Here is a 57,671-nt window from a genome sequence, read left to right as displayed (position 1 = left end):
GTCCTCGAACCCGCCGTGGTCCAGGTTCAGGTTGTGGCCCAGCTCGTGCATGATCGTGATGCCGTCGTTGTTGAAGTCGACGAAGTCGTTGCCACCCACTTCGCCCTTGCCTCCCTCGGGCGTGGGGCAGTCGTCGGAGTTGTCGCTGATCGCGTAGTGGAAGATCAGCCGCCGGACCGGGTCGAAGTTGGCGCGTTTGGCGGCGTAGAACGCGTCGTCCAGCTCGCACGCGCCGGTGGGCGCGATCTGGGCGCCCCGGGCGTTGGCCCCGAGGTCGTCGCCGATCATGCAGTCGGGGTCGTTGGCGTCGACGCGCCCGTCGCCGTCGTCGTCGGCGTTGTTGCCGCAGTTGGCCGGGCCGGGATCCTCGACGCCACCGTCCAGGGACCGGCAGCTGGCGTCCCTGCCGTCGATCCGCCGGTCGGTGCCGTTGTCGATGCCGTCGTGGCAGGTGCCCTCGGCCTGCCCTTCGCGGAGCGTGGTGCTCCACAGCGAGCCCATGTCGATGTGGAGGTTGATGCCGCGCTGCCCGTCCGGGTTGGGCAGCGCGCTCACCCCGCCGCCCCGGGTCCCGGCCGAGGTGCCCGCGTTCGCGGGGGCCGCCGCGAACGCGGCCTTCAACGCCCGCACGTCCGTCTTGCTGATGTTGCGGCCGTTGACGTAGTCGAGCTCCAGGAAGATGTCCTTGTGGTCGGCCCTGGCCCCCATCGCGGGCAGGTCCACGTCGATCACCGAGTCGGCGTTGTCGTTGTAGCCGTTGCGCTCCCAGCCGTCGAGCAGGCCATCGCCGTCGGCGTCCGCGCCGGGCGTGGTGCTGACGTCGAAGCAGACCTCCACGCGCGGCTCATCGTCGTCGTCGCCGTCCCCGATCGCGCACGCCTGCGGCCACTGGATGTCCACCGGACCGGCCGCGTCCCGCCACTTGCCGTCGAAGTAGGTGACGGTGAAGTTCAGGGTGTTGTCGTCGTTGCGCGGGCTGGAGTCGCCTAGGTCGTCGCCTGAGGTGCTGTCGTGGTCCCAGATCTGGATGCCGATCGGCACGTTCTGGATGCTCTCGTCGATCTGCTGGGTGATCGCCCAGTACGGCTCGATCAGCTCTTGGTCCTCCGCGCCGCGCGGCGTGATGCGCTCCACGCCGTTGAAGAAGATCTTGGCGTAGAAGTCGGCGGCGGACTCGCCCGCGGCTTCCAGGCCCTCGTTGCGGCAGCCGTCCACGCAGCGGACCTTGGTGATGGTGATGGTGAGCGGCCGGGTGGCGGCGGCCCGCGCCACCGTGGGCGGCAGGTACGCCGCCACGAGCAGGATCGCCGCCAGCGCCGCGATCCACGACCTTCGTAAGGCCATGTGCCTTCCCCTCCGTGAGAAGTGTCAGTCCTCTCACGTTGGGTTATAGAGAAGTCGCGGTGCGTGAGTACCCTCCTACTCAATTGACGGGGGATTCGAGTGATCATAGTGTCGGTGGGAACGCTCCCACTGAGTACCGTACGACCGTAGTTCGCCGTACTCCCAGGGAGCACCCCCCATGATCGAGCTGCCGCTCACGGCCGCCCAGGAACGTGTCTGGTTCCTCCAGCAGGTGGACCCGCAGGACGCCTCCTACCATCTCTCCCAGACCACCCGGCTGACCGGCCCGGTCGACCCGGCGCGGCTGGTCCGCGCGTTCGGGGAGATCGTCGCCAGGCACGAGGCGCTGCGGGCCAGGTTCCCGGCCAGGGACGGCGGTCCTGTGCAGGTCATCGACCCGCCGTGGGAGTTCGAGCTGACGCGGTTGCCGCTGGCGGGTCCGGCCGAGGCCATGGTGAACGCGCTGATCGAGCGGCCGTTCGATCTGGCCGCCGGGCGGCTGCTGCGGGCCTGGCTGATCGAGTGCGGGCCGGACGAGCACATCCTGTGCGTGGTGGCGCATCACATCGTCTGCGACGGGCGGTCGATCGGCATCATCGCCGACGAATTGACCGCGCGCTACGCCGGGGCTCCGCTCGATCCCCTTCCCGTGCGGTATTCCGAGGTCGTGGAGGTGGCGGAGGAGAGCGCGGGGTCGCTGGCGTACTGGACTGAGGAGCTGGCGGGGGCGGCGGCGCTGGAGCCGGTCACCGACCGGCCGCGTCCGGCGGTGGCGGAGACGGCGAGCGCGCACCTGCTGCACCCGCTGCCGGCGGAGGTGACCGGACCGTTCGCGGCGCTCGCGACCAAGGAGCGGTGCACGCTCTTCATGGCGCTGATGGCGGTGTACCAGGTGCTGCTGTCGGGGCGCAGCGGCCAGAGCGACTTCTGCGTGGGCTTCCCGACGGCGGGCCGGGACCGGGAGGAGCTGGAACGCCTGGTCGGGTATTTCTCCAACACCGTCGTCGCTCGTGCCGACTTATCCGGCGATCCGTCGTTTCGTGAGGTGCTGCGGCGCACCCGTACCCGGCTGCTGGCCGGATACCGCCACCAGAAGGTGCCGTTCGAGCGGCTGCTGCCCGCGCTGGACATCGAACGCGACCTGAGCCGCGCCCCCCTCTTCCAGACCATGTTCGGCATGCACCACCAGACCGGCGGCCCCGGCCTCCAGCTGGAGGGCGTGACGTCGGAGCGCGCCGACGCCGGGTTCGGCCACATGCCCTACGACCTGAAAGCCGACATCTTCGGCCTGAGCGGCGTCTGGCAGCTGCTGCTCGTCTACAACACCGGCCTGTTCGACGAGGCAACCATCCTCGGGTACGCCCATGACTTCGAAACCCTGATGGCCCGCGTCGCCGCCGACCCCGGCCTGCGGCTGTCCGAGCTGACCGCCCCCACCGGCGCCGAGCATGACCGCCTCATCCGCGAATGGAACCAGACCGCGCCCCCCGCCACCGATCTGTTCCCCGAGCTGTTCGACCGCCAGATCCGGCTCCGCCCGGACGCGATCGCCGTCAGCGCGGGCGACACCCGCCTGAGCTACGCCGAACTCGACCGCCGCGCCGACGACCTGGCCGCCCGCCTCCCCGTACGCCCCGGCGAGCTGGTGGCCGTCTGCCTGCCCAGAACGCCCGAATCCCTGGTGGCGCTGCTCGCCGTCCAGCGGACCGGCGCCGCGTACGTGCCGATCGACCCCGCCTTCCCACCCGCCCGCCTGGCCTTCGTCCTGGACGACTGCGCCGCCTCCCTCGTCCTGGCGAGCCAGGAAACCCTCAAGGCTTTGCCGGGACATCCGGTCCCGACCGTGCTCATCGACAACCCGCCGCCCGCGCGCGACGACTTCACCCGCGCCACGACCCAAGGCGTGGACACCGCCTACGTCCTCTACACCTCCGGCTCGACCGGCAAACCCAAGGGCGTGCCAGTCCCGCACGCCGCCCTCGCCAACCTGCTGGCCTCGATGGCGGCCCTGCTGGACGCCACGCCGGACCACGTCTGGCTCGGCCTCACCTCGCTCTCCTTCGACATCTCCGCGCTCGAGCTCTACCTGCCGCTGATCACCGGCGGCCGGGTCGAGATCGCCGACACGGCCACCGCGGCGGACGGCTTCGCCCAGGCGCGGCTGATCAAGGAGGCGGGCGTCACGCACGTGCAGGCGACCCCGTCGGGCTGGCGCATGCTGCTGGACTCCGGCTTCCTCGACTCCGCGCTGACCGCTCTGGCCGGCGGCGAGGCCCTCAGCCTGGAGCTGGCCCGCCGCCTGCGGGCTTCGGTGGGACGGCTGGTCAATGTCTACGGCCCCACCGAGACGACCATCTGGTCCACCTTCTGGGAGGTCCCCGCCGAACCCGCGGCGGTCAGGATCGGCGCCCCCATCGGCGGCACCCAGGTCTACGTGCTCGGCGAGCACCTCGGCCCGGTCCGCACCGGCGTCCCCGGCGAGCTGCTCATCGGCGGCGCCGGGGTCGCGCACGGCTACCTCGGCCGCCCGGCCCTGACCGCCGAGCGTTTCGTCCCCGACCCGTACGGGAACCCCGGCGCCCGCCTCTACCGCACCGGCGACATGGTCCGCTGGCGGCGCGAAGGCGAACTGGAGTTCCTGGGCCGAACGGACAACCAGGTCAAGGTGCGCGGCCACCGGATCGAGCTGGGCGAGGTGGAGGCGGCCTGCGAGGCGTTCTCCGGCGTGCTCCAGGCGGTCGCCGCCGTACACGAGGAGAACCTGATCGCCTACATCGTCGGCGAGGTCAGCCTGGGCGCGCTCTCCCGGGCGCTGGCGACGACGCTCCCCGCGTACCTGGTGCCCGCCCGTTTCATCCGGATCGCCGCCCTGCCGATGACCCCGAACGGCAAGGTCGACCGGGCCGCGCTGCCCAGCCCGACGGCGCAGCGCGCCGAATTCACCCCGCCAAGGACCGACGCCGAATCCCTGATCGCCGACATCTGGACCGAGGTGCTCCGGGTGCCGCGCGTGGGCGCGCACGACGACTTCTTCCGCCTCGGCGGCCAGTCCCTGCTGGCGGTCCGGGTGGCGGCGCGCGTCCTCGCCATCACCGGCGTGGAACTGCCGATCCTCACCATGTTCACCCGGCGGACGGTGGCCGACCTGGCCATCGCGCTGGAAGAGGAACTGACCGCCGAACTGTCGGACATGTCGGATGAGGAGGCCGAACGCCTGCTCGCCGGCGAAGCCTGATCAGGCGGCGTCCAGGACGAGGTTCTCCAGCTCCGGCAGGAAACGCGCGATCTGTTCGTTCGTCAGGCAGCGCGTGTCCGCCGTCAGCTGGAGAACCAGCCCGCCGTCCCGCGCGTCCAGGACCAGCAGGCAGAACCGGCACCGGATGCCGTCCGGGTCGGGCAGCCAGTCCAGCCGCGACTTGGCGTCCGCGCTGGCCGGAGCCCGGTCGGCGGCCTGCCGCACGTCGTTGAAGCAGCAGTACGGGTTCAGCTCGGCCCCGCGCTCCTCCCCCAGCCGGGCCAGCGCCGCGTCCAGGGCGGGCTGGTCGTAGTAGGCGTGCCGGTAGGCGGCCAGCGCGGCCCGCCACGCCCGGGGCACCAGCTCGTCGAAGTCCGCGCCGACGTCGAGCACGAACAGGCCGAGCTGGTCGAGCGTGGTGACCATGCCGCGCAGGTCGCCGGAGAAACGGTTGCCCACGATCGTGGACAGCGCGACCGACTCGTGCCCGGTGCGCGCGCCGACGAGCACGGCGGTGGCGGCCAGCAGGACGGTGGAGGAGCTCACCTCATGCCGGTCCGCGACCTTCCTGGCGGCCGCCGCGAGCGCCTCGGAGGTCAGCCTGACCCGCCGGTGCCGAGGCCGTGAGCCGGGGTTCGCGGGCGTGAACATGACCGGGGGGACGCGCTCGTACCGGCCGGTCCAGAAGGCGACGGCGGCGCGGGTGCGGCGCTCGCCACCCTCACACTGGTCGCGGGCCAGGTCCATGGGCTGCGCGGGCGGCGGCCCGCCGATCGAGCCCTGGCGCAGCAGCACGCGCAGATCCCTGAGCACGATCTCGACGGCGTGCCCGTCGGCCGCCAGGTGGGACAGCACGAGCACCACCCAGCGCACCAGGCCGCCCGAGGTGACCAGGCCCACCCGCAGCGGCCAGTCCCTGGCGTGATCGAAGTCCGCCGCCGAGAACTCCGCCATGAGCGAGGCGGCGATGCCCGCGGCGGCGCCCGGCTCGGCCGCCACGACCCGCAGCGGGATCCGCCCCGACGCGTGGACCACCTGCCGCGGCTCGCCCGCACTGACGATCACCTGGGTGCGCAGCGCCTCGTGCCGCTCGGCCAGCGCGCCGACCGCCCTGGCCACCTCCGCGGCCGCCGCGCCACCGCGCCTGGGCACCATCAGCACCCGCCCGATGTTGAAATGACCCGGCGGATTACGCGCCATCGCGTCCCAGATCCCCCGCTGCCCCCAGGTCAGCGGAGCCTGCCCGGACCGGCCACCACCGAAGTCGGCGTACACCCGTCGCCCCCTCCTCAGCTTCTCGGGACCGAAAGTTTTCATTCACCAGCGAAAATTTCGAGGGAGCGCAACCGGATGCTAGCCACGGCCGCCTGGACGGTCAACATGGGGCTACCCCGGTGGCGCCACAGCACGAGGGGGCGCATATTCGGGAAGTCCGCGTGTCGTGGATCGAGAGGTCGCGATGAGGTTCTCCCGTGTCTGGCTGGCGGTTGTCGTCGCCCCGCGGTGGCGCGCGCACGCCTCCCTGGTGGTGCTCGTCGCGTTCGCCCTGGCCACGGTCCTGGCCGCGGTCGCGGGCGCGCGGCGCGGCGGGTCCGCGCAGGACCGGCTGCGGGCCGGCGCGCTGCCCGCCGACGTCCTGGTGCAGAACCAGATACCGGACTTCGACTGGGACCGGGTCCGGGCCATGCCCGGGGTGGCCGCGGTCGCACCGCTGGCGGTGTCCGCGCTGAACGTCCAGGACGTCCAGCTGTGGTGGGACTCCGCACCGCCGGCCGACGCCGAGATCTGGCGATCCATCGAACGCCCGGCGGTGCTGGCCGGACGGCTGCCCGACCCGGCCCGAGCCGATGAGGTGGTGGTGCTCCCCCGCTTCGTGGAGACGTACGGCAAGGGCGTCGGCGACACGGTGGTGATCCAGCTGAGCACCCCGGAGGAGGTCAACCTGCTCTGGGATTCCGCCGGGTCCCCCGGCGGGCACGGCCCGAAGATCGTGGCACGGATCGTGGGCGTGATCCGATCGCCGTACTTCGTCGACCCCAGCGGGGGCAAGGGAACGCTCCTTCCGTCGCCCGGGCTTTTCCTGACCTACGAAGAAAATTTCATGGGCGTGGACCGGCGTGGCGGCTTCACGATCGCGCTCGTCCGGCTGACCGACGGCGAGGCGGGGCTGCCGGCCTTCCGGGAGGCCTTCACGGCGCTGACGAACCGTCCGGACATCAAGATGGAGAACCTCGCGGGAATCCGCCGCGAGGTCAACCGGCTGCTCGACTACGAGGCGACCGTGCTGATCGCCCTCGGCCTGGCCGCGCTGGCCGCCGCGGCGCTCATCGTCGCCCAGTTCACGGCCCGGTTGACCAGTGCCGCGATCCCCGAGTTACAGCGCCTGCGCGCGTCCGGTCTCACCCCCAGGCAGGCGGTGACCGCCGCGGCTCTCGGCCCCGCGCTGAGCGGGGTGCTCGGCGCGGTGCTCGGCGTGGCGGGGGCCGCCGCGGCGTCCCCGTGGATGCCGATCGGCGCCGCCGCCGCGTACGAGCCGCGCCCGGGATTCGACCTGGACTGGGCCGTTCTGCTGCCCGGCCTGCTCGGCGTGCCGGCCGCGATCACGCTGGGCGCGACCGGATACGGCTGGATCCTGCTCGGCGCGGCGCGATCACCCCGCCGCCGCACCCCTTCCCTGATCGCCGCGCTCGCCGGCCGCCAGGGCTGGCCGGTGCCGATCCAGACGGGTCTCCGCTTCGCCCTGGAACGCGGAAAGGGTCTCGACACCCTTCCGGTCGGCTCGGCCCTGACAGGGACCGTCGCGGGCGTGCTGGGCGTGCTGGCCGCGCTCACCTTCGCCACCGGCGTGCACGACGCGGCCACCAACCCGGCCAGGTACGGCCAGACCCACCAGCTCATCAGCTATCTCGGCTTCAACGGCCAGGGCGCGCCGGCCGACCAGGTGATCTCGGCGCTGGCCGGCGACCCGGACGTGGCCGGCGTCGAGCACCGCGCGATGTCCACGGCCGTCTCCGGCCACCTCACCTTCGCCTTGTTCGGCTACACGCCCGGCGGCCATCCCATCCCGGCCGGGGAGCTCAGGGCCGGACGGCTGCCCTCGACCGACCGCGAGGTCCTGCTCGCGGCGCGCACAGCGGACATCCTCAACGTGGGCGTCGGCGACCGCGTCCCGCTCACCGGGCCGCTGGGGACCCACGACTTCACCGTCACCGGCATCGGCTTCGTCCCGGAAGGACCGTCCAACAATTACGCGGAGGGCGCGCTCACCACCGGCGACGGCTACCGTGCCCTGTTCGCCTCCTACGAGATCGACACGCTCTACCTCAGCCTTCGCCCCGGCTCCGACGTGGCGGCGGCCACCACCAGGATCGCCCGTGCGGCGAGCGCGGCCACCGGCGGCACGCAGCTCGGTATCGTGCCCTTCTTCGAACCCCGCCAGCTCATCGAGATCAGGGGTATCCCCGCGCTGCCCGTCGCGCTCGGCGGCTTGCTGGCGCTGCTGGCGCTGGCCGCGACCGGGCACACGCTGCGGGCGGCCGTCCGGCGGCGACGGCAGGAGGTGGCGGTGCTGAGAGCGCTGGGGATGACCCCCGCCCAGTCCCGGTGGATCGTGCTGACCCAGGCGGGGGTGCTGGCCTCGGCCGGCCTGATCGCCGGGGTGCCGCTGGGCCTGGCTCTCGGCCGGGTGCTGTGGCGCACCGTCGCCGAGGGCGCCCCCATGCTCTACGTGCCGCCGACGCCGGTGGGCACGCTGCTGCTGATCGCCCCGGCGGCGCTGCTGGCCGCGGCGGCGCTGGCGGTGTGGCCCGCCAGAACCGCCGCGCGCATCCGCGTCGCGAGCGTGCTCCGCGCCGAGTGAGCTAGACCGTCACGGTTCCCCTGGCCGCGCGGGGCAGCAGCGCGAACGCGCCCAGGTAGAGGATCCCCGCCACGATCAGCAGCGCGTTGTAGCCGACCACCAGGGCCAGGTATTCCAGGCAGCCGCCGACCATCGCGCCGAGCAGGTTGGCGCCGAAGGCCAGGGTGCCGTTCTCGGTCTCCGCGAAACGTTTGGCGAACACCACGTTGGCCGCGAAGATCGGCAGGAACGCGATCACCACGGCCGTGACCAGGCGCAGCGGCACCGGCAACGACAGCAGCCAGGAGTTGGGCACCAGCCAGCCGATGGCCAGGCCGGCCAGGATCACGCCGTACATGACCGGCAGGGACGGGGTGCGGAAGCGGCGGGTCACCTCCACCGCGGCGAGCACCGCGACCAGGACGCCGCCGAACACGATCGCGTTGACCAGCCAGGTGGTGCCGAACAGCAGCGCGAACCCGGTGACGTTCTTGGTCTCCAGCAGCAGGAAGCCGACCCCCAGCAGGAACAGGTCCGCGTACGGCCGCATGGTCCGGAACGGCCCCGCCACCGCGCGCACCGCGAGCAGGCTGACCAGCAGGATCAGGCCGAGCGCCACCAGGTACAACATCGGGATGGAGGTGTCGTGCAGGTAGAGGAACGGGCGGTCGTCGCTGGTCGGCGGCGGGGTGTCGGCCGACGCGCCGCCCCACTCGCCGGCGCAGGTCTGGTCGGCGGCGGTGAGCCCGGCGGTGATGACGGCCTGCTGGCCCCAGCCGACCACGTCCACGCACGGCTTGTGGCCGAAGGCGGCCTGGGCGGTGGCGGCGAGCCGGTCCATCAGCCAGATCTCGCGGTAGTAGTTGTACATCGCGAACGCGCCGCCGGGCTTGAGGTGCTCCTGGGCCGAGCGCATGGCCTGCTCGGTGAACAGGTAGCTCTCCAGCCGCAGCGAGCTCGCCCCGGAGACGAGGGTGAGCGAGTCGGGCAGCGCGAACAGGATCAGGTCGTATTTCTTGTCGGTGCGCTCCAGGAACGCGCGGCCGTCGTTGATGTGGGTGGTGACGCGCGGGTCCTGGTAGGGCCGGTCGGGGTGGAACGAGCCGCCGAGCTCGCGCAGCTTGGGGTCGATCTCGACGGCGTCGACGCGCTTGGCGCCCTTGGCCAGCGCGATGGCCACGTCGGTGCCGCTGCCCGCGCCGACGATCAGCACGTCGTCCAGGGTCTTGGTGGCGGCCCGGTCGTACGGCGTGCCGTACTGCGGCTCCCACTCCAGCCGCCGCGCGGCCGGGATGGCCTCCTGATGCGGGATGCCGTTCACGTCGATGCGCATGATGGGCACGCCGTCGCGCTCGAATTTGGTCTCGGTCACCTTGTAATACGGCGACCACAGCGCCCCCGCCGTGAACGTTTCAAGCGCGAGCGCGGTCACCACGAGCACGGAGGGCGCGATCACCAGGCCGAAGTGGGCGACGGCCGTCTTGGGGCGCAGCAGCACGCCGTACGCGACGGCGGCGACCAGGCCCCACACCAGGGGCGGCGCGCTGAGGAAGGACAGCAGGGTGAACAGGCCGATGCCGATCAGGCTGCCGATCAGGTCGTAGCGGTAGGCCTCCAGCCGCGGCAGCTCGGGGAAGCAGCGGCCGACCAGCTCGGCGGGGCCCATCAGGACCAGCGCCGCCGTCACGAAGATCACCGGCAGGATCAGCCAGGCCGGGGGGCCGCTGGTGGACAGGCTGGTGAAGTAGAGGATGCCGTCGGTCTCGCGGTTGACCACGACCGGGAAGAAGCTGACGACCAGCACCAGCACGGCCAGCAGGATCGGCGAGTAGTACGGCTGCCGCTTGCTCCGCCCGACCCGCAGGAAGCCGAGCCCGATGCCCAGGAACGACCCGAGCAGCACGAAGTTGGTGAAGTAACTCAGGTGGACGATGTTGGATCCGGTCCACCGGATCAGCGCGAGCTCCAGGAACAACATGAACGCGCTGGCCACCACCAGCCTGGGTCGCACTGGGATCCAGTGGGGTGGGGGTGCGCCGTCATCCTCGTGCAGAGCCGCGTCTGCTTGCATCGTCACGGGTGGAGGCTAGCGAAGAACGCCACTCCGAGCCAGATGCCCGATTCGCACTTACCTGGCGGGCTGGCCGGTGCCCAGCGACCAGGTCACCGTGCCGACCCGGGAAGGTGACACGTTCGTCGTGGTGTCCGGGCCGGTGGACGCGCCGCCGGTGCTGCTGCTGCACGGTTCCGCGGCGAACACCGCGATGTGGCGGTATGACGTGGAAAGCTGGTCGCGCGACTTCCGGCTGCACGCGATCGACATGATCGGCGAGCCCGGTCTGAGCGCGCGGTCCCGGCCGGAGCTGGGCTCGGAGGCGTACGCGCTCTGGCTGGACGACGTGCTGGCCGGGCTCGGCCTGACGCACGCGTCGATCGTGGGCGTGTCCCTCGGCGGCTGGCTCGGGCTCGACTACGCCATCCGCCGTCCCGGCAAGGTGGACCTGCTGGCTCTGCTGTGCCCGGCCGGGATCGGCCGCCAGAAGGCTGGGGTGCTGGTGCTGGTGCTGGCGCTGCTGCTCCTGCTGTTCGGCCGCCGGGGCCGGCGGGCCGCGATGCGTCTGGTCCTCGGCGTCTCCGGCGACGTCGGTTCGCGGGACTTCGCGGAGTACGTCCTGCTGATCAACCGGCATTTCCGCCCCCGCCGCGAGAAGATCCCGCTGTTCACCGACGCGGACCTGCGCCGCCTGACAATGCCGGTGCTGGCCGTCGTCGGCGGGCGCGACCGCATGCTCGACTCCGCCGCCACCCGGACCCGGCTGGAAGCCGCGGCTCCGCACGCCACCGTGCGGCTGCTGCCCGAGGCCGGGCATCTGCTGCCCGGCCAGAACGGGCCGATCCTGGACTTCCTGCGAACCGGGATGCAGAAACACGCCCAGTAATGGCAGGGTTGTCCGCTATGGACTTGATCGCCGATCACACCGTGCTCTCGGTCGTGGTCGGATCCCGGGCGTACGGCCTGGACACCGCCGAATCCGACACCGACCGCCGGGGCGTCTACGCGGCGCCGGCGGCGCTGTTCTGGCGGCTGGACAAACCGCCCACCCATCTGGACGGGCCGCTGCCCGAGCAGTTCTCCTGGGAGCTCGAACGGTTCCTCACCCTGGCTCTGGCCTGCAACCCGACCGTGCTCGAATGCCTGTGGTCCCCGATCGTGGAGCGGATCACCCCGATCGGGACCGAGCTGCTGGCACTACGGCACGCGTTCCTGTCCCGGCGGGCCAGGGAGACCTTCCTGGAGTACGCCGACGCCCAGTTCAAGCGGCTCACCCCCGAATCGCCCAAATGGAAGCAGGCGATGCACATGATCCGGCTGCTGATCTCGGGACGCCATCTGGTCCGGCACGGCGAACCCCTCGTCCACATGGGCGAGCACCGGGATCGGCTGCTGGCGGTCCGGCGTGGGGAAGTCGCCTGGTCCGAGCTCCGCGCCTGGCGGGACGAGCTGACCGCCGATCTCGGCGCGAGCGCCGGGGTCCTGCCCGAGCACCCTGACCGTGCCGCCGTGGAGGAGTTCCTGGTGGCCGCACGAAAGTCGACGCTGTGACCACGACCCTGCCGCGCTGGCTGGCCGACATCCCGGCCGAGCAGCCGTACCCGCTCGCCTTCGCCACGGTCAGCGGCGCCCATCTGTACGGGTTCCCCTCGGTGGATTCGGATGTGGACCTGCGCGGGGTGCATCTGCTGCCGTTGCCGGACATCGTCGGATTGCGGCCGCCGGAGGAGACGATCACGCGGTCGTGGCGGCGGGACGGGGTCGAGGTCGATCTGGTCACGCACGACCTGGCCAAGTTCTGCGGGCTGCTGCTGAACCGGAACGGATACGTGCTGGAGCAGCTGCTGTCGCCGCTGGTGGTGGCGAGTTCGCCGGTGCACCAGGAGCTGGTGGCGATCGCGCCGGGGTGCGTGACGCGGTTCCACGCCTACCACTACCTGGGGTTCGCCCGGACGCAGTGGAAGCTGTTCGAGAAGGCGCGCGAGCTGAAGCCGCTGCTGTACACCTTCCGGGTGCTGCTGACCGGCATCCATCTGGTGCGGACGGGGGAGCTTGTCGCCGATCTCACCCGGCTTTACGGGGGCGGGCCGCCGTACCTCAAGGAGCTGGTGGCCGCCAAGAAGGCGGGCGAGCACGGCGGGCTGCCCGGCGGGGCGCCGGCCCTCGACGTGCTGGCCGGGGATGTCGAGGGGCTGACCGCCGCCCTGGAGCTGGCCAGGGACGAGTCGCCGCTGCCGGGCGCGGCCACGGCGGCGGACGCGCTGCACGATCTGGTGGTGCGGGTCCGGCTTGATCAGGGACCTCGGTAGGGGATGGTCCGGGCGTAACGCCGGAAGCCCATGCCGCGGTAGAGCACCTGCGGGATCGGGTAACCGGAGTCGCCGCGGGGGCAGACGATCGCGGTTTTCGCGCCCGTGGCCCGGAGTGCGTGGAGGGCGGCCAGGCAGACTGCCCGGGACAGGCCCATGCGCCGGAACTCCGGGACCGTCCCGACGGGCTCGATCAGGCCGACGCCGTGCTGGTCGTCCAGCCAGATGAGGCAGCTCGCGGCGAAGTCTCCGCCGGGGCCTTCCGCCACCCAGTCCAGATCCGCCCGGTACGGCCATGCCGCCATCAGGGCTCGATAGGACTCGTCGGTCACCTTGGTCGAATTCCAGGATCGGCGGTGTACGGCCACCCGGCGTACGAGATCGGCTTCGCCGGAGACGGCCCGGACGATGAACCCGTCGGGCACTACGGGATCCGGCAGCTGTTTCAGCGAACGCCGGTGGTAGGCGAAGAACGCCTTCGCCTCGGGGTCCCGGAAATATCCGTATCTGTCCAGCTCTGACTGGAGGTTCTTCTCCACGTCGAGGGCCGTCACCATCACCGGCTGCCCGTCGGCGAGATCCGTGAACCAGCGGAGAACCTCGCCGATCAGCTCCGGGTATCCCGGATCCACCTGTAAGCGGAAATCCCACGGTAAGTTGGCCCACCCCCAGGCGACCACCCGGCCGCCGTCCTCCCACAGGCCGATCGGCCACCGCGTCAGCTCCGGCGGATACATCAGCCTTCCCCAGGCCAGATCCCCCACATGATGGGCACTCCGGGCCGACCACAGGCGCTGGGTCAGGCCCTGCATCGCGCGCAGGTCCTCCGGCTTCGCGAACTCCCGCATGCTGATCAGGGTAGGCGGCCGACGTGGGCCAGAGCCTGCTTCAGCAGCACGCCCTGGCCGCCCGTCATCTCCTGCTGCACCAGCGGGGAGGCGGCCTCGGCCGGGGTGAACCACTCCAGGTCGAGCGCGTCCTGCCGGGGGCGGCAGTCGCCCGCGACCGGCACGATGTAGGCCAGCGACACCGCGTGCTGGCGGGGGTCATGGTAGGGCGTGACGTCCTGGGCCGGGAAGTACTCGGCCACCGTGAACGGCTGCGGTGAGGCCGGGATGCGGGGCAGGGCCACCGGGCCGAGGTCCTTCTCCAGGTGGCGCAGGAGCGCGTCGCGGACCCGTTCCCGGTAGAGCACCCGGCCGGAGACCAGGGCGCGGCTGACCTTGCCGTCCGTGCCGATGCGCAGCAGCAGGCCGACGTGGGTCACCACGCCCGACTCGTCCACCCGGACGGGGACGGCGTCGACGTACAGGATCGGCATCCGCCCCCGGATGGCCTCCAACTCCTCCGGAGCCAGCCAACCAGGAGCGGTTTCGGTCATTTCGGTCATTGATCGATCGTACTCGGCATGGGTGGGCCCACCTCGCACAACGGCGAGATGGGCTCGCACCGGTTCAGCGGAGTTCGGCGCGCTTGTCCAGGGCGACGACGGTGAGCCAGGAGACGGCCACCAGCGCCCCGACGCCGAGGGTGAGCGCGCCCGCGTGCCCGCCCGAGATCGCCCAGACCTCCCCGGCGAGGAAGATCACCGCGCTGGCCACCGAGCCCGCCGCGTATCCGGTTCGGCCGGCCTGGCTGTAGTGGCGGCCGAAGATGAAGCAGGCCACGATGAGCGCGGTGAAGCCGATCGAGGCGGAGGCGTTGTGCGCGATGCTGTGCCAGCTCATCGAGGCCGGCATGCCGAGGGGAGTGCCGGTCGGGAAACCGTCCATCGGGTCCATCGTGAAGATCCCGGCCAGGACGGTGGTGACGCCGAACACCAGGACCAGCCGGGGAGCCCAGACGCCACCCAACCGGCCGCGCAGCGCGCGGCGGAGGCCGATCGATCCGGCGACGGCCAGGACACCCATGACCACGAATGTGCTGATCTGGAGCCAGCCGAGGTCACCGTTGCTCAGCACGCTGAGCGGGTGGCGGGTCAGGTCGAAGCTCTCCCGGGTGAAGGCCTGGCCATAGGAGACGATCCCGTAGACGGGGGCAACCAGCGCGGCCGCAATGAGAAGCGTGCGCGTACTGGTCGGGGTGCTGGTGCCGATCGGGGTGCTGGTGTTGGTGGCAGTCATGGCCGAGTCCTTTTCAATGGCATGGCCGGTCGAACCGGCTTCGGTGGCATGGCCGGTCGAACCGGCTTCGGTGACGTTGCCGGTCGAACCGGCTTCGGTGACGTTGCCGGTCGAACCGGCCTCACTGACGCGTCGTCCGGCGACCCCCGGAATCGACCGCCCGTCCCGAGCTCCCCGCCGACCAGGGATTATCTGGATATTTCCGCATTACCTGTCATATGTTGAGGGATGCATTACCTGTCACATCCCGACGAATCCCAGGTCAGGCGAGAGTCGGTCGATTTCGGTGCCGGTCGTGCGACGCATGAGTGACAGCACGAAGCGATCGAACAAGGAGAAGACAATGCGATTCCTGATGACCATGAAGGGCGGCGGACCGGCTCCGGACGAGGCGCTCTACGCGGAGATGGGCAAGTTCGTGGAGGAGATGACCAAGGCCGGCGTGCTGTTGGCGACCGGCGGCCTGGACCCCGCAGGCACCCACATCACCGCCTCCGGCGGCGACATCACCATCACCGACGGCCCTTTCGCCGAGGCACGAGAGGCGATCGTCAGCTTCGCACTGATCGAGGTCCGCTCCAAGGAGGAGGCCATCGAACTCACCCGCCGCTTCTGGAAGATCATCGGCGACGGCGTAGGCGACATGCAGCAGGTGTACGGCCCCGAATAACCCAAACGGGATTGGCGGCAATGATTCCGGTGATCCGATCAGGACATCGTGGGACGCGCACACCACGATCGACGGAGTCTGAAAGCTGAGGCGATGATTCCAATGATCCGATCACAACGTCGCGGAACGCGCACACCACGACCGACGGAATCCGGAAGCTGATGATCCGATCACGACGTCGCGGGATGCGCACACCACGATCGACGGAATCTGAAAGCTGAGGCGATGATTCCGATCATCCGATCACAACGTCGCGGAACGCGCACACCACGACCGACGGAATCTGGGAGCTGAGGCGATGATCCGATTATGACGTCGTGGGACGCGCACGCCGCTGTCGACGGAGTGTGGAAGCTGGAGTCCGCGAGGATCATCGCTGGTCTCGTCCGGATTGCGGGGGATGTCAGTCTGGCCGAGGAGTTCGCGCAGGACGCGCTCCTGGCCGCGCTGGAGCGGTGGCCGGAGTCAGGCGTCCCGGACAATCCGGGCGCCTGGCTGATGGCCATCGCCAAGCGCAGGGCTGTCGACCATCTGCGCCGCGCCGGACGGCTGGACCGCGGGAACGAGAAGCTGGCCCACGAACTCGCGGTCCGGCCGGACCCCGGCGCGGACGACCTGGACGCGGCGCTCGACGACCTCGATGGCGGGGTCGGCGACGACGTCCTGCGGCTGATGTTCATCTCCTGCCACCCCGCCCTGTCCACCGGGGCGCGGGTGGCACTGACGTTGCGGCTCGTCGGCGGGCTGCGAACGGAGGAGATCGCGCGCGCGTTCCTGGTGTCGGAGGCCGTGGTCGCGCAGCGGATCGTGCGGGCCAAGCGCACGCTGGCCGCCCGGCGGATCCCGTTCGAGGTGCCCGCGGAGCGGGACCGCGAGGCCCGGCTCTCCTCGGTGCTCGAGGTCATCTACCTCGTGTTCAACGAAGGATACGCGGCCACGGCGGGCGAGGACTTGATGCGGCCCGGGCTGTGCCTGGAGGCGCTGCGGCTCGGCCGGTTGCTGGCCCAGCTCACGCCCGGCGAAGCCGAGGTGCATGGCCTTGTCGCGTTGATGGAACTGCAGGCGTCGCGCGCCGAGGCCCGCACCGGACCCGAGGGCGAGCCGATCCCGCTGCACGAGCAGAACCGGGGGCGCTGGGATCGGCTGCTCATCCGCCGGGGCATGACGGCACTGCTCCAGGCCGGGGCCGCCGGTGGCCCGCTCGGCCCGTACATGCTCCAGGCCGCGATCGCGGTCTGCCACGCCCAGGCCCCCACCGCGGAGGAAACCGACTGGGCGCGGATCGCGTCGCTCTACGAGGCGTTGTCCCGGGTGCTGCCCACCCCGGTCGTGCGGCTCAACCGGGCGGTCGCGGTCGCGATGGCGGACGGGCCCGAGGCCGGCCTGGCGTTGGCCGATCCGCTGCTCGCCGAACCGGCGATGCGCGGCTACCACCTGCTGCCGGGCGTGCGCGGTGACCTGCTGGCCAAGCTCGGCCGCAACGCGGAAGCGCGCGCCGAGTTCGAACGCGCGGCCTCGCTCACCCAGAACGCCCCCGAACGCGCGATCCTGCTGAAACGCGCCGCCGCCTGCGAAGAGCGAGCCGACGCGGTCACCCTCTCGCACGCGGTCGCCGCCTTCCTGGCCCGCGACGACCTGGATCCCGCGACCCTGCGCGCCTACGGCCAGACGATGAACCGCCTGGTCCGGCAGGTCGGCGGGGAGATGGCCCTGCCCGATCTCACGGCCGCGCGGATCGCGGCGGCCTTCGCGGCCGTGTGGGGCGGGGCCGCGGACGCGACCTGGAACCGGCATCGCGCCGCCGTCCGCTCCTTCACCGCATGGGCCCGGCGCGACCAGGGCTGGACCGCCGCCAACCTGTCCGCCGGCCTCGACCGGCGCCCCGAACCACGCGGCAGGACCCGCGGCATGGACCCCGCCCACGTCGAAACCCTGCTCACCCACCCCGGCCTCCCCCTGCGCGAGCGCACCCTCTGGGCGATGCTCTACGAGAGCGCGGCCGGAGCCGCCCTGGCCCTGTCCCTCGACATCGAGGACCTGGATCTCGACGGCGGACACGGCCGCGGCGTGCACTGGGGACCCAAGACGGCCGCACTGCTCCCCCAGCTCATCGCCAACCGCCACCGCGGACCCGTGTTCCTCGCCGACCGCAAACCCGCCCCGGCCCGCATGCCGCCCGCCCGCGACATATGCCCGGAGACAGGCCGCCGCCGCCTGTCCTACGAACGGGCGGAGTACTTGTTCAAACAGGCGTCGCATGGCAACACCTTCTATCAACTGCGACTGACAGAACCCTCCGCCACCCGGCAGCCGTCACCGTCATAGACCTCGGCCGCGTCGGGCCCGGCCATGGCCACGGTCAGTCGCTGCGGCCCGAGGGCGGGCGCCAGCAGCCGATATCGGAATTCCGGTCCAGCCAAATCCCGCCCCATAACGCCGGAAAAGCTCCGCCATGAGCACAATCAGCAATGGTCCGTGCACCACTAGATCGGCGTATCCCTCGGCTGCGGCGAAGCGATGGTCATAGTGAATGCGATGCGCGTTATACGTGAGCGCCGAGAACCGGAACAACACCACCGGATCGACGTCGAAAACGAACCGCGGTTCGCCCATCGGCAAACCCCCGTCGGTCGTCGGCAAAACCCCCGGAGGCTGGTACACGATGTCCTGTTCCTCCGTGATCGCCAGCTCGCCGCCCTGCCGGAACTCGTGGCGTACCGTCACGAATGTCAGCGGCCCTGATCGGCCGGTCTTATCCACCGACGCGACCACCCCACTGCTCCGCATGGCCGTCTCACCCACCCGTAGCGGACGCAGATGCCGCGTCCGGCCCCCGGCGAACATCCGCGTCCTGCCAGGCCCGGGCTGCCCCGCCAGTGGATGCCCGTCCGGCCCGAGCTCGTCCTGCCGCCACTCGTCCAGCAGCTGCACCCAATGCCACATCGGCGGCAACGATCCGCCCGGCTCCCCCGCCGCGACCGCCTCAACGCCGAGCAGCCCCGCCAGGGCCCGCCCGGCGTGCGGGTCGATTACCCCTTCTCGCCGGAGGTCCATCAGCACCCTTCGCTCATTTAAGCGACCACCGCAAAGCAATTCGCGATGCTATTTCGGAATCATGCGTATGGCACGAAATGGGTTACCATTATTCACAACGCAATCCCTCCACCTCCGGGAGCGGAATGACGACGGCGGCATCCCCTGGTGACATCCACGTCAGCCACGAGGAACTGACCCGGTTGCGCATGGCGCTCGGCCGCCTCGGCCGGGTGCTCAGACAGCAGAACGACGAGGGTCTGTCGTACGCGTTGATATCCCTGCTCTTCAACGTGGCCCGCAACCAGCCCACCACCGCCGGCGACCTGGCCGTCAGCGAGGGCGTCAGCCCTCCGTCGGTGACCCGCTCCCTCAACCGCCTGTTCGAACTCGGCCTCATCTCCCGCGAGCAGGACTCCGTCGACCGCAGGGCCACCCTGATCCGGCTGACCAACGCCGGCATGCTGGAACGCGCCCGCATCCTGCGCAGCCGCGAGGTCTGGCTCTCCGGCCACCTCGACCGCCTCTCCCCCGACGAACTGACCGCCCTCCTGAACGCGGTCCCCGTCCTGGAACGCCTCTGCGACCCAGAAACCCCGTAACACAGATCACCACGCTAGAGAGCACCCAGCCTGCCGCACCCGACATCCTGTGCCCGTAGCGGTCGGGTCCCGGGCGCGAAAGTTTCAGCGTCAACGGCCGGTCGGGGCTTTAGGTGATCTTGGTGCGTTGACGGGGGGAGTGGATCGGGCCAATGTGATCCGGGTGAAGTCGGTCTCCCTGGCGGCTGTCGTGCTCGCGGGCGCGCTCGTCTCCGCGCCCGCGGGCGCAACGCCGGTGTTCAGTTGTGAATACGAGTTCGTGACCTGGCCTGGGTCGTTCAGCGCGGAGCTGACGATCACCAACAACGGGCCCGCGATCAGTTCCTGGCGGGTCAGCTGGACGTTCCGTGCCGCGACCACGCAATCCGCCGCCTGGCAGGCGAAGCTGTCGCAGCGCACGCCGTACGACATGACCGCCACCAACCTGCCGTGGAACGGGGGGATCGGGACCGGCCAGGTGCGGACGTTCGGCTGGACGGCCTTCGCGGTGACCACGGAGACGCCGGACGACATCACCGTCAACGGGGTCCCCTGCTGATCATTCGCCGAGCAGGACCGTGATCTGGTCGGCCTCCGGCACGCCCAACCGGCGGTAGATGTCGGCGGCGACGCGCCAGTTCTCCCGGGCCTGCCCGGTCTGCCCGCTGCCGTTGAGCACGTGGGCGATGCCGGCGAGGGCCCGCGCATGCTCGTACTGGTCGCCGGTTTCCTCGGTCAGCGTGTGCGCGGCCCGATGCCGGGCGAGGGCCGCTTCCGGCTGGCCCATCGCGCGCAGCGTCTCGCCGAGCGTGTTGAGCGTTTCGGTCTCCAGGCTGCGATCGCCCGTTTCGCGGCTGATGGCCAAGGCCCGGCGCAGGTGGTCGAGAGCCTGCGGGTAACGCTCCAGGCGCAGGTAGACCGCGCCCATCGTGCCCAGCGCGCTGCCCGCACCGCCGGGATCGCCGGATTCGCGGCAACTGGCCAGCGCCTGCTCCAGGTGCGTGAGGGCGTCGGCGTGCCGTCCGAGCAGGCCGTACAGCGCGCCGAGGTTGCCGAGGGCGTATCCGCGCAGGCGTGGGTCGCCCACCTCGGCGAAGATCTCGGCGGCTTCGAGCTGGTGCCCGGCCGCGTCCTCGTAGCGGCCAAGCCGCCGGTACAGCGCGCCGATGTTGATCAGCTGGGTGCCGGTCCCGTGCCGGTTCCCGGTGCGGCGGCAGAGCGCCAGCGCGTCCTGGAGATGCGCGAGCGCCTGCGCCAGTTCGCCCAGCCGCTCGTCCACCACGCCGAGCCGTCCCAGCGCTCTGGCCTCCCCCTCAAGATCCCCGGCCTCCCGCGCGGCGGCGAGGGATTGGCGGAACCGCTCCCTGGCCTCCCGGAAGTTGCCCAGCCACCAGTGGATGCCGCCCAGGTTGGCCAGGGCGGCGGCCCGTCCCTCGCCCGCCGCGAGCGCGGCCCGTACGGCGCAGGTGTGGACCGTGAGAGCCTCCTGGTAGTGGCAGCCGACCTCGAAATGCCGCCACAGCGTGCGGGACAGGTCGACGCAGTGGCCCGGCCAGCCGTGGCGGGCCGCGTACGCGGCGACGGCCACCAGATTCGGGCGTTCCCGCTCAAGCCAGGCCACGACTTCGTCCATTGGAGGCACCGGCGACCCCGGAACCTCCGGTGCGGGCCGCCCGCGTTCGTAGGGGAACAGCACATTCGCGGCCGAAGCCGCCGAATACCGGTAGTAGTCCAGCAGCCGGGTCAGCGCCGCGTGCGGGTCCGTCGCGTTCTCGACGGCGAAGGCGCGGAGCAGGTCGTGCATCGTGTACCGGCCCGAACCCGCAGATTCGAGCAGATGCCCCCGGGCCAGCTCCTCGACCAGCTCCCGCGCCCGCTCGAGCCCGGCGCCCGCCAGGGCTGCGGCGGCGTACGCGTCGAGTTCCCGCCCCGGATGCAGGCCAAGCAGGTCGAACACCCGCGCCGCGTCCGCGCTGAGCTGCCGATAGGACCACGAGAAGACCGCGCGGACCGCCGTGCGCGGGTCCCCGGCCGCGTCCAGCAGGTCCAGCCGCCGCTGCTCGTCACGCAACCCAGCGACCAGCTCCGACAGCGCGACACCAGGCCGTGCGACGGCGAGTTCGGCCGCGATCCGCAACGCCAGCGGCAACCGCGCGCAGTTCTCGGCCAGCTCCGCCGCATGTGCGGGCGATTCGTCCACTCGCGCCCCGATCAGGGTGCGGAGCAGGGCGATCGCCTCGGACGCGCTGAGCATGTCCAGCTCGATCCGCCTGGCCCCGTCGCGCGCGACCAGCCCGGCGAGATCCTCCCGGCTGGTCACCACGACGAAGCAGGACGGGCTGCCGGGCAGCAGCGGCCGCACATGCTCTGCGCCGCGGGCGTTGTCCAGCACGATGAGCAGACGCCGCCCGGCCACGAGCGTGCGGTACCGGGCCGCGCGTTCGGAGAGATCGTCGGGGATGTCCTGCCCATCCACGCCGAGGCCGCGCAGGAAGCCCGCCAGTGCGTCGGCCGTCGGCACCGGCCGTTCGGGATCGTAGCCGCGCAGATCAAGGTAGAGCTGGCCGTCGGGGAAACGTTTCGCCACCTGGTGCGCCCAGTGTACGGCCAGCGCGGTCTTGCCCACCCCAGCCGTTCCCGCCACCGCGGAGATCACCGCGGTTCGCCGCTCGCCGGGAGCCAGCAGAGCGTGCAAGGTGGCGAGCTGCTCGGTTCGGCCGGTGAAACCGTACACGTCCATGGGGAGTTGCCTGGGCACCGGGCGTTCGGCGGGGAGCGCCCGCCGGCGGTTCTCCTCGACCTGGTCGCGGGCCGTGGCGAGCGCCCCCTGCTCGGCGGGGGTCGCGCCGAGCAGGCCGATCAGCACGTCGAACCGGTCGGTCGGCGGGAGGACCCGCCCGGACAGGTACTCGCCGATGATCCCGTGCGACCATCCGGTCGCCGCCGCCAGCTCGCGGTAGGTCAGCTCGGAGGTTCCCCGCCGCCGCGCGTGCCGCCGCCGCAGCCCGCGCAGCACGCGCGAGAGGTCCGCCAGAGTACGGACCTCCGCCAGTCGCCAACCCGATACGCCGTCGATGGGTGAAGGAAACCACGCGGAAGGATCGTGCGCGACCGGAGCCGCGCACGATCCCGATCTCACCCCGTGCAGGGCACGCCGTTGAGCGTGAAACCGCTCGGCGGCGTGAACGGAACGGCCGACCCGCCGAAGCCGACGAACGTCTGCACGCCCGGCCCGATCACCGCGTTGTACGCCACCGGGGTGATCGTCCCGGTTCCGCCGCTACGGGTCATCACCCCGTTGAACGTGCTGCCCACGGTCGCCGTCGCGGGCAGGGCGAAGCCGATCGTCCACCCGTTCGTGGCCGCGGGCGTCGTGTTCACGATCGTGACCACGGCCTGGAATCCCGGGCTGAACGTGATGACCTGAATCCGGCACGTCGGCGTGGCGGTGGTGGCCAGGGTGGTGAAACTCCCGGGATCCGACCGCGCCGAGGTGTTCCCCGCGGCGTCGAAGGCGATGACCGCGTAGGTGTACGTGGTGCTCGGCGTCAGCCCGGTGACCGGCTGGAACCGCTCCGCCGGCCCGACGGTCCGGATCGTGGTCCACGTGCCGCCCGCGAGCTGCTGCAGGTAATACCCGGTGACCTGCACATTGTCAGTGGCCTCGGGCCAGAACACGTTCGCCGCCGTCGTGGTGACGCTGCTGAACGTGGGCGCCTGAGGCTTCGACGGCGGCACCGTGTCGGTTCCGGCCGCCCGCGCGGGCGACGCCAGGAACGCCACCCCCAGGAGAGCGCTGAGAATCGCGACGATAATTCGTCTCATCGTTGTGCACCTTTCACGTCGGCACTGCCGCAATGATCGGCAGCCCGCGCCCGGATTCCCCCGAATCCTGGACACCGTTGGACAGGCGTGAGGTGCGGATGGCTCAGCGGGTCGCGCGGCGTTTGGTCCAGACGTCGAAGGCGACGGCGGCGAGCAGGACGATGCCCTTGACGAGCATGACCCGCTCGCTGGGGGAGCCGATCAAGGACATGCCGTTGTTGATGACCCCCATGATGAGCCCGCCGGTGATGGCGCCGACGACCTTCCCGACCCCGCCCTGGACGGCGGCGCCGCCGATGAAGGCGGCGGCGATGGCGTCGAGTTCGAAGGCGTTGCCGGCCGTCGGGCCCGCCTGGTTGAGGCGGCCGGCGAAGATGACACCGGCCAGGGCGGCGAGCACGCCCATGTTGACGAAGATCCAGAAGACGACCTGCCTGACGTTGATGCCGGAGAGCTGGGCGGCCTGCAGGTTGCCGCCGATGGCGTAGATCTGGCGGCCGAAGACGGCGCGGGTGGTGAGGAGGGAGTAGGCGAGGACGAGGAGCGCGAGCAGGACCAGGACCCAGGGGAGGTTCTTGAAGCGCGCCAGCTGCACCACCACCACGACGACGACCGCGGCGGCGGTGAGGAGCTTGAGGAGGAAGACGGCGAAGGGCTCCACGGACTGGTGGTAGCCGAGCCGGGCGGTGCGGGCGCGCCATTGCGTGGTGACCATGCCGGTGATGACCAGGGCGCCGATGATCAGGCTGAACAGGTCGGCGCCGCCGAGCGGGCCCAGGCCGATGTTGCCCAGGTAGCCGTCGGTGAAGCCGTTGGACAGCGTCCGTACCGGATCGGGGAAGGGCCCGATGCCCTGGTTGCCGAGGACGGTGAGGGTGAGGGCGCGGAACAGGAGCATTCCGGCGAGGGTGACGATGAAGGCGGGGATGCCGTAATAGGCGATCCAGTAGCCCTGCCAGGCGCCGATGACGCCGCCCGCGATCAGCGTGAGGACCAGGGCGAGCGGCCAGGGGAGGCCGTATTCGACCATGAGGACGGCGGCGATCGCGCCGGTGACGGCGACCACCGAGCCGACCGACAGGTCGATGTGCCCGGCGATGATGATCAGAATCATGCCGATGGACAGGATGAGGATGTACGAGTTCTGGACGACGATGTTGGAGATGTTCTGCGGCTGGAGCAGGGCGCCGTCGGTCAGAATCGAGAAGAGCACGACGATCAGGGCGAACGCGATGTATATGCCGCTCTGGCGGATGTTCAGCGACCTGCCGAGCAATGAAGCGGTCATCGGGACTGTTCCTTGGTCATCAGTTGCATGAGGCGTTCCTGGGTGGCGTCGGCGCGCGAGAGCTCGCCGGTGATGCGGCCCGCCGACAGGGCGTAGACGCGGTCGCAGAGGCCGAGGAGTTCCGGCAGCTCCGAGGAGATGACCAGCAGGGCCTTGCCCGCGTCGGCCAGCCGGTTGATGATCGAATAGATCTCGTACTTGGCGCCGACGTCGATGCCGCGGGTCGGCTCGTCCAGGATCAGCACGTCCGCGTCCGTGAAGATCCACTTGGACAGCACGACCTTCTGCTGGTTGCCGCCGCTGAGCTTGCCGGTGACGCTGAGCACGCTGGGCGCCTTGATGTTGAGGTCGCGGCGGTACTGCTCGGCGATCCGGTACTCCTCGTTGTCGTCGACCCAGCCGCGCCGGGCCAGCTTGCCCAGGTCGGCGGCGGAGACGTTGCGCTTGATGTCCTCGATCAGGTTGAGGCCGTAGCGTTTGCGGTCCTCGGTGGCGTACGCGATGCCGTGCCGGATGGCGTCCCGCACCGTGCGGATGTCGACCTCGCGGCCGTCGCGGTAGATCCGGCCGGAGATGTTCGTCCCGTACGCGCGGCCGAAGACGCTCATCGCCAGTTCGGTGCGGCCCGCGCCCATCAGCCCGGCCAGACCGACGATCTCGCCGCGGCGGATCGACAGGGTGGCGCCGGCGACGACGGCGCGGCCGAGCTGGACGGGGCTGTGCACGGTCCAGTCCTCGATGCGCAGGGCTTCGGGGCCGATATCGGGAACGCGCGCCGGGAAACGGTGTTCCAGGTCGCGGCCGACCATGCCGGCGATGATGCGGTCCTCGGTGACCTCGTCGGTGGCGAGGGAGAGTGTCTCGATCAACCGGCCGTCGCGGAGGATGGTGATCGAGTCGGCGATCGAGGCGACCTCGTTCAGCTTGTGGGAGATGATCACGCAGGTGACTCCCTCGGCGCGCAGGCCGCGGAGCAGGTCGAGCAGGTGCGCGGAGTCCTCGTCGTTGAGCGCCGCGGTCGGCTCGTCCAGGATGAGCAGCCGGACCTCCTTGGCCAGCGCCTTGGCGATCTCGACCAGCTGCTGCTTGCCGACGCCGATGTCGGCCACCGTGGTCACCGGGTTCTCCCGCAGGCCGACCCGGTCCAGGAGCCGGGCGGCCTCGTGGTTGGTGCGGTTCCAGTCGACGAGGCCGCGCCTGGCCCGCTCGTTGCCGAGGAAGATGTTCTCCGCGATCGACAGCTGCGGGCAGAGCGCGAGCTCCTGGTGGATGATGACGATCCCGCGCCGCTCGCTGTCGCGGATGTCGGAGAACCGGCACGGGGCGCCGTCGAAGGTGATCTCGCCCTCGTACGAGCCGTGCGGATACACCCCCGACAGGACCTTCATCAGCGTCGACTTGCCGGCGCCGTTCTCCCCGCAGATCGCGTGGATCTCACCCCGGCGCACCGACAGGTTCACATCCTGCAGCGCCCGTACGCCGGGGAAGGTCTTGGTGATCGCGCGCATGCGCAGGATGTCATCGCTCATCCGAGCTGGGCGGCCGTGTAGTAGCCGGTGTCGATCAGCGCCTGCTGGTAGTTGCTCTTGTCCACGATGATCGGTTCGAGCAGGAAGGACGGCACGACCTTGTTGCCGTTCTCGTAGTCCTTGGTGTTGTTCACCTCGGGCGTGCCGCCCTTGAGCAGGGCGTCGGTCATCTTCACGGTGACGTCGGCGAGCTGACGGGTGTCCTTGTGGATCGTCGAGTACTGCTCGTCCGCGATGATCGACTTGACCGAGGCCAGCTCGGCGTCCTGCCCGGTCACGATCGGGTACGGCTGCCCGGACGTGCCGTAGCCATTGCTCTTCAGCGCCGACAGGATCCCGATCGACAGCCCGTCGTACGGGGAGAGCACGCCCGCCACCTGGTCGCCGCCGCTGTAGGTCTTGGTGAGGATGTCCTCCATGCGCTTCTGCGCGGTGGCCGGGTCCCAGCGCAGGATGGCGACGGTCTTGAAGTCGGTCTGCCCGCTCTTGACGACCAGGGTGCCCTTGTCGATGTGCGGCTGGAGTATCGACATCGCGCCGTTGAAGAAGAAGGTGGCGTTGTTGTCGTCGGGGGAACCGGCGAACAGCTCGATGTTGAACGGGCCTTTCGCGTCGCCCGCGGAGCCGTCGGCGTTGACCACTTTGAGGCCGGTGAGCAGGGAGGTGGCCTGCTGCACGCCCACCTTGAAGTTGTCGAAGGTGGCGTAGTAGTCCACATTCGGGCTGTTGCGAATCAGCCGGTCGTACGCGATGACCGGGATCTTCTTGTCCGCCGCCTCCTGCAGCTGGGTGGTGATGGCCGTCCCGTCGATCGACGCGATGATCAGGAGCTTGGCGCCCTTGGTGATCTGGTTCTCGATCTGGTTGACCTGGGTGGGGATGTCGTTCTCCGCGTACTGCAGGTCGACCTGGTAGCCCAGTTTCTCCAGCCCGGCCTTGACGTTGTCGCCGTCGTGGATCCAGCGCTCGGAGGACTTGGTGGGCATGGTGACGCCGACCAGCGCGCCCGCGTTTCCGGCCGAGGCGGCGGCGGAGGCTTCCTGGTCCACGGTCTTCTCGCTGGAGCCGCAGGCGGCGAGGCCGAGGGCCAGGGCGAGGATGGCGGCTATTCGTGCCAGGGGGGAGGTGGCAATCATGAAAATGACTGTTATCGTTAACATTGGGGTTGTCAACAGGTCACGACAAACGTGCTTGTAACAGCCCGGAAACACCGGTCTGGCCTGGTGATTCGGTCAGACCGGCGGTTGTGGTGCCTGCGGTTGCGCTCTCATCAAGCTACGACTCGCGTACGACGGCAGCCTCCACCCTGCGGGTCAGGCCGGTGTGGCGGCGGCTCCCGAGCTGGCGGACGGCCAGCCGCAAAGCCTCCCGCTGGCCGACCAGGACCACCCAGGAGCGCGCCCGGGTGACCAGGGTGTAAAGCAGGCGGCGCCGCAGCATGACGCCGCCCGCCTCGTTCACCAGCGGAGCCACCACGAAGGGGTATTCGCTGCCCTGGGCGCGGTGCACGCTGATCGCGTAGCAGTGGGTCAGGTCGTCGAGCTCGTCGAAGCCGTAGTCGACCGACCGGCCGTCGTCGGTGGTGAGACGGATCAGGCGATCCTGCGGGAGGACGGCGGCCACCGTGGCGGTCTCCCCGTTGAAGACGTTCTTGTCGTAGTTGTTGCGGATCGGCATGACCCGATCGCCCGGGCGGAAGACCGAGGCGCCCGACCAGTGCTCCGGAATCTCGTCGCGGGCCGGATTGAGACGATCCTGGATGGTACGGCCGATCTCCAGCGTTCCGGTGGTTCCCTTGCGCATCGGGCAGAGCACCTGCACCTGGCCGGGGCTGACGTTCTGCTTGCGGGGGATCGCCACCGTGGCCAGGTGGATCACCCGTTCGGCCACCTCCCCGGGATCGCCGACCTCCTCGAACCAGAAACCGCCCCGCCCGGGCAGGGCGGGGAGCTCGCCCGCGCGGATGCGGTGCGCGGCCTGGATGATCCCGCTGCCGGCGGCCTGGCGGAAGACATGGGTCAGGCGGACGCGCGCGATCTCCTCGACGTTCAGCAGGTCGGCCAGCACGTTGCCGGGGCCGATGCTGGGCAGCTGGTCGCTGTCGCCGACCAGCAGCAGGTGACTGCCGGTCGGGACGGCCGCGAGCAGCCTGGTCGCCAGGTGCAGGTCCAGCATCGACGCCTCGTCGACCACGATGAGGTCGGCCTGGGCGGGGCTCAACTCGGAGAACAGATCGGGCGAGTCGTCGGGCTCGGTGCGGGCGAGCATACGGTGCACGGTCATCGCGGGCAGCCCGGTGAGCTCCGACAGGCGTTTGGCGGCCTTGCCGGTGGGCGCGGTGAGCGTGACCGTGCCGCCCATCGCCCGGACGGCCGCCGCGATCGCGCGCACCGTGTGGCTCTTGCCGCAGCCGGGACCGCCGGTGAGGATGCTCACCGTGCAGGTCAGGGCCAGGGTCATCGCGGCCCGCTGATCGTCGTGCAGCCGGTCGTCCTCCTCGTACGCCCGCCCCAGCAGCGTGGACTTGGCCCGCAGCAGCCGGGTCAATTGGGCGGCCAGGGCCACCTCCCGGCTGTGCTGCTCCTTGAGATACACGACGCTCTGCCCCGACAGGGCTTCGACGACCACCCGGCGCTCGGCGGTGAGCGCGTCCAGCGACCCGCGGATGAGCGCGCGGTCCTGGTCGATCAGCTCGGCGGTCTCCGCGAGCAACGCCGTCAACGGTAAGAAGCAGTGCCCCGCGCGCACGCCCGCCGATTCAAGCCGGTCCAGGATGGCCGCCTTGATCCGTTGCGGGCTGCGCTCCGGCACGCCTGAACGCAGCGCGATCCGGTCCGCGATGCCGAACGCGATCCCCCTGACCTGGCCGATCAGCTGGTACGGATCGGTGGCGAGAACGTCGGCGGACCTCTCGCCGTACACCTGGTAGATCTTGGCGGCGAGCAGGGGGCTGAGACCGAAACCCTGCAGGACCAGCATCAGCGCGGCGATGGACTTCTGCTCCAGCCAGGCCTGGACGATCTGCGCCTGCCTGCCGGGACCGATGTTGATGACCTCGCGGAGCCGCTCCGGGTCGGTGTCGATCACGTGCAGCGTGCTCTCGCCGAAATGGCCGACGATCGCGTGCGCCAGCCGGGGGCCGATGCCGCGGATCAGCCCGGAGCCCAGATAGGCGCGGATGGCCGGGACCGTCGCCGGGGCGACCCGCTCGCAGGCGGTGACGGTGAAACGGCGGCCGTGGCGGGGATGTTCGCCCCACTCGCCGGTCAGCCGGAGGGTCTCCCCAGGCTGGACCCCCGCGAGGGCGCGCCCGGCCGCGATGAAACCGGGCCCGCCCTCGGCGGTCATCCGGGCGATGGTGAACTCGTCCTCCCGGACGAATACCAGTCGCTCGACCGAAGCCTCCACAGCGGCGATCCAATCACCCGGTGGCGGGCTCTGCCGCCCGCCACTCGGGGACCCACGTTACGGATCGCCGCCGACAATCGTGAATCAGGGGGTGACCAGGTCGAACTGTTCCCAGCCGCCGATCGCGGCCCGGTTGGCGATCAGTGGCTGGGCGCCCGCGGCCTCGGCGCAGACATACTGGTTGTTGGCCTGGGCGCGCAGGGTGACCGTGCCGTTGGGGTTGGTGATGAGCGCGAACGTCTCCCACGGGCCGATCGCGGCCCGGTTGGCGATCAGCGGCTGGGCGCCCGCGGCCTCCGCGCAGACGTACTGGTTGCTGGACCGGGCGCGCAGGGCGATGTTGCCGTTGCCCAGATTGACGCGCTCGAACTGCTGCGCTGTCCCGGCCGAGGCGCCGTTGGCGATCAGCGCCGCGCCGTTCGCGGCCGTGACGAAGAGGTTGTTGGCCCGGGAGCGCAGCGCGACGAACGCGGTCGCCGCCGGGGTGGTCACGTTGACCGTGTTCGACGGGGCGGAGATGTTCCCGGCCGCGTCCCGCGCGGTCACGTTGAAGCTGTAGGCGGTGGACGGCGACAGACCGGTGACCGTGAACGGCGAGCCCGCCGGGGAGGCCACCACCGTGGTGCCGCGCCTGACCTGGTAGCCCGCCACGCCGACATTGTCCGACGCGGCCGACCACGACAGCGTCACGCTGGTCGGCGTCGTGCCGGTGACCTGCAGGTTTCCGGGCGCCGTGGGCGGCTGGTTGTCACCGCCGCCGCCCGCCACCGGGGGCGTGGGCCGGATCGCGGTGAGCGCGATCTGGCCTTTCAGCATGCGCCCGCCGTCGCCGGTGAGGCGCAGGTAGTAGTCGGAAGAGCAGAACGTGCCGTCCTCGTCCAGGGCGAGCAGGCCCGAGTTGGCGGGCACGGTCGCCAGCGTCTCCGTGGTCTTGGCGATCTGGTTGCCCTCGTTGAACTCGTCGAACATCGAGATGTAGATGCCCTGGCAGCCCGCGCGGATGACGTTGTAGAACTGCCGCCACATGAAGTCGCCGTGCCGGCGGCGGCGGAGGGTCACCTCGCCCGGCATCACGCACGGCTGGTAGTCGATGCCGCGGGCGTTGCATTCGGCCTGGTCGGGGACGGTGACGTTGGTGTAGAAGTTGTCGGCGTCCTGGATGGTGCTGATCCGGCCGACCATCCACGGCGAGATCATGTTGAACGCGCGGTAGACGTCGATGAAGCCGGGGCGGGAGTCGTTGATGCCCTGCCGCCAGTACGTGGGGACGCCGCCCATCACGTAGCAGCCCTGGGCCTTGAACCAGTTGATCACTTCGAGGCAGGGGGCGGGGGTGAACGGGCGGCTGGGCTCGCTGAAGCCGAAGCCCCAGATGCCGACGACCGGCTTGCCGTTCTGCTTGGCGTACATGGGGGATGCGACGTGGGCCGACATCTTGTTCAGCCAGTCGGTCTTGATCTCCGCCTGCATGTTGATCCAGTCGGTGACGTCGTACATGACGTACCACTTGCGGCCGTTGGCCTCGGCCGCCGAGCGGACCTTCACCGTCATGGCGTCACGGGTGGGACCTTCGCCCCCATTGGGGTTGAACCGCTGCAACGCGGCCGTGTCGATGTTGTTCTCCCGCATCCACCGGAAGTGGGTGTCCACCACCTGCTGGTCCCAGCTGGAGAACAGCGTGGCGGGCTGCCCGTTGTTCAGGTTCGAGTACGCGGTGACGTAGCTCTTGGTGAACTCCCGCATGTCCGGCCACGCCACGATCGTGTTGTTCGTCGGCGACGGCGGCACCTGGTTGTTGGCCCCGCTCCAGTGCCACCAGGCGTTGATCGGCGCACCGTCCCCCTTGCAGGCGAACCACCCCTGATAGCCCACCGTGATCTTCCCGACCACGTCCCCCGGCGGGCTCGCCGCGTTCGCCGCGCTGGACAGCGCCGACAACATCGTCGTGGACGACGCGGCGGCGAGAGCGGATCCGGTCACTGCGGAGGCCAAGAAGCCCCGGCGCGAGACGGTCACGTGCAACTCCTTCATTTTGGAGGGATCGTTCACGCACGTCGCGCCCGCTGGCGGAGATCGAGTCGGCGAAGGGGAATCAGGGCTTCATGCCAACAGCCACACCACCAGGAGACACGAAGCGGAGCCTGTTATCGCCGCGTAACATCGGACCGCTGGCGTCATCTTGGCAGGACCCGATACCTAAATGCAACACTCAAAAATACCGAGGAAACTTCTGTACAACCAGCACGCAAGAACATGCGCCTTCTGGATCGCTCCAGGCCGAAGCCCTCCGACGGCCCGATATTCATCGGACCTCTCGCGCTGTTGTAGATGCCGCACATGTCGGAACATGTGCGGATCAGGTTGGCCCCGCCTCCCGGCCGGCTCTTGATCGCGTCAAGGATGGATCGAGGCGCGGCCAGGGTAATCTGGGGGCCCCAGGAGAAGGACGGGCAGATTGGCGTATCGGTACGAGACGGCGCGGGCCGACTACAGCGACTTCGCCAGCGGCGCCGTTCTCCACTCCGCACCGGGCATGCCGGCCTTCCCGGTACGGCTCGCCTCCGAGATCTTCCAGCGCGCCCTCGCGCTGCGCGGCAGCGGGGATCAAGCCGTGGTGTGGGATCCCTGCTGTGGGAGCGGCTATCTGCTCACGGTGCTAGGCCTGCTCCATCGCCCGCGCATCAAGACGCTGCTGGCCTCCGACGTCTCCGACGACGCATTGGGAACGGCACGGGCCAACCTGAACCTGCTGTCCGAGCCTTGCCTGCGGGACAGGGCCGCGGAACTGGCGGACCGGGCCGAACGCTTCGGCAAACCCGGATACGCGCGGGCCGCCGAGGCGGCGGAACGGCTCGCCCGCCGGTTGGCCGAAGGCGGCGGGCCGCTGTCCCACCTGCTGGGCCGGGCCGACGTCTTCGACCCGGTCCAGCTGGCCGCCGCGATCGACGGGCACGAGCCGGATATCGTGCTCACCGATCCGCCCTACGACGAGCAGACCAGCTGGCAGGGAAGCCACCGGGACAAGGACCTCCCGGCAATGATGTCGGCGCTGGGGGCGGTTCTCCCGCCGCACACGGTAGTCGCGGTGGCCGTACGCGGCCGTCGCGTGCCCGCACAGCCGGGTATCCGCCCCCGTCAGTCGTTGCGGATCGGCACCAGGGCCGTCGCCCTGTTCACCGCCGCCGACCTCGTGGGAGCCGGCCGCTCCCCGCAACGGTGATCCGCTGCCGGGATACCTCATAAAGGAGCGCGGTGGCCGCGTTCGCGGCGTTCAGCGAGCTCGCCGCCCCGACCATGGGAATGCCCACCATGAAGTCGCACGCCTCGCGCCACGCGCTGCTGAGCCCGCTGGTCTCGTTGCCGATCAGGAGGAGCGCCGGCTGGGTGAAGTCGAAGTCGAAGACATCGCAGTCGCCGTGCTCGTCGGTACCCACCACGACGATCGGCCGGCCACGGTTACGCTGCGCGGCCACCCAGCCGACCACGTCGCTCGGCGCGGGGACCCGGACCGCGGGCAGGGAGAAGAGCGAGCCCGTGCTCGCCCTGACTGACTTCGGGTCGTACACGTCGGCGGCGTGACCGGCCACGATCAGCCCGTGCGCGCCCAGGGCGTCCGCCGAGCGGATGATGCTGCCGATGTTGCCCGGACTCGTCGGCCGGTCCAACACGACCCCCAGGAAGTCGTCCTCGACCGGGATACGGCCGAGGTCGTCGGCGGGCATTTCCACGACGGCGACGGCCTCGGGCGGCTCCTCGTTCTTCTCGCCCAGCTCCGCCACCATCTCGGGAGCCATCGCGATCCGGTCGGCCCGCACCGTGCCCAGCAACTCCTCCAGCCACTTCGACGGCTTGCGCTCGGCGTCGTAGATGAGCGCGTGGACAGGCCAGCCGTGCTGCACCGCGAGCGAGATCGGACGGACCCCCTGGACCAGGAATTCGCGAGCTCGGGACCGTTTGTTGCGGTTGGTCAGCAGGGACTGCCACTGCTGGAACCGAGCATTGCGCGTGGTGATTCGCTGAACCGTCGACACCTGTGTCCTTCCGAGGGCGAGTGATCCGCTCCGGTAGCCACCCTATGCGCCCACTACTCCCCGGCCAGCCGGGCGGCGCGCGCGTGCAGATACCGCTGCTGGGGCAGGCTCATCGTGCGCCGGGCCGCCGCTAGGTAACACTCCCGTGCGGCGGTACGGTCTCCGGCCATCTCCAGCAGGTGCGCCCGGACCGCGTGGAGCCGGTGGTCGTCGGCTAGCCGGTCGTCGAGGTCGGCTAGCAGGGTCAGACCGGCCTGGGGGCCGTGGACCATGGCCACCGCTACGGCGTGGTTGAGGGCGACCATGGGGTTGGGGGATATGCGCAGGAGAACGCCGTACAAGGCCATGATTTGCGGCCAGTCGGTGGTTTCCGCGCTCTCGGCCTCGTCGTGGACGGCCGCGATGGCCGCCTGCAGCTGGTAGGGGCCGGTCGCGCCGCGTGGGAGGGCGTCGCTGATCAGGCGTACGCCCTCGGTGATGAGCCCTGCGTCCCAGCGGCTGCGATCCTGCTCGGCCATCGGGATGAGCGAGCCGTCGGGGCCGCTGCGGGCGGGCCGGCGCGCGTCGGTGAGCAGCATCAGGGCCAGCAGACCGGCCACCTCGCCGTCCTCGGGGAGCAGCCGGTGGACCAGGCGGGCCAGCCGGATGGCCTCGGCGGAGAGTTCCCGCCGGTGCAGCGTGGGTCCCGACGTGGTCGCGTACCCCTCATTGAAGATCAGGTAGAGCACGTGCAGGACCACGCCGAGCCGTTCGGCGCGCTCCGGCCCTGACGGCATGCGGAACGCGAGCCCGCTGTCCTTGATGCGCTGCTTGGCCCGGGTGATACGCCGGGTCATCGTCGATTCCGGCACCAGGAACGCGCGGGCGATCTCCGCGGTGGTCAGGCCGCCGACGGCGCGCAGGGTGAGCGCGATCTGGGAGGCCGCCGACAGCGACGGGTGGCAGCACAGGAACAGCAGGATGAGCGTGTCGTCGGAATCCTCCACCGTCCGGTCCGCGTCCTGCAGCGTCCATTGGGCTACGGTCTCCTCGCGGCGCCGGCGGGCCTGCTGGGCGCGGAGCAAATCGGTCAACCGGCGCGAGGCGACCGTGATCAGCCAGGACTGCGGGTTGTCCGGGAGTCCCTCTTTCGGCCACTGGACGGCGGCGGCCAGGAGGGCTTCCTGGACCGCGTCCTCGGCTGTGTCGAAATTCCCGTAACGCCGGACGAGCGCGCCGAGGACCTGCGGCGCGCACTGCCGCAGCAGGTCCTCGACCTCGTGCTCCATCAGAGAAGCTCGCCGGCTCCGTCGACGATGGGCCGGATATCGGCGTAGAACACCCGGTCATCGTCGGCCGGGTGCGGCGTGTTCGTCAGCTGGGCGGCGATCTCGGTCGCCCGGTCGAAGCTCGCGCAGTCGACGATCGTGTAACCGGCGAGGACCTCCTGCGTCTCCGGGTACGGCCCGTCCGTCACGACCGGGACACCGTTCTGGAGGGAGATCCGGCGCGTGTGCACGGGCGCGGCCAGTCCCTGCCCGTCGACGAATTCGCCGGATTCGACCAGGTCGTTGTTCCACTTCGCCATGAAGGCGTGCATCGCGCCGAAGTCCTCGGGGGTCCAGGTGGACTCGCCCTGGCCGGCCATCGCGTCGTAGTCCTGCTGGGATCCGTACAGCATGATCATGTATTTCATGGTCTCTCCTTCGCCGGGGGCCTTCTCACCAGTGACGTCGGAGCCGTCCGGGGCAACCGGACATCCGTCTCAGGTGAGTCGCATCGCCGGGTCGATGCCGCGCAGCATCATGCCCTGGCCCCGGGAACGATGGACGTCGTCCAGGGGCAGCGCTTCCGGATCGCGGAACTGGACCAGCCAGGTGGTGCGCGCCTCGTCCGCCGAGTTGATCCCCGACCCGTGCACGGTGAGGTAGCTGAAGAACAGCACGTCCCCGGCCTCCGCCTCGATCGGAACCGCCGCTTCGAGCGGCCATTCGTCAAGCGGCAGATGCCAGCCGCCCTCCTCCACATGCGGCAGGATTCCGCGCTTGTGACTCCCCGGCATCACCCGGACGCAGCCCTTCTCCTCGGGCGCGTCGTCGAAGTGGAAGATGGCCGCCCCCACCGCGTCCGTCGCGTGCGGAAAATGAGCGGCGTCCTGATGCATGGGAAACGGCGACCCCTTCTCCGCCGGCTTCACGAAGATCTTCGTGTGATGCAACTGCACGTTCTCGGTCCCCAGCACCGCCGCCGCCACATCGGTGAACCGCGAATCCACCATCAACTTCGCGAACGCCGCCGAATAGAACTGCGCATCATGACAATGCCGCAACTCAGTCGGCCCACCCGCCAGCTCCCGCGCACTCCCCCACGTAGGATCCGTCTTCCGCAACCGCCCCAACACCCCATGACACTCATCCCGATATGCCGCCGCCTCCCCCTTCCCCAGCAGCCCCTTGACAAGCAGATAACCGTTGTCCCGATAGAACTCCACATCACCCATGCCGCACTCCCACCTCGAACCCCACCCCCTGGTAATGCCCACAAACACCACCCCCACCACGGTCAGGTGATGCCCAGGTCCGTTTCTCGTGGCACGTCTTGTGCCCGAGGGAAGTCGAGATCGTCATCCCAGTCAGGATCCGCCAAGAGGAACTCCTTGAAGTCCGGAGCGTCGCCCCTCATCTCGCGGTGACTTGGCAATGCTGAGAACAAGGGGCGACCTCTCCCGTGAGGTTGATCATCTGCGACTCCTCCCAACTGCTGATTTTGCCTCCTGAAGCTGCCGACTGATCACTGATCGGCAAATAGAGGTGCGGTGGTATTGACCAAGCGTTTGCATGGTGGAGTACATTCACGCTGGCCGTGGATTTGCGGTCGAGGGCTTCCGCTGCGAGGGAATGCATGGATCTGAGCGCTGACTACGTCGTGGTGGGGGCCGGGAGTGCCGGGTGTGTGCTGGCCAGGCGGCTGGCCGAAGCAGGGGCGAGTGTGATCCTGCTGGAGGCGGGCGGGTCGGATCGCACGATGTGGGTGCGGAAGCCGGGGCTGATCGCGGTCTTTCACAGCGTGCCGCAGTTGAAGAAGCGGCTCGACTGGGGGTATTACAGCGCCCCGCAGATGGACGCGCTCGGGCGGGAGATACCGCAGACGCGGGGGCGGGTGCTCGGCGGGTCCGGGTCGATCAACGGCATGGTGTTCGTACGGGGGAACAGGCAGAACTACGACGACTGGGCGGCGGACGGCTGCGCGGGGTGGAGTTACGCCGACGTGCTGCCCAGTTTCAAGCGGATGGAGAGCTGGGAGGACGGCGCGAGCGAGTTACGCGGGGGCGGCGGGCCGATCCGGGTGACCCGGGCGAAGGACATCACGCCGGCCACGCGGGCGTTCATCGAGGCGCTGGCCGACACGGCGGGCGTGCAGCGGAACGACGACTACAACGGGGAGTCGCAGGAGGGCGCGGCGCTGTTCCAGCAGAGCGCGCACGGCGGCCTGCGGTACAGCTCGTCGGTCGGATATCTGGACGATCACGGCCTGCCCAACCTCACCGTCACGACGGGCTGCCTGGTGACGCGGGTCGTGATCGCGAACGGCCGGGCGACGGGGGTGGAGGTCGCCGGGAAGTCCGGGACGGGGATGATCCGGGCCACCCGGGAGGTGATCCTCACGGCGGGCGCCTTCGGTTCGGCGCAGCTGCTGATGCTCTCCGGGGTCGGACCTGCCGCGCATCTGCGGGAGCACGGGATCGAGGTGGTCGCCGATCTTCCCGTCGGGGACAACCTGCACGATCACATGTTCGTGCCGATGAGTTTCCTCATGAAGTCGGCGCGCAACCGGGGCACGGCGCCGTACTTCGCGGCGGGAATGATCAAAGAGACGCTGCGCGGCGGGACGTGGGTGAGCCGCAGCGTCTTCGAAGGCGTCGGATTCGTCCGCAGCTCGCAGGCCGGGGATGTGCCGGATCTTCAGATTCACGCGCTTCCGTGGGGGTATCCCGGCCCGAACCAGGACGCGCCCATCCGGCACAAGGTGGACCCGCGCCCGTCCCTCACGCTGCTGGCCACGCTGATCTACCCCAAGAGCCGGGGCACGCTCCGGCTGGCCTCCGCCGATCCGGCCGCCGCGCCGATCATCGACCCGGCCTACCTCCACGACCCCGACGACAGCAGGCTGCTCCTGGACGGGATCGACCTGATCCGCGAGGTCATGGCCAACAAGATCATCGCCGACGGGGTCGGCGGGGAGATCTCCCCCGGCCGGGACTTCCCGGACCGCGCCGCCCTCAAGGACGAGGTGCCCAACCGCGCGACCACCGTCTACCACCCGGTGGGCACCTGCCGGATGGGCTCCGACGAACGCGCCGTCGTCGACCCCGCCCTCCGGGTCCGGGGCGTCGAAGGGCTCCGCGTCGCCGACGCGTCGATCATGCCGAGCATCGTCGGCGGCAACACGAACGCCCCCAGCATGATGATCGGTGAACACTGCGCGAGCTTCATGGTGGCAAACTCCTGACCCATGAGGAACACACTCACCCTGGGCAACATCGGCCTGCGGGCGGCGGCGAGCGCGTGAGCCGTCTGGACGCGATACGCGGGAGCAGCCTGCCTGTCTCGCACAACGCGCGCGCCATCGCCGCGCTGGCCGCCAACCCCGCGTGCGATCGGCGGGCCGTCCTGGACGGCGCCGGGATCGACAAGAGCGGGATCGTGGCGCATCTCGGGTTCCCCGCGCGGTTCGGCCAGTCGCCGTTCGCGATCACGCGGACCCGGGAGTTCAAGGCGATCGTCAAGGCCGATGACGGCGCGCACGTGCTGCGACTGCTGCGCGAGCTGGGCCTTCCTGCGGAAGAGGCGAAATATCACGACGTCGGAGCCGCCAGCGGTCAAGAAGCGCGGCACCGGCGCACCATGGACGTGCTCGGCGCGGCGGCGCGGGAGGCGACCGCCCTCGTCGACCGCCCGCTGCTCAAGCTCGGCGTGGCGGGCCACGAGGTCTACCTGGAACCGGACGTCATCGCCTTCCAGGCCGACCGGCGATTCCACGTGGTGGCGATCAAGTCGTTCCCGATCATCGACGGGCAGGCGGACGCGGGCAAGGTGTCCGCCGCCGCCCGCGAAGCGGCCGTCTACGTGCACGCGATGCGGGATCTGTTCGGCCGGCTCGGTCTGGATCCCGAAGGTGTGTCCCACGATGTCGTCCTGATCTGCCCCAAGGATTTCATGAACTTCCCGACCGCCTGCCTGGTCGACGTACGCCTCCAGCTCGAAGCGCTGAAGCGGCAGCTGGCGCGCCTGGCCAGGATCGACACGATCCTCGACCGGCTGCCGCCCGATCTCAGCCTCGACCTGCGGCTGGACGGCGAGACGCCGACCCGCCCGGCGGCCGAACTCGGCGCGGCCCTGTCCGCCATTCCGGCGAGGTACGCCCCTGAGTGCCTGGCCGCGTGTGAGATGGCCTACTTCTGCCGGGACGAAGCCCGCGCGTGCGGCTCGCTGGAAGCCCTGGGACGGTCCGTACGCGATGATCTCGGCGGCATCCAGTCGCTGGACCTGGCGATCGAGCTCATGGCGGGCGGGCACGTCCCAGCCGATCACGCGGCCATCGCCGAACGGCTGGGTTTCGTGCGGAGGATCCTCGACGAGGCGGTCGCGTGAGCCTGCTGCGATCGTTCCTGACCGTGCGAGCCGTCCGGGACGGGCGGGCCCAGCCGGCCGCGACCGTGCGCCACGCCCACCTGTCGGCGGAGCCGCTGGTGTTCATCCCGCTGCGGATGGCCGGCGAGGCCGCCGCGCCGCTGGCCGCGATGCTCGGCACCGACCGCGCCGCCCCCAGGCTCCTGGTCATCGCGAACCCCCGCAACCGCGACCAGCGTTTCGCCTTCATGGCCGAACTCGCCGAACTCGTAGTGCCATATATCCAGAAATATGCCGCGCAGGTGGAAATTTCGGATACCAAGAGCGCGTACGAGCGCTGCCTGGACGCCCCGCAGATCCTGGTCCCCAACCCCGGCGGAATCGCCTTCACCCGGCTGATCGGGCGATCCACACGCTTCCGCGCGACCGAGGGCCCGCACGCGGTCCCGCCGCCGGTGCCCTTGCTGGGCCGGTGGCTGACCTTTCTCCACGAACGCGCCGAGTTCGCCGGTTCGGCCATGCTGCTCGCCATGACCGACGTCCTCGCCGAACACTGGGTCACCGGCCTGAGCGCCGCCGAAAACGGAAACCTGGCCGCGCAGCTGGCCTGGATCGATCCGCCCGAGGGCATGACAGGCCCGCAGGCCGCGCTCCTCGCGGAGGATCCGCTGCGCTCACCCCCGGCAGGGCCGGACACCGATCCGGACTTCGACCGGCATGTCCTGCAACCGCTCATCGACAGATCCGCGGCACAGGCCCGGCTGCACGAGGCGCTGCGGGGGCAGCTCGAGCCCACCTGGAACCTGATGTGGCGTGCGGTCGATCTCCTGCGTGGCGTACCCGCCGCGGAGAGTGCGGCAGGGCGGTGGGAACGGGATCGTGCGGCGCTGGCCAGGCAGAGCGCGTCGATCGCCGAAGGCGGGCCGCCGCCGGGTCGGTGGGACAGCGCGGTCGCGGCGGCGCGGCGGCTGTCCGCGCTGGAGGGCGCGCGGCAGAGCTACGAGGCGAGCAAGGCGTTCGACGACCCGCTGGTGATGGCCGACCACCGGGCCGAGGGCGCCGCCTTCGCCGGGAAGGTGATCGCCGTCGACGCCGACCGGAAGATCATCCCACCCGGCAAGAAGCGCATGGTGGCCCGCCCGCTGGTGAACATCCAGACCAGCGATCCGGTACGCCTCCCGCCCGGCCGGAAACTCCTCTCCGCCGCACGCCCGAAACAGGGCACCGTCCTCATGTCCGTGGACGCCGACATCGTGACCCTCCAGATCAACAGCGGCATGACCAAGGACGCGACCCTGCCCGCGCCCGGCGAGATCGTCTGCTACACCGAACTCGATCCCGCGGGCGCCCGCCGGCCGGCCCTCCCCGATGTGGCCGAAACCCCGTGGACCCACGGCGGCCCGCCCCCCGCCTACGTACCGACCGACGAGGACGCGCAGGAGGCGTGGTCATGACCCCACAGGATCGAGCCAGGGCCACCACCGCCGAAATCCTCACCGACTACACCAGCGGCGCCCATCGCGGGCTGGTCGTCGACTCCCCGCCCGGAGCGGGCAAGACCACCCTGGTCGTGTCGGCCACCATCGAACTCGTCAAAGCCGACCAGCGGCTGATGATCGTCGCCCAGACCAACGAGCAGGTCGACGACCTGGTCGACAAGCTCGCGAGCAACGCCCCCGGCACCTCCATCGGCCGCCTGCACGCCGAGGGTTTCGAGCCTCCCGACCGCGTCACCCGCCACCCCGGAGTCACCCTCCACAACAAGATCGAAAATGTCGAGAACTGTCAGGTCGTCGTCGCCACCGCCGACAAATGGGCGTACATATCCGGGCGCGCCTGGGAGTGGGCGATCGTGGACGAGGCCTACCAGATGCGCTCGGACAAGCTCCTCGCCGTCGCCCCGCTCTTCGCCGCCGGCCACACCCTGTTCGTCGGCGACCCCGGCCAGCTCGACCCGTTCTCGGTGATCGAGAGCGACCGCTGGACCGGCATGGCCTGGGATCCGCTGCAGAGCGCCGTCGCGGTGACCCAGCGCATCAACAACCTCAAGGTCCACCAGCTCCCCGTCTCCTGGCGGCTGCCCGCCAGCGCGGCCCCGATCGTCTCCCGCGCCTTCTACCCCGCCGCGGGCTTCTCCCCCGGCACCGCCCCCGGCGACCGCCGCCTCGAACTCACCGTCCCCGGCCCGCGCGACCCCACCATCGAGGAAGCGGCCGCGTCCGGCTGGGCCCTGCACGAACTCCCCGACCGCCACACCGTGCGCACCGACCCCGAGGTGGCCCACGCGTGCGCCACCCTGGCCCGCAGGATCCTGGAACGCGGCACCGTCGCCCACGACGAGCACGGCTCCCACCCCGTCACCCCCGACCGCATCGCCATCGGCTGCGCCCACAACGACCAGGTGGCCGCCGTCCGCGCCGCGGGCGCCCCCGAGGGCGTCACCATCGACACCGCAAACCGCCTCCAAGGCCGCGAATACGACATCACCCTCGTCTGGCACCCCCTCTCCGGCCGCCGCGACGCCACCGCCTTCCACCTCGAATCCGGCCGCCTCTGCGTCCTCACCTCCCGCCACCGCCACGCCTGCGTCGTCGTGGCCCGCGCCGGCATCCCCGCCCTCCTCGACCACCACCCCTCCAGCCCGCGCATCCAGCTCAACGTCCCGATCAAGTTCCCCGACGGCTGGACCGCGAACCACACGATCCTGGCCCACCTCGAACAGCACCGGATCCGATCTCACATGTTGTGACGGAGGTTGTCGGGGCTGTGCCAGCCGAGGAGGGTCTCCGTCATGCGGACGGCGTCCACGGAGGCGCGGACGTCGTGGACGCGGATGATGCGGGCGCCGTTGAGGATGCAGAAGACGGCGGCGGCGAGGGAGCCGGGGAGGCGGTCGTGCTGGGCTCTGCTGAGGGTTTCGCCGATGAAGTCCTTGTTGGAGAGGGCGACCAGGAGCGGGTGGCCGAGGGAGGCGATCTCGGGGAGGCGGCGGGTCAGGGCCAGGGTGTGCAGGGTGTTCTTGTTGAGGTCGTGCCCGGGATCGATGATGATCTTGTCGGCGGCGACGCCGGAGTGGCGGGCGAAGGCGACGCGGTCGCGGAGGAAGGCGACGACCTCCGCGGTCACGTCGTCGTAGGTGGGGCGGGGGTGGCGGACGCGGGGCCCGGAGAGGCTGTGGGTGACCACCAGGCCGGCGTTGGCGGTGGCCACCGCCGTGGCGAGGGCGGGATCGCTGACGCCGCTGGTGTCGTTGACGACGTCGGCGCCGGCCTTGAGGGCGGCCTCGGCCACGACGCCGCGGTGGGTGTCGACGGAGATGACGGCGTCGGTGGCGGCGCGGACGGCCTCGATCAGCGGGACCACGCGGTCGATCTCCTCGGCGGCCTCGACCTGGGGGCCGTCGGGGCCGAACGGCACGCCGCCGATGTCAAGCCAGTCGGCGCCGTCGGAGACCGCGGTGAGCGCGGCCTCGACCGCTCGGTCCAGGGCGAAGGTGCGGCCCCGGTCGTGGAAGGAGTCAGGCGTGCGGTTGATGATGGCCATCACCGCGACCTGCCGAGCGAAGTCGAACGTCCGAGCTCCCAGCTTCATGACACCGATCTCAGATCCCATATCCGGTTTGTACCGGAAACACTGGCCGTACATGCGGGTGAAATGCCGCGACATCAACCCGTGACGGCGTGGCGTTCGAGGAAAGCGTAGACGTCGGCCTCGTCCACGCCGGGGAACGAACCGGGCGGGAGCGCCGCCAGCACATGGGAGTGCGCGCGCGCCGACGGCCAGGCGTACCCGTCCCAGCGCTGGGAGAGCTCGGCCGGCGGGCGGCGGCAGCACTCGCCCGCGGGGCAGTTCGACTTCTTCCGCACCGTCGTCTCCCGCCCCCGGAACCAGCGCGACTCCCGGAAGGGCACCCCCAGGGTGATCGCGAAATCCTTCTCCTGGGACGGATCCACGTGCGCCACGCAGAAATGGGTGCCCGTCGGCGAGTCCGAATACTGGTGGTACGGCGAGAATCGATCCCTGGCCTGGAAGACCTGCCGCCCCGACCACTGCTGGCACAGCCGCTGCCCCTCGATGGCCCCCTGCTCGTCGGCGGGGAAGACGATCCCGTCGTTCTCGTACGCCTTGTAGATGATCCCGCCCGCGTCGTTCCGGACGAAGTGGCACACCAGGTCCAGATGGTGGGTCGCCAGGTTCGTGAAGCGGTGCGCCGCCATCTCGTACGACACCGCGAACACGTCCCGCAGATCCTCCACCGACAGCGCCCGATCCCGCTTGGCCTCCAGCAGGTACGGCGCCGCCGCGGCCTCCGGCACCAGCACCGCCGCGGCGAAGTAGTTGGCCTCCACCCGCTGCCGCAGGAAATCCGCGAAGTCCCGCGGCTTGTGGTGGGCGAGGGCGAAATGCCCGATGGTCTGGAGCAGGATGGTCCGCGGCGTGTGCATCCCGAGCTGCTCGCGCTTGAGATAGATCCGCCGGTTGCGGAGATCGGTCACGGAACGCGCGGATCGCGGGAGATCCGGGGCGGTGTGCACGGTGAACCCGAAATGCGCGACCAGCGCCTGGACCGTGCTCTGCGACAGGGCGCCGGACCGGTACCCGACGGCGGCCAGCGCCTCGGCGGCGGCCCGCTCGATGTCCTCGAAGTAGTTGCCCAGCTCGCTCTGCTTGCGCCGGAGCTCGGCGTTGGCGGCGCGGGCCTCCTCCGGGGTGGCGGTGCCCTTCGCCTGCCGTGCCTTGAGCTCCTCGAACAGGGCGAGAATGTGTTCGAGCACGTCGTTGGGGACGCGGGCGGACACCTTCAGCCGGGAAAGACCGAGTTCGGCGTAGAGCGGATCGCGCTGGGCCTCCTCCAGGGCGATCTCCAGCTGCGCCCGCCGGTTCGGCGCCTGCCGCCGCAGCAGCTCCTCGACCGGCACGTTCAGCGCCCCGGCCAGCGATTTCAGCAGCGACAGCTTCGGTTCCCGCTTGCCGTTCTCCAGCAGCGACAGCTGGCTCGGCGCCCGCCCGACCCGCTCGCCGAGCTCGGACAGGGTGAGCCCACGCTGCCGCCGCAGATGCTTCAGCCGCTGGCCGAAGGCCAGAAGATCGAGCTCCTGCGTCAAAGACAGCGGTTCTTCACCGAGCAAGGAGGGCATGCAGCGATCCTAGGCAGAATTTCACGTCTTCTTCCACCCCTGTGTGAGCCACCCCACACCCCCACCCCCCATCAACCCAAGAAATCCGGGTAAAACACCATATATCCAGACAAAACGACCTAGGTTCGTGTGACTCACCTCACACAGATTGGTCTAGTCCAAAGAGAAAACTCAGCGATTCTTCTCCCGCGAATACCCGGCAGTATTTTGTCACAAGAAAATTTGGCCTTCTTTCGAGCTTCCCTACCTTGCTGGATCTCTTGACGTCGACACAAACTCAGACCAAGCACCCAGGTGACGACACCGCCGTCGGTGAGCCCCCCGGGCCCGCGGACGAGCACGCAACAAGGGAGTGAACAGGATGATGGTCGAACGCCTCAGATCCGCCGCCGCCCAACTGCGGCACGACTGGGAGAGCAATCCCCGTTGGACCGGCACCAAGCGGACGTACGCCCCTGAGGACGTGGTGAAACTGCGCGGCTCCGTGCAGGAACAGTTCACCCTCGCCCGCCTCGGCGCCAAGCGCCTGTGGGACCTCCTGCACACCGAGGACTACGTGAGCTCGCTCGGCGCGCTCACCGGCAACCAGGCCGTGCAGCAGGTGCAGGCGGGCCTGAAGGCCATCTACCTGTCCGGCTGGCAGGTCGCCGCCGACGCCAACCTGAGCGGGCAGACCTACCCGGACCAGAGCCTCTACCCGGCCAACTCGGTCCCGTCCGTGGTCCGCCGGATCAACAACGCGCTGCTGCGGGCCGACCAGATCACCTGGGCCGAGTCGTTCCACAACGGCGCCGACGACCCGCCGCAGTGGATGGCCCCGATCGTGGCCGACGCCGAGGCCGGGTTCGGCGGCGTGCTCAACGCCTACGAGCTGATGCGCGCCATGATCGCGGCCGGCGCCGCGGGCGTGCACTGGGAGGACCAGCTGGCCTCGGAGAAGAAGTGCGGCCACCTCGGCGGCAAGGTCCTCATCCCGACCGGGCAGCACATCAAGACCCTGAACGCGGCCCGGCTGGCGGCCGACGTCTGCGGCGTGCCGACGGTGGTCATCGCGCGCACCGACGCGCAGGCGGCGACCCTGCTGACCAGCGACGTCGACCCCCGGGACCAGCCGTTCACCACGGGCGAGCGGACCGCGGAGGGCTTCTACCGGGTGCGTGAGGGGCTGGAGCCGTGCATCGCCCGGGGCCTGGCGTACGCGCCGTACGCCGATCTGCTCTGGATGGAGACCTCCACGCCGGACCTGGACGTGGCCCGCCGGTTCGCCGAGGCCATCAAGGCCAAGTACCCGGAGCAGATGCTCGCCTACAACTGCTCCCCGTCGTTCAACTGGAAGCAGCACCTGGACGACTCGGCGATCGCCAAGTTCCAGCGCGAGCTCGGCCACATGGGATACAAGTTCCAGTTCATCACCCTGGCCGGCTTCCACTCGCTCAACTACTCGATGTTCGACCTGGCCAGCGGCTACGCCGAGGACGGCATGAGCGCCTACGTCGAGCTCCAGGAGCGCGAGTTCGCGGCCGAGTCCCGCGGCTACACCGCCACCAAGCACCAGCGTGAGGTCGGCACCGGCTACTTCGACCTGGTCAGCACGGCCATCGCGCCGGACTCGGCGACCACCGCCCTGAAGGGCTCCACGGAGGAAGCCCAGTTCTGATCCCCCGATCGCGCGGCCCCGCCATCGCAGGTCACCCTCCAGGACCTGACGGCACAATGGCGGGGCCGCGGCCATGCAACAGTTCGCCGTCCAGAACCGTCTGAGCGAGTGTGGAAGTAGAAGACGACGAGGACTATGCGAGGTTCGCGGCGGACCGTGGCGACGCCCTGACGCGCTTCGGCTACGTCCTGAGCGGCAACCCGCACGACGCCGCCGACCTCGTCCAGGAAGCCCTGGTACGGCTCCGCGCCGCCTGGCCACGAGTCCGCCGCAAAGGCAACCCCGAGGCGTACGTCAGGACCACGATGTCCCGGCTGCACATCAGCATCTGGCGCGCCCGCCGCCACGAACGGCTCGCCTGGGAGCCACCTGACCGGCCCGTCTTCGACTCCCCCGACGACGGCGCGCTGTGGTCGGCGCTGGCCACGCTGCCGCCCCGCCAGCGGGCGGTGCTGGTGCTGCGCTACTACGAGGATCTCTCCGATGAGGAGATCGCCGCCACGCTGAAGATCTCCCGGGGCACGGTGCGGAGCCAGGCCTCCCGGGCGCTCGACAAGCTCAGGACCCTCCAGCCGCTGGGAAGCATGCGATGAACGACCTCGAAGACCGGCTGCGGCGCACGCTGCGGACCGCCGCGGAGCAGGCGCCGTACGCCCCCGTCGACCTGACCAGGCGGGTGACCGGCCGGCGGCGCGACCGGCGCGCCCAGATCCTCACCGTGGCCGCCGCCGCGATCGCCGTCGCCGCGGCCGTGGCGGCGCCCGTCGTCTTCCTCGATCCCGCCCCGGTGCGCCCCGCGGTCATGGACGCGACCCCGTCGAGTTCCCCGGATCTCTCCGGCGTGGAGTTCCCGCCCTCAATCCAGCAGGTCTGGCCGAAGGCGATTCACGAGATTCCCGCAGAGCTCCCCAATGGCAGGAAATTTCAGCCTTTGTTCTTCCTGGACGCGGGCAAGGTCCTGGTCAGCACCGAGTCGAGCTTCGAGAAGGTCGACATGCTCGCGTCCTACGACCTGGCCACCGGCGAGACGAAGGATCTCGTCCGCGTCATCACCCCCGCGAACGCCGAACTGTTCGCCAGCGAGTTCACCGCCGGGTCCGGGGTGATCGCCTGGACCACCTCGCGCCGGGCCGGAGACCAGTTGATCGCCGAGATCTGGACCGCGCCCGTCACGGGCGGCGAGGCGAGCGTGCTCGGCTCGATCAACGACGTGGGGGAGGCCGAGGGCGGGGCGGTGCACGGGTTGAGCGTGGCCGGCGACTCGGTCTACTGGTCCACCGGCGGGACCGGCGGCGTCTGGCGGTTGCCGCTCACCGGCAGCGTGCCGGCGGCGCAGGTGCCCGGCACCGAGGGCTACCATATGTTCGACTATCCGTGGGTGGGCAAACCCGATGAATACAGCAGAAGCAGCTACACCGAGCTGCTCAACGTCGAGTCCGGGGAGACCCGTACCGCGGTGGGGAACGAGAACGAGGGCTGGGTCTGCGGTCTGACCCGGTGCGTAGGGGATCTGCCGCGCGAATCCGACGGGGCGGGTCCCCCCACTCTGACGGCCACCCGTCTCAGGGACGGTTCAGCACAGCGGACCTTCCCGGCTCTCAGCGGGGGCGGACACACCATGATCACAATGGACCGGTTCACATTCCTCATGATCGACGATCCGGGCGCGGGCACGGTGGGCATGGCGCTGACCGACCTGGTCAGCGGCGAGATGGCGGACCTGGGCCTCAGGCCGAACGCCGACGGCAGCTTCTCCTACCACGCCTTCAGGAGTCCCGACTCCGACCTGTACGCCTATGCACTCAAGGGCAAACAGATCATCGTCGACCTGAAGGCCATCGAATAGCTCACGGGGACGGGCTGGGCGACGGCGACGGGCTCGGTGAGGGCGACGGCGACGGGCTGGGCTGGGGGGACTCCTCGTCGCCCCATTGCGGCTCGGTGCTGATCCCCCCGGTCGGGGTCGGCGTGCCACCCGGCGGGGTCGACGGCGCTCCCGTGGCCGTCGGCGGCGGGCTCGTCACGGGCGGCGGGGACGGCAGCGCCGAAGTCCACGGATCCTCCGGCGCCTCCCCGGTCGGGTCGACGGTGTGCGTGGTGGTGACCGTCACCGGCCCGACCGCCGTCGCCCCCGGAGCCGTCGGCGGCCGGGCCGTGCCGAGCACCTGGCCGGGCCCGACCGTCCGGTCCACCCCCGGCACCAGCATCGGGAACGCGATCGGCGGCTCGGCCACCTTCTCCACCCGCTCCGGGGTCTGCGCGGCGGTCGCCACGGTGATCGCCGCGATGGCGGCCGTGGCCAGCGCCGCGAACCCCGCGTGCGAGACGTGCACGCCGGGCCGCTCCTTGCGGCGGCGCTTGGGCGCCGGCCCCTCCTCGACCGGCGGGAACTCCATCGAGTCCGGCTGGCGCGGGATCGGCGGGTACGGCACCGGCTGCCAGATCTCCGCGAAGACCGACGCCACCGCCTGCCGGTTGTCCCCCGGCAGCCCGATCCCCCCGGCGGCGAGCAGCGCCGACAGCAGTTCGGCGGCGTCCGGGCGGTCCAGGGGCTCCTTGCGCAGCGCGGCGGCCACGGTGTCCCACAGCAGTTTCGGCACGGCGGCGACCCGCGGCTGCTCCACCATGATCCGCCGCATGATCACCTCGGGCTCGCCGGACCCGAACGGGTGGTGCCCGGTCGAGGCGAACGCGACCAGGCAGCCCCAGGAGAAGATGTCCGAGGAGGGCAGGGCGTGGCCGCCCGTGAGGCGTTCCGGGGCGACCCAGCCGGGGCTGCCCATGACCTGCCCGGCCTGGGTGTGGGCGGCGGCCGTGTCCAGGTCCCTGGCGATGCCGAAGTCGATCACGAAGGGCCCGCGCGGCGAGAGCAGGACGTTTCCGGGTTTGAGGTCGCGGTGCACCAGCCCGGCCTCGTGCGTGGCCAGCAGGGCGGCGGCGGTGCCGAGCGCGACGCCGTACGCGAGATCGGGGGTCAGGGCGCCGCGGGCGGCGATCACCTGGGAGAGGGCGGGGCCGGGAATGTACTCGGTGACCAGGAAGGGCCGGTCCCGGTCGAGCCCGTCCTCGATCACGGCGGCCGTGCAGAACGGGACGACCCGCCGGGAGAAGGCGACCTCCTCCTCGAACCTGGCCCGCAGCGTGCGGTCGGCGAGGTGGACCGCGTGCGGCGTCTTCAGGGCCACCAGGCCGCCCTCGGGCCGCTCGGCGAGATACACCACCCCCATCCCGCCGGTGCCGAGACGGCCGAGCAGCAGATACCGCCCGATGATCACCGGGTCCCCCACGGTGAGCGGCCGGACGCCCGGAGGCATGCCGCTCTGGAGCCCTGTCCCGTCTCGTGCCATCCGGAAGTACCCCTCCGACTCAAAGTGCTCGCAAGGGCCACTGTGGTCGGATGGAACGCGCCATGCCGCTAACTAGTCACAGTCGGCATGAACAGGTAAGGCCACTGGCACCCGCAGGTAAGAATCCGCAGGTCGCAGTGGCCCCAATAATCACAGAGCTATGCCGCCGCCGCGTCCGGCTCGCGGGCTTCGACGGCATGGACGAAGGTCTGAATGTGCCGGAAGACCATCCGGGCTTCCGGCACGATATCGGCCAGTATGGCGAAGACGTGTGGCATTCGGTTCCATTCCTCGTACCGCACGGCCACCCCGTCGGAGCGGGCGCGCAGCGCGACCCGGTGGGCCTCATCGCGGAGCACCTCGGTGGAACCGGTCACGATCATCAGCGGAGGAATGTCGGTGTAGTCACCGAAAACGGGGGATACGAGGGGGTCGGTGGAGTCGAGTCCGGCGGTCCACTGCCTGGCCAGCCAGTCCATCCGGCCCGCGGAGAGCATCGGGTCGGCCCAGCGGTTGGCGCTGCGCTGCACATCGCTGAGGTCGGTCCACGGGGACAGGCAGATCCCGGCCGAGGGGGCGGGCAGGTCGCGGTCACGGATCGCGAGCAGGGTGGCGAGGGTCAGGTGCCCGCCCGCGGAGTCCCCGGCCAGGACGATGTTCTCCGGTTTGAAACCGCGATCGAGCAATCCCGTGTAGGCGGCCACCGAGTCCGCCAGCGAGTCGGCCAGCGTGTTCACCGGGCCCTGCCGGTAGTCCAGGGCCAGCACCGGACGGCCGGTGACCATCGAGAGCCGCCAGGTGATCGGGCGATGGGTTACCGGGGAGCAGACGAAATAGCCACCCCCATGCAGGTAGAGCACGACTTTACCCTCGTCCAGGTTCTCGTCACCGCGGACCCACTCGCCGGAGCAGCTGCCGAGCTCCTCTGCGACGATGGTGGCCTTGGGGGGCATCATGCCCGGGAGGAGCCCCGGCACCCGCCCGCCCAGGGCGATCAGCCGCTGGGTCAGCATCAGGCTCGCCGTGTTCCGCAGGAGAACCGTGGAGATGGGCTTCATCGTGCCGCGCAGCAGCCCGTTGCACGCGGCGGCCTGCCAGCTGATGGGGTACGTAGGGTGAACGTCTACGTTGATCTCGTCGTGCATGCAGACCTCCCTATCAGGACATTTCCCCCAAACAGCGATTCCTACTCCCGGGTAGGTAACCGTGCGCTTACGGCGGCGTTACAAAAGGAGCATAAAGGATGTCCGGATACTCTGGTACACCGTTGCCGAAAAAGCTCGGGATCAAGCCCGCGCATCGGGTACTGCTGCTCGACGCGCCGGATACCCTGGCCGCCGACGGGGTCCTCGGGGATGCGGCCGACGACGGCGCGGCGGAGCCGTACGACGTGATCCTGCTGTTCTGCCTGGACCAGGCCGCGCTGCACGCCGGATTCCCGCCGGCGGCGGCGCGGCTGGCCAAGAACGGCGGGCTGTGGGTGTGCTGGCCGAAGAAGTCAAGCGGGGTGCCCACCGACCTGTCCGAAAACCCCATCCGGGACTACGGTCTCGCCCGCGAACTCGTCGACAACAAGGTCTGCGCCGTGGACGCCACCTGGTCGGGGTTACGCTTCGTTTACCGCCTGGCCGACCGCTAGGCGTACGATCAGGACCGACGACGCTTCGGAGGTGCGCCGCCTTCCCCCTTTACGCCCGCATTGCCTGGTACGGCTTTCGCCGGCACAGCGCCTACCGGGCCGCAGCCATCGCCGGGGCGTTCACGAACACCGTTTTCGGCATTTTGCGGGCCTACGTCCTGATCGCCCTCTGGGACGCCCGACCGGGGCTCGGCGGCTACACCGTCGCCGACGCGATCACGTTCTGCTTCCTCAGCCAGGCCTTCATCGGGCCGATGCAGATGTTCGGCGGCGGCCTGGCGCTCAGCGAGCGGATCAGGACAGGAGACATCGCGTTCGACCTGGTCAGACCGGCTTCCCTGCTGGCCTGGGCGATGGCAGACGATCTCGGCAGGGCCGCGTACCTGACGCTGCTGCGCAGCGTGCCCCCGACGCTCGTCGGAGCGTTCCTGTTCGGCATCGTCGCCCCCGCCCAGCCGGGCTTCTTCGCGCTGTCCTTCGCGCTCGGCGTGAGCGTCAGCTTCGCCTGGCGCTACCTGGTCGCGCTGTCGGCCTGCTGGATCATCGACGACAAGGGCACCCAGACCCTGTCGTCGGTGCTGACCATCTTCTTCAGCGGCATGATCCTGCCACTGACCCTGTTCCCCGGCTGGCTCGGCACCCTGGCCAACGCCTCCCCGTTCGCCGCGATGGTCCAGGTCCCCGCGGACATCTACCTCGGCGCCCGGTCCGCGGCCGGCGGCCTGGCGTTCCAGGCGTTCTGGGCCGCCGTCCTGCTCGGCGCGGGCGCCCTGCTCACCCGGCGGGCCCGCCGCAAGGTGGTGATCCAGGGTGGTTAGGGCCTACGTGCTGCTCGCCTGGACCTGGCTGCGCGCCTCCGCGCAGTACCCGGCCTCGCTCGTCCTGCTCACCCTCGGCTCGTTCGTCATCAACGGCCTGGACGTCGCCGCAATCTGGGTCATCTTCGCCCACACCCGGACCCTGGCCGGCTTCACCCTCCCCGAGGTCATGTTCCTGTACGGCACCGCGGGCGTCTCCTTCGCCCTCGCCGACCTGCTGTTCGGCAACGTGGAACGGCTCAGCCAGCACATCAGGGCGGGCACCTTCGACACCATGCTGATCCGGCCGGTCAGCCCGTTCGTCCAGATGGCCGCCGACCGGTTCGGCCCGCACCGGCTCGGGCGCGTCGCCCAGGCGGTGGCGGTGCTCGCGATCGCCCTCGCCCAGCTGGCCGTGCCCGGCTCCCGGGCCTGGATGATCCCCCTGATGATCCTGTGCGGCACGGCCATCTTCGCCGCCGTCTTCGCGCTCGGCGGCGCGCTGCAGTTCCTGCTCACCGACGCCCCCGAGGTGGCCAACGCCTTCACCTACGGCGGCTCGCAACTCACCCAGTACCCGCTCAGCGTGTACGGCGAGCAGCTCGTCCGCGGGGTGACCTTCGTGCTGCCGCTGGCCTTCGTCAACTGGCAGCCCTCGCTTTACGTGCTGGACCGGGACGATCCGCTCGGACTGCCCGGCTGGCTGCGCTTCGCCTCGCCGGTCGCGGCCCTCGTCCTGGGCGGGGCCGCCGCGCTGGCCTGGCGCGCCGGACTGCGACGTTATCGATCGACGGGATCCTGAATGATCAAAGCCGAAGAGCTGGGGCGGACGTTCAAGGTCCGGCGGGCGGTCGTGCACGCGGTGCGGGACCTGTCGTTCACGGTCGGGCCCGGGGAGTTCGTGGGGTGCCTGGGGCCCAACGGCGCGGGCAAATCCACGACGATCAAGATGCTGACCGGGATTCTGGCGCCGTCCGCGGGGCGGGTGGTGGTGGCCGGGCTCGATCCGGCCCGGAAGCGGAAGGCGCTGGCGCGGCGGATCGGCGTCGTCTTCGGCCAGCGGACCACGTTGTGGTGGGATCTGCCGCTCCGGGATAGCTTTGAACTGATCCGGCTCCTTTACAAAGTAGATCGGGTTCGTTTCCGGGAGCGGCTGGACGAGCTGTGCGCCATCCTCGACCTGGGGGATTTCCTGAAGACGCCGGTGCGGCAGCTCAGCCTGGGGCAGCGCATGCGCGGCGACATGGCCGCCGCGTTGCTGCACGATCCGGACCTGCTGGTGCTGGACGAGCCGACGATCGGGCTCGACGTGGTCAGCAAGGCCGGGGTCCGGGAGTTCCTGCTGCGGATGAACGCGGAACGCGGGACCACCGTGCTGCTGACCACGCATGACCTGGGCGACATCGAGAAGCTCTGCCGGCGGGTGCTGCTGATCGACCACGGGCGGCTGGCCTTCGACGGGAGCGTGGCGGGCCTGCGCGCGCTGGCGCCCGAGGAGACGTCGATCGAGGATGTGGTGACGCGGCTGTATCTCAGTAGTACTCCGGCTGGGTCTCCTCGTATTCGTCCTCTTCCTCCTGCGGGCGGCCCGCCCAGCGGGATGGCATGAGGACGGGGACGAAGAGGGCGATGCCCAGCATGCCGTACACGCCGTTGCCGAGCAGGGTGAGCATGCCCTCGCCCGCTTCGGAGATCTCCTTCTGCACGGAGGCGCCGATCGGGGCCAGGGCGGCGGCGCGGCTGACGTCGATGATGTAGACGACCGTCCAGGCCAGCAGGATCATGGACGGGATGAAGGTGGCGACGGGCGAGATGCGGCCGGCCAGCAGGAGGCCCACCAGCAGGCCGATCACGAGCATGATGCCCAGGGCGATCAGCATCCGGGTGTCCCTGAGCGGGTCGATGTTCTGAACCATGCCCCGGAGCGATTCCCGGGAGGCCCAGCCTCCGCCGAACAGCAGGGCAGCGGCGACGACGACGCCGACGAGCAGCCCGAATATGTGCCGCATGATCACCACCTCGTGTGAGAACGCCCAGAGGTAGGAGGCGTTCGTGCGGTTCGCGGCCACATTAGCGACAAACCTCTAAAAAAGGCACGCGCCCGCGCGGGATAGATCTTCAACGGCGCCACACCTTCAAGACCACCCCATGAGCATGAGAAGATGTGCAACCGTGGTCCCCCGCTTCCCCCGACCCAACCGCCCGGCCTCCGTGCCAGTGCGGCGTTCGGGGACGCCGGACCCTCATGAGACGGGTTTCCGTGGGACGGCGGATCTTCCGTTCAGGCTGGTGAGGTCTGCGGCGTTCGCGGCGGTTTGTGTGTTGCTCGCGGCGCTGGCGCACCGGCTGGCCGGTGGGGACAGGCCCACGGCGCTGGCGCTGACCGTCGCGGCGGCGGGTGTCTTCGCGGGGTCCGCCATGCTGGCCGGGCGCGAGCGGTCGCCGGTGCTGATCACGAGCGTGCTGCTGGTGGCGCAGGGCGCGCTGCACGAGCTGTTCAACCATGGCGCGACGGTCAAGGGGATCCTGACGTCGCAGCTGTGGACCAGCGTTCCGGCCGCGCCGGTGGCCGATCATCAGACGCACGGGCTGGGCATCTCGCTGGGGATGCTGATCGCGCACCTCACCGCGGCGCTGGTCACCGCGTGGTGGGTGGGCCGAGGCGAGGCCGCCTTGTGGTCGGTCCTCCGCCGGATTGGCATCGCCGCGGTCCGGGTGCTGCTCAGGCTGTTCACGCCCGTTGACGCGACCGGACTGGTGGCGCTGCGCCGAGTCGCGCATGGATGGCGCCACCTGGGGCTGCCGAGAATAAACGAGCCACTTCGCTACATCGTGGTCAGACGGGGCCCTCCACTACCCGTCTGATTCCTGGTCGCGGAGTTGACCCATGTCACAGGTCTGGTCCTGTCGTGGACGTCACTCCGTCCTGGATCCGCATTCCCGGCATTTTCCCTGTGGGCTGCGTATCGCTAGATGAGATCCCTTCGATCTCCGGTGAGCGCGGTTCATGTCGAGCGCGCTCCAGTGGTACGCCCGGCGTTTCATGCTTCCGATATTTCCCAGTGGAGAACACATGTCCATCCTCCGTCGCGCCATCGCCGTCACCGCCGGTGCCACCGCTCTCACCTTCGGCCTCGCCCTCCCCGCGCTCGCCCACGTCACCATCAACCCCGGAACCGCCGAGAAGGGCGGCTTCGCCAAGGTCGCCTTCCGGGTGCCCAACGAGCGCGACGACGCCTCGACCACCAAGATCGAGGTCTCCCTGCCGGTCGACCACCCGCTCCCGTTCGTCTCCGTACGACCCGTGCCGGGCTGGGACGTCAAGGTCACCGAGAGCAAGCTGCCCGCCCCCGTGCAGTCCAAGTACGGCGAGATCACCGAGGCCGTCACGAAGATCACCTGGTCCGGCGGGAAGGTCGAGGCCGGGCAGTTCCAGGAGTTCGAGGTGTCGATGGGCGCCATGCCCGACAACGTCGACCAGCTCGTGTTCCCGACCACCCAGACGTACTCGAGCGGCGAGGTCGTCAAGTGGGCCGACGAGCCCAAGGCCGACGGCACCGAAGCCGAGCACCCGGCCCCGACCCTGAAGCTGATCGCCCCAACCGGCGACGACACCCACGGCGCCGCCGCGATGGCCTCCCCCACCGCCTCCGCCGCCCCCTCCGTGGTCGCGGTGAACAACAACGCCCAGACCGAGACCACCTCGGCCGCCACCTCCGACGGCACCGCCCGCCTCATCGCCGGCATCGGCGTCGCGATCGGCGTCATCGGCGTGGGCGTCGCGATCGTCGCCCTCCGCCGCCGCCCCACGGCCTGATTCCCTGTAAGAGAACACCTAGAGATGATCTAGTGGCGACATCAGTGGGACTCCAGACGACATCGCAGTTCGCGCTGCGGTCCATCTGTAACGTTTGCCCCTGAAATCTCGCTATCGGCAGGCCGCTGCCGCTCTTGGCGCCGGTGCGGCGAGAACCACTGCCAGCGTGAACGGCGCCGGATAACGGCGAGCGACCCGGCGACCTGGTCATTCAGTTAGGTGCCCGTGGCCGTGGCTGTGCGCTCCGCACGGCCACGGCCGATCCGGCCGGTGGATCTCAGGCGGTGATGTCGCGGCTGGTGAACCGTGCCCAGGCGATCGTCCCGAAGACCAGGATGTACGCCCCGAAGGCCAGTAATCCTTGTCCCATCTGATCGACGGCGATCGGGGCGCGTAGTGCTCCGTCGAACTTGTCCCACCAGGACGTGAGCAGGTATGGGTCGATCACCGCCAGCTGCGGGATCGCCTGCAGCACCCGCGCCACGACGACCAGCACGAGCGTGGCCGCGATCGCCCCGATGGGCGCCTCGGTGAACGTCGAGATCGCCAGCGCGAGCGCCCCCAGCGCGGCCATTCCCGCAGCCGCGTACAGCGCGACCAGGCCGATGCGCAGCAGCCCTTCGGCGAGTGGGACGGTGCTCCCCGACAGCAACGTCACCGGCCCGACCGGAAACAACAACAGCCCCGTGACCAGTGCGGACACCGCCACCGCCCCGCACGCCGCCACCGCGAACACGACAACGTTGAGGTACTTCAGCACCAGCAGCCGCGTACGTCCCGCCGGAGCGGTCAGCAGATACCGAAGCGTCCCCAGGCTCGCCTCGCCCGCGATCGAATCCCCCGCGACCACCCCGACCGCCAGCGGCAGCACCAGCGGCAACATCACGAAGAACGCGGCGAAGGTCAGCACCAGCCCGTTCCCCGCGACCTGCCCGACAAAGTCGACCCCGTCACCGGCCACCCGGATCGCCACACCGATCAGCACCGGCACGACCGCGAGTACTGCCAGCAGGGCCAGATTCCTGGGCCTCCGGAAGGTCAGCCCGATCTCCGACCCCAGCAACCGGACCACCGCCCGAGTCCCCGACATCGAGAAGGACTCCACCGCATGCCCCGCGGCAGTTGTGACATGGTTTCCCGTCAGTTCCTCCGCGACAAGGTTCCCCATCGATTCCTCGCCAACGAAGTCCATCCTTCGCTCACGGACGCCCTCCACCCGGGAATCCTCCAGCGGGGCGAGCCCGGCCGCGTCCCTCCTGGATTCATGGCTGGCGGGACCTATCCTGGCCCCCCCACCAGCGGCGTCCGCCCTGGACCCGCCCAACGGAGTCTGTCCGGCGGCATCCATCCTGGACCCCTCGCTGGCGACGTCCATACGGGATTCCTCCGACCGGGTGAGTTCGGCGCCCTCACCGGCAGTGGTCTCCGATCGCGAAACCTCGGCGACCTGCGCGGGCTGGGTGAGCTGGTCAGGCTTCGACATCGAATCCCTCCCCGGTGAGATCGACGAAAAGGTCCTCCAGGGTGGGGCGGACCACCTGGATGCCGCGGACGGCGATGCCCTCGCGGACGAGGGCGGCGGTGACGAGTTCGGGAAGCATGTCGGCGAGTTCGGCGGAGAGCTCGCCGGGGCCGGGGCGGACGTCGGTGAGACCGAAGGCGGTCAGGGCGGCGGCGGCCTCGGAGACGTCGGGGGTTTCGACGCGGATGCGCGGGACGTTGGCCGAGCGGAGTTCGGTGAGCGGTCCTTCGGCCACCAGGCGGCCGGTGCGCATGACGCCGATGTGGGTGCACATCTGCTCGACCTCGGCGAGCAGATGGGAGGAGACGAAGACGGTGGTGCCGCCGGCGGCCACGTCCTTGATCAGATTGCGGACCTCGCGGGTGCCCTGCGGGTCCAGGCCGTTGGTGGGTTCGTCCAGAACGAGGAGCTCGCGGGGCCCGAGCAGGGTGGCGGCGATGGCCAGCCGCTGGCGCATGCCCAGGGAGTAGGCCCGGTAACGCTTCTTGGCGGCGGCCGCCAGCCCCACCCGGTCGAGCGCCTCCGCGACCCGCCGTTCCACCGTGCGCGGATCTGCGCTGGGGTCGGCGGCGTCGAAGCGCCGCAGGTTGGCGGCCCCGGACAGGTACGGGTAGAACGCCGGGCCCTCCACCAGCGCCCCGACCTTGGTCAGCGCCTCGCGCGGCGACCCGGATCCCAGGATCGAGCTGGTCCCGGCGGTCGGCGCGACCAGGCCGAGCAGCATCCTGATCGTGGTCGTCTTACCGGAGCCGTTGGGGCCGAGGAAGCCGAACACGGCGCCGCGGGGGACCGTGAGGTCCAGCTGGTCCACGGCGAGCTGGCCGCCGCGGAAACGTTTGGTCAGGCCGCGGGTGACGATCGCGGCCCCCTCGGCGGGG

The 57,671-nt window shown here is 70.1% G+C and carries 47 protein-coding genes and 1 pseudogene (1 of these 48 running past the window's edge); 23 read left to right on the top strand and 25 right to left on the bottom strand.

The features are described from left to right. Positions 1-1,344, bottom strand: partial view of a DUF11 domain-containing protein gene (locus Amac_RS53995; protein ID WP_170322853.1) — the 5' end (the start) only. Its footprint begins 1,686 nt before the window's first position; the window shows 1,344 of its 3,030 coding nt (coding positions 1-1,344); the start codon lies at positions 1,342-1,344; the stop codon falls past the left edge of the window. A 178-nt stretch (positions 1,345-1,522) separates the two neighbouring features. On the opposite strand from Amac_RS53995, the gene Amac_RS37565 reads away from it, so the two are divergent. Further along, entirely contained in the window at positions 1,523-4,579 is a 3,057-nt protein-coding gene (locus Amac_RS37565) for a non-ribosomal peptide synthetase (protein WP_155359175.1), read from the top strand. Here Amac_RS37565 and Amac_RS37560 read toward each other — a convergent pair whose 3' ends face one another. Further along, on the bottom strand, positions 4,580-5,854 hold the full coding sequence (locus Amac_RS37560) for a condensation domain-containing protein (RefSeq protein WP_170322852.1): 1,275 nt from the start codon (positions 5,852-5,854) through the stop codon (positions 4,580-4,582). Positions 5,855-6,038: 184 nt separating this feature from the next. On the opposite strand from Amac_RS37560, the gene Amac_RS37555 reads away from it, so the two are divergent. After that, positions 6,039-8,438, top strand: coding sequence for an ABC transporter permease (locus Amac_RS37555; protein WP_155359173.1), 2,400 nt, complete (start codon positions 6,039-6,041; stop codon positions 8,436-8,438). Position 8,439: 1 nt separating this feature from the next. Here the strand turns inward: Amac_RS37555 and Amac_RS37550 are convergent, their stop codons facing one another. Next, positions 8,440-10,488 (bottom strand): spermine/spermidine synthase domain-containing protein, encoded by a 2,049-nt coding sequence (locus Amac_RS37550; RefSeq protein ID WP_155359194.1) that lies wholly within the window; start codon positions 10,486-10,488, stop codon positions 8,440-8,442. A 76-nt stretch (positions 10,489-10,564) separates the two neighbouring features. Between Amac_RS37550 and Amac_RS37545 the strand changes: the two genes are divergently transcribed. From Amac_RS37545 to Amac_RS37535, 3 genes are read left to right on the top strand one after another with little or no spacing between them, the layout of a single operon-like run. Beyond that, on the top strand, positions 10,565-11,356 hold the full coding sequence (locus tag Amac_RS37545; RefSeq protein ID WP_218041527.1) for an alpha/beta fold hydrolase: 792 nt from the start codon (positions 10,565-10,567) through the stop codon (positions 11,354-11,356). 17 nt (positions 11,357-11,373) lie between these two features. Beyond that, positions 11,374-12,021 (top strand): nucleotidyltransferase domain-containing protein, encoded by a 648-nt coding sequence (locus tag Amac_RS37540; protein ID WP_155359171.1) that lies wholly within the window; start codon positions 11,374-11,376, stop codon positions 12,019-12,021. Beyond that, positions 12,018-12,779: a nucleotidyltransferase domain-containing protein gene (locus tag Amac_RS37535; RefSeq protein ID WP_155359170.1), complete on the top strand. Its 762-nt coding sequence runs from the start codon at positions 12,018-12,020 to the stop codon at positions 12,777-12,779. The genes Amac_RS37540 and Amac_RS37535 overlap by 4 nt, the downstream gene beginning before the upstream one ends. On the opposite strand, the gene Amac_RS37530 is transcribed toward Amac_RS37535, so the two are convergent. The 3 genes from Amac_RS37530 to Amac_RS37520 form a co-directional block, all read right to left on the bottom strand. Continuing rightward, a complete protein-coding gene (locus Amac_RS37530) occupies positions 12,764-13,627 on the bottom strand; it encodes a GNAT family N-acetyltransferase (protein WP_155359169.1) in 864 nt (287 codons plus the stop codon). The two genes, Amac_RS37535 and Amac_RS37530, sit on opposite strands and share 16 nt — an antisense overlap. Positions 13,628-13,632: 5 nt before the next feature. After that, the gene (locus tag Amac_RS37525) at positions 13,633-14,169 is read right to left on the bottom strand and encodes an NUDIX hydrolase family protein (RefSeq protein ID WP_218041526.1); all 537 of its coding nucleotides are present in this window, start codon (positions 14,167-14,169) and stop codon (positions 13,633-13,635) included. 64 nt (positions 14,170-14,233) lie between these two features. Next, positions 14,234-14,902 (bottom strand): DUF998 domain-containing protein, encoded by a 669-nt coding sequence (locus Amac_RS37520; RefSeq protein ID WP_155359168.1) that lies wholly within the window; start codon positions 14,900-14,902, stop codon positions 14,234-14,236. 343 nt (positions 14,903-15,245) lie between these two features. Here Amac_RS37520 and Amac_RS37515 point away from each other — a divergent pair, with 343 nt between their 5' ends. Continuing rightward, positions 15,246-15,572, top strand: a complete 327-nt coding sequence (locus tag Amac_RS37515; protein ID WP_155359167.1) for a YciI family protein — start codon at positions 15,246-15,248, stop codon at positions 15,570-15,572. A 309-nt stretch (positions 15,573-15,881) separates the two neighbouring features. Further along, a pseudogene (locus tag Amac_RS58430) lies at positions 15,882-17,150 on the top strand (RNA polymerase sigma factor); the annotation flags it as partial. 741 nt (positions 17,151-17,891) lie between these two features. On the opposite strand, the gene Amac_RS53990 reads toward Amac_RS58430, so the two are convergent. Further along, complete coding sequence (locus Amac_RS53990; RefSeq protein ID WP_373869917.1) at positions 17,892-18,626, bottom strand: FAS1-like dehydratase domain-containing protein; 735 nt, start codon at positions 18,624-18,626, stop codon at positions 17,892-17,894. A gap of 125 nt (positions 18,627-18,751) precedes the next feature. On the opposite strand from Amac_RS53990, the gene Amac_RS53985 reads away from it, so the two are divergent. Beyond that, positions 18,752-19,207, top strand: a complete 456-nt coding sequence (locus Amac_RS53985) for a MarR family winged helix-turn-helix transcriptional regulator (protein ID WP_170322850.1) — start codon at positions 18,752-18,754, stop codon at positions 19,205-19,207. Positions 19,208-19,334: 127 nt separating this feature from the next. Further along, entirely contained in the window at positions 19,335-19,745 is a 411-nt protein-coding gene (locus tag Amac_RS37495) for a cellulose binding domain-containing protein (protein ID WP_170322849.1), read from the top strand. Here Amac_RS37495 and Amac_RS37490 read toward each other — a convergent pair whose 3' ends face one another. The 7 genes from Amac_RS37490 to Amac_RS37460 form a co-directional block, all read right to left on the bottom strand. Then, positions 19,746-22,202 (bottom strand): ATP-binding protein, encoded by a 2,457-nt coding sequence (locus tag Amac_RS37490; protein ID WP_218041525.1) that lies wholly within the window; start codon positions 22,200-22,202, stop codon positions 19,746-19,748. It abuts the gene before it with no gap. Between the two features lie 119 nt (positions 22,203-22,321). Beyond that, positions 22,322-23,011 carry a cellulose binding domain-containing protein gene (locus tag Amac_RS37485; protein WP_155359161.1) on the bottom strand — a complete coding sequence of 230 codons (690 nt, stop codon included), beginning with the start codon at positions 23,009-23,011 and terminating at the stop codon, positions 22,322-22,324. Positions 23,012-23,114: 103 nt separating this feature from the next. Continuing rightward, positions 23,115-24,299, bottom strand: coding sequence for a multiple monosaccharide ABC transporter permease (gene mmsB, locus Amac_RS37480; protein WP_155359160.1), 1,185 nt, complete (start codon positions 24,297-24,299; stop codon positions 23,115-23,117). Then, the gene (gene mmsA, locus Amac_RS37475) at positions 24,296-25,828 is read right to left on the bottom strand and encodes a multiple monosaccharide ABC transporter ATP-binding protein (RefSeq protein WP_155359159.1); all 1,533 of its coding nucleotides are present in this window, start codon (positions 25,826-25,828) and stop codon (positions 24,296-24,298) included. Before mmsA ends, mmsB begins: the two co-directional genes overlap by 4 nt. Continuing rightward, positions 25,825-26,964, bottom strand: coding sequence for a multiple monosaccharide ABC transporter substrate-binding protein (chvE, locus tag Amac_RS37470; RefSeq protein ID WP_155359158.1), 1,140 nt, complete (start codon positions 26,962-26,964; stop codon positions 25,825-25,827). The genes mmsA and chvE overlap by 4 nt, the downstream gene beginning before the upstream one ends. Positions 26,965-27,103: 139 nt before the next feature. After that, positions 27,104-29,236 carry an SF1B family DNA helicase RecD2 gene (gene recD2, locus Amac_RS37465; protein WP_246268970.1) on the bottom strand — a complete coding sequence of 711 codons (2,133 nt, stop codon included), beginning with the start codon at positions 29,234-29,236 and terminating at the stop codon, positions 27,104-27,106. Between the two features lie 84 nt (positions 29,237-29,320). Continuing rightward, a complete protein-coding gene (locus Amac_RS37460) occupies positions 29,321-31,252 on the bottom strand; it encodes a fibronectin type III domain-containing protein (protein ID WP_155359157.1) in 1,932 nt (643 codons plus the stop codon). A gap of 439 nt (positions 31,253-31,691) precedes the next feature. Here Amac_RS37460 and Amac_RS37455 point away from each other — a divergent pair, with 439 nt between their 5' ends. Next, a complete protein-coding gene (locus tag Amac_RS37455) occupies positions 31,692-32,456 on the top strand; it encodes an rRNA methyltransferase (protein WP_155359156.1) in 765 nt (254 codons plus the stop codon). Here the strand turns inward: Amac_RS37455 and Amac_RS37450 are convergent. The 4 genes from Amac_RS37450 to Amac_RS37435 all read right to left on the bottom strand — a co-directional run bounded on the left by Amac_RS37450 (position 32,410) and on the right by Amac_RS37435 (position 35,746). Next, entirely contained in the window at positions 32,410-33,267 is an 858-nt protein-coding gene (locus Amac_RS37450) for a TrmH family RNA methyltransferase (protein ID WP_155359155.1), read from the bottom strand. The genes Amac_RS37455 and Amac_RS37450 overlap by 47 nt on opposite strands. Positions 33,268-33,320: 53 nt before the next feature. Then, on the bottom strand, positions 33,321-34,535 hold the full coding sequence (locus Amac_RS37445) for an RNA polymerase sigma factor (RefSeq protein WP_155359154.1): 1,215 nt from the start codon (positions 34,533-34,535) through the stop codon (positions 33,321-33,323). Further along, positions 34,535-34,942, bottom strand: a complete 408-nt coding sequence (locus Amac_RS37440; RefSeq protein WP_155359153.1) for a YciI family protein — start codon at positions 34,940-34,942, stop codon at positions 34,535-34,537. Before Amac_RS37440 ends, Amac_RS37445 begins: the two co-directional genes overlap by 1 nt. A gap of 69 nt (positions 34,943-35,011) precedes the next feature. Beyond that, positions 35,012-35,746 carry a phytanoyl-CoA dioxygenase family protein gene (locus Amac_RS37435; protein ID WP_155359152.1) on the bottom strand — a complete coding sequence of 245 codons (735 nt, stop codon included), beginning with the start codon at positions 35,744-35,746 and terminating at the stop codon, positions 35,012-35,014. A 401-nt stretch (positions 35,747-36,147) separates the two neighbouring features. On the opposite strand from Amac_RS37435, the gene Amac_RS37430 reads away from it, so the two are divergent. From Amac_RS37430 to Amac_RS37415, 4 genes are read left to right on the top strand one after another with little or no spacing between them, the layout of a single operon-like run. Then, positions 36,148-37,755 carry a GMC family oxidoreductase gene (locus Amac_RS37430; RefSeq protein WP_155359151.1) on the top strand — a complete coding sequence of 536 codons (1,608 nt, stop codon included), beginning with the start codon at positions 36,148-36,150 and terminating at the stop codon, positions 37,753-37,755. 56 nt (positions 37,756-37,811) lie between these two features. Beyond that, the gene (locus Amac_RS37425) at positions 37,812-38,897 is read left to right on the top strand and encodes a hypothetical protein (protein WP_155359150.1); all 1,086 of its coding nucleotides are present in this window, start codon (positions 37,812-37,814) and stop codon (positions 38,895-38,897) included. Next, on the top strand, positions 38,894-40,330 hold the full coding sequence (locus tag Amac_RS37420; protein ID WP_155359149.1) for a hypothetical protein: 1,437 nt from the start codon (positions 38,894-38,896) through the stop codon (positions 40,328-40,330). Before Amac_RS37425 ends, Amac_RS37420 begins: the two co-directional genes overlap by 4 nt. Continuing rightward, positions 40,327-41,625: an AAA family ATPase gene (locus Amac_RS37415; RefSeq protein ID WP_155359148.1), complete on the top strand. Its 1,299-nt coding sequence runs from the start codon at positions 40,327-40,329 to the stop codon at positions 41,623-41,625. The genes Amac_RS37420 and Amac_RS37415 overlap by 4 nt, the downstream gene beginning before the upstream one ends. On the opposite strand, the gene folP is transcribed toward Amac_RS37415, so the two are convergent. After that, positions 41,613-42,467: a dihydropteroate synthase gene (gene folP, locus Amac_RS37410; RefSeq protein WP_246268969.1), complete on the bottom strand. Its 855-nt coding sequence runs from the start codon at positions 42,465-42,467 to the stop codon at positions 41,613-41,615. The two genes, Amac_RS37415 and folP, sit on opposite strands and share 13 nt — an antisense overlap. A gap of 74 nt (positions 42,468-42,541) precedes the next feature. Beyond that, positions 42,542-44,014 carry an XRE family transcriptional regulator gene (locus tag Amac_RS37405; RefSeq protein ID WP_246268968.1) on the bottom strand — a complete coding sequence of 491 codons (1,473 nt, stop codon included), beginning with the start codon at positions 44,012-44,014 and terminating at the stop codon, positions 42,542-42,544. 364 nt (positions 44,015-44,378) lie between these two features. Between Amac_RS37405 and aceA the strand changes: the two genes are divergently transcribed. From aceA to Amac_RS37390, 3 genes are all read left to right on the top strand, one after another. Next, the gene (aceA, locus tag Amac_RS37400) at positions 44,379-45,671 is read left to right on the top strand and encodes an isocitrate lyase (RefSeq protein ID WP_155359190.1); all 1,293 of its coding nucleotides are present in this window, start codon (positions 44,379-44,381) and stop codon (positions 45,669-45,671) included. Positions 45,672-45,781: 110 nt separating this feature from the next. Next, entirely contained in the window at positions 45,782-46,264 is a 483-nt protein-coding gene (locus Amac_RS37395; RefSeq protein ID WP_155359146.1) for a SigE family RNA polymerase sigma factor, read from the top strand. Then, positions 46,261-47,517, top strand: coding sequence for a hypothetical protein (locus tag Amac_RS37390; protein WP_155359145.1), 1,257 nt, complete (start codon positions 46,261-46,263; stop codon positions 47,515-47,517). The genes Amac_RS37395 and Amac_RS37390 overlap by 4 nt, the downstream gene beginning before the upstream one ends. Position 47,518: 1 nt before the next feature. On the opposite strand, the gene Amac_RS37385 is transcribed toward Amac_RS37390, so the two are convergent. After that, positions 47,519-49,018 (bottom strand): serine/threonine-protein kinase, encoded by a 1,500-nt coding sequence (locus tag Amac_RS37385; RefSeq protein ID WP_155359144.1) that lies wholly within the window; start codon positions 49,016-49,018, stop codon positions 47,519-47,521. A 158-nt stretch (positions 49,019-49,176) separates the two neighbouring features. Beyond that, the gene (locus tag Amac_RS37380; protein WP_155359143.1) at positions 49,177-50,163 is read right to left on the bottom strand and encodes an alpha/beta hydrolase; all 987 of its coding nucleotides are present in this window, start codon (positions 50,161-50,163) and stop codon (positions 49,177-49,179) included. A 122-nt stretch (positions 50,164-50,285) separates the two neighbouring features. Here Amac_RS37380 and Amac_RS37375 point away from each other — a divergent pair, with 122 nt between their 5' ends. From Amac_RS37375 to Amac_RS37360, 4 genes are all read left to right on the top strand, one after another. Further along, the gene (locus tag Amac_RS37375) at positions 50,286-50,657 is read left to right on the top strand and encodes a hypothetical protein (protein WP_307729805.1); all 372 of its coding nucleotides are present in this window, start codon (positions 50,286-50,288) and stop codon (positions 50,655-50,657) included. A 143-nt stretch (positions 50,658-50,800) separates the two neighbouring features. Continuing rightward, the gene (locus tag Amac_RS37370; RefSeq protein ID WP_307729804.1) at positions 50,801-51,475 is read left to right on the top strand and encodes an ABC transporter permease; all 675 of its coding nucleotides are present in this window, start codon (positions 50,801-50,803) and stop codon (positions 51,473-51,475) included. Further along, positions 51,468-52,256, top strand: coding sequence for an ABC transporter permease (locus Amac_RS37365; RefSeq protein WP_155359141.1), 789 nt, complete (start codon positions 51,468-51,470; stop codon positions 52,254-52,256). Before Amac_RS37370 ends, Amac_RS37365 begins: the two co-directional genes overlap by 8 nt. Next, positions 52,257-53,063, top strand: coding sequence for an ABC transporter ATP-binding protein (locus Amac_RS37360; RefSeq protein WP_155359140.1), 807 nt, complete (start codon positions 52,257-52,259; stop codon positions 53,061-53,063). On the opposite strand, the gene Amac_RS37355 is transcribed toward Amac_RS37360, so the two are convergent. Continuing rightward, positions 52,987-53,523 carry a hypothetical protein gene (locus Amac_RS37355; protein WP_246268967.1) on the bottom strand — a complete coding sequence of 179 codons (537 nt, stop codon included), beginning with the start codon at positions 53,521-53,523 and terminating at the stop codon, positions 52,987-52,989. The genes Amac_RS37360 and Amac_RS37355 overlap by 77 nt on opposite strands. A 220-nt stretch (positions 53,524-53,743) precedes the next feature. On the opposite strand from Amac_RS37355, the gene Amac_RS37350 reads away from it, so the two are divergent. Together Amac_RS37350 and Amac_RS57520 are read left to right on the top strand one after the other, a co-directional pair. Continuing rightward, positions 53,744-54,319, top strand: coding sequence for an MFS transporter (locus Amac_RS37350; protein WP_155359139.1), 576 nt, complete (start codon positions 53,744-53,746; stop codon positions 54,317-54,319). Between the two features lie 208 nt (positions 54,320-54,527). Next, positions 54,528-55,271, top strand: coding sequence for a YcnI family copper-binding membrane protein (locus tag Amac_RS57520; protein WP_155359138.1), 744 nt, complete (start codon positions 54,528-54,530; stop codon positions 55,269-55,271). A gap of 277 nt (positions 55,272-55,548) precedes the next feature. On the opposite strand, the gene Amac_RS37340 is transcribed toward Amac_RS57520, so the two are convergent. After that, positions 55,549-56,754 (bottom strand): ABC transporter permease, encoded by a 1,206-nt coding sequence (locus Amac_RS37340; protein ID WP_246268966.1) that lies wholly within the window; start codon positions 56,752-56,754, stop codon positions 55,549-55,551. After that, positions 56,741-57,671, bottom strand: a 931-nt coding sequence (locus Amac_RS37335) for an ABC transporter ATP-binding protein (protein WP_218041523.1), incomplete at its 5' end; no start/stop codon positions are given. The genes Amac_RS37335 and Amac_RS37340, both read right to left, overlap by 14 nt.

Origin of the sequence: Acrocarpospora macrocephala, from assembly GCF_009687865.1 — a bacterium.
Lineage (GTDB): Bacteria > Actinomycetota > Actinomycetes > Streptosporangiales > Streptosporangiaceae > Acrocarpospora > Acrocarpospora macrocephala.
The sequence above is the reverse complement of the archived record's forward strand: the minus strand, read 5'-3'. Positions and strand labels throughout refer to the sequence as shown.

Coding starts and splice junctions, on each gene's coding strand:
- Amac_RS37565 (WP_155359175.1), top strand. CDS start 1,523: ATGATCGAGCTGCCGCTCACGGCCGCCCAGGAACGTGTCTGGTTCCTC.
- Amac_RS37555 (WP_155359173.1), top strand. CDS start 6,039: ATGAGGTTCTCCCGTGTCTGGCTGGCGGTTGTCGTCGCCCCGCGGTGG.
- Amac_RS37550 (WP_155359194.1), bottom strand. CDS start 10,488: ATGCAAGCAGACGCGGCTCTGCACGAGGATGACGGCGCACCCCCACCC.
- Amac_RS37540 (WP_155359171.1), top strand. CDS start 11,374: ATGGACTTGATCGCCGATCACACCGTGCTCTCGGTCGTGGTCGGATCC.
- Amac_RS37530 (WP_155359169.1), bottom strand. CDS start 13,627: ATGCGGGAGTTCGCGAAGCCGGAGGACCTGCGCGCGATGCAGGGCCTG.
- Amac_RS37525 (WP_218041526.1), bottom strand. CDS start 14,169: ATGACCGAAATGACCGAAACCGCTCCTGGTTGGCTGGCTCCGGAGGAG.
- Amac_RS37520 (WP_155359168.1), bottom strand. CDS start 14,902: ATGACTGCCACCAACACCAGCACCCCGATCGGCACCAGCACCCCGACC.
- Amac_RS37515 (WP_155359167.1), top strand. CDS start 15,246: ATGCGATTCCTGATGACCATGAAGGGCGGCGGACCGGCTCCGGACGAG.
- Amac_RS53990 (WP_373869917.1), bottom strand. CDS start 18,626: ATGGACCTCCGGCGAGAAGGGGTAATCGACCCGCACGCCGGGCGGGCC.
- Amac_RS53985 (WP_170322850.1), top strand. CDS start 18,752: ATGACGACGGCGGCATCCCCTGGTGACATCCACGTCAGCCACGAGGAA.
- Amac_RS37485 (WP_155359161.1), bottom strand. CDS start 23,011: ATGAGACGAATTATCGTCGCGATTCTCAGCGCTCTCCTGGGGGTGGCG.
- mmsB (WP_155359160.1), bottom strand. CDS start 24,299: ATGACCGCTTCATTGCTCGGCAGGTCGCTGAACATCCGCCAGAGCGGC.
- mmsA (WP_155359159.1), bottom strand. CDS start 25,828: ATGAGCGATGACATCCTGCGCATGCGCGCGATCACCAAGACCTTCCCC.
- chvE (WP_155359158.1), bottom strand. CDS start 26,964: ATGATTGCCACCTCCCCCCTGGCACGAATAGCCGCCATCCTCGCCCTG.
- Amac_RS37445 (WP_155359154.1), bottom strand. CDS start 34,535: ATGGAGCACGAGGTCGAGGACCTGCTGCGGCAGTGCGCGCCGCAGGTC.
- Amac_RS37440 (WP_155359153.1), bottom strand. CDS start 34,942: ATGAAATACATGATCATGCTGTACGGATCCCAGCAGGACTACGACGCG.
- Amac_RS37435 (WP_155359152.1), bottom strand. CDS start 35,746: ATGGGTGATGTGGAGTTCTATCGGGACAACGGTTATCTGCTTGTCAAG.
- Amac_RS37430 (WP_155359151.1), top strand. CDS start 36,148: ATGGATCTGAGCGCTGACTACGTCGTGGTGGGGGCCGGGAGTGCCGGG.
- Amac_RS37415 (WP_155359148.1), top strand. CDS start 40,327: ATGACCCCACAGGATCGAGCCAGGGCCACCACCGCCGAAATCCTCACC.
- folP (WP_246268969.1), bottom strand. CDS start 42,467: ATGAAGCTGGGAGCTCGGACGTTCGACTTCGCTCGGCAGGTCGCGGTG.
- Amac_RS37405 (WP_246268968.1), bottom strand. CDS start 44,014: ATGCCCTCCTTGCTCGGTGAAGAACCGCTGTCTTTGACGCAGGAGCTC.
- aceA (WP_155359190.1), top strand. CDS start 44,379: ATGGTCGAACGCCTCAGATCCGCCGCCGCCCAACTGCGGCACGACTGG.
- Amac_RS37390 (WP_155359145.1), top strand. CDS start 46,261: ATGAACGACCTCGAAGACCGGCTGCGGCGCACGCTGCGGACCGCCGCG.
- Amac_RS37385 (WP_155359144.1), bottom strand. CDS start 49,018: ATGGCACGAGACGGGACAGGGCTCCAGAGCGGCATGCCTCCGGGCGTC.
- Amac_RS37380 (WP_155359143.1), bottom strand. CDS start 50,163: ATGCACGACGAGATCAACGTAGACGTTCACCCTACGTACCCCATCAGC.
- Amac_RS37360 (WP_155359140.1), top strand. CDS start 52,257: ATGATCAAAGCCGAAGAGCTGGGGCGGACGTTCAAGGTCCGGCGGGCG.
- Amac_RS57520 (WP_155359138.1), top strand. CDS start 54,528: ATGTCCATCCTCCGTCGCGCCATCGCCGTCACCGCCGGTGCCACCGCT.
- Amac_RS37340 (WP_246268966.1), bottom strand. CDS start 56,754: ATGTCGAAGCCTGACCAGCTCACCCAGCCCGCGCAGGTCGCCGAGGTT.